Raw genomic sequence first — 53,091 nt, 5'->3', positions numbered from 1 at the left:
CACCGCAGCCGCCCGATCATCCGAACGTCCAGCCGGTGAGGACGTACAGGATGGCGAAGGTCCAGGCCAGGGCCGGCAGCCCGGCGGCGGTGAGGACCAGGGTCAGGCCGCGCCCGGTCGAACGCGGCGGAACGGAAAGGGGTGTTGTCATGCGCCCCACTCTGCCGGGCCGGGCCGCGGACCGGTATCCGTACGCGTACTCAGACGTGGCACCCAGCCACTCACGCCTCCCCGAGCGCTTCCTTCAGGGCCCGGCGGCAGAGCGAGTCCGCGCGTCGGGTGGTCTCCGGGATCCGGTAGCGCGGGGAGAGGTGGAGGGTGTGGGCGCAGGCGTTGGCGAGGGAGACGCGGTGGCCGACCGACACGAACACGGGCTTCACCCCGGCCTGGGTGCGCAGGGCCCGGCCCACCTCCTCGCCTTCGGCCAGGAGCGGGGCGAAGTCACCGCGCGCGGAGCCGGGTTGCTCGTACGTGAAGGTGAAGGGGTTCTTCGCGACCCCGATGGACGGCCGTCCGGTGAGCACCCCGAGGTGGCTGGCGAGGCCGAAGCGGCGCGGGTGGGCGAGGCCGTAGCCGTCGCAGACCAGGAGGCCCGGGTCGGCGGTCAGGGCGTCCAGCGCGGCGAGCACCGTCGGGATCTCGCGGAAGGCGAGGAGCCCGGGGACGTACGGGAAGGAGACCCGGCCGACCGCCGTGGCCTCCTCCACCACGTCGAGGGTCCGCGCGTCGAGCACGACGGCCGCGGCGGCGACGAGGTCCCGCTCGTCGTCGTAGGCCACGTCGAGGCCGGTGACGTGGCCCTCGCCGACCGCCGGGCCCTCCTCGTCGCGCACGAGCCGCCCGCGCAACTCCTGCTGGACGGCCCGGGCGGCGCTCTCGTCGGCGGGCCAGCCCGCCGGAATCTCGATGATCGTCATGATGCGGGCCACCCTAGGGCCTGTCCGGCCCTGATCCGCCGGGCAGGCCCCAGGGGGGTGCCGCCCGCGCGGGGGCAGTGCCTGACGGCCGCGATGCCCTCCGCCGGGCCCGGTAGCCTGGCGATCATGTTCGTACTCGAATTGACCTACACCGCGCCCGTCGAGCGGGTGGACGCGCTGCTCGACGCCCACGTCGAGTGGCTCGACGCGCAGTACGCCGAGGGCGTGTTCCTGGCGTCGGGGCGGAAGAACCCGCGGGACGGCGGGGTGATCCTGGCCGCCGGGGTCGACCGCGCGGAGATCGAGAGGATCACGGCGGCCGACCCGTTCAGCGTCGAGGGCGTGTGCGCGTACCGGATCACGGAGTTCTACGCGACCAAGACGGCCGACGGGATCGCCGCGTACCGGGAAGAGCTGCCTTCCTAGCCTCCTAGCCCCCTGGTCCCCCGGTCCTCGGTGGCCAGGCGGGCGATGCGGCCCTTCTCGCCGGAGGCCCAGCAGGAACCGTCCGGGGTGCAGTCGACCGTGTCGTACGAGCCGGTGTCGACCGTGCGCCAGGTGCGGCCGCCGTCGGTGGTGAGGTCGGTGCCGGTCGGGCCGACGGCGAGCGCGGCGGTCCTGCTGTGCGGGAGCCAGGCGACGCCGGAGCGGTAGGCGGGCGGCGGCGTGGCCGAGGGCAGCCAGGTGCGGCCGCCGTCGGTGCTGACCGCACCGGCCCGCGGGGACGGCTGGTCCTTGCGGTAGTCGCCGCCGACGGCGATGCCGTGGGTGCGGTCGCGGAAGGCGAGGCCGAAGACGCCGCGGGCCGGGTAGCCGGCCGGGACCGGCGTCTCGGTGGCGGTCCAGGTCAGTCCCCGGTCGGCGGAGTGGAGCACGCGCGCGGCGGCCCCGCCGCCCGTCGCGAGCCACACGTCCCGGGGTCCGGCCGACACGAGGCACTGGCCGCTCGCGGCGAAGCCCGCCTCCCCCGGCAGCGCGTCCGGCATCCCGGCGCTCGGCAGGACCTCCCAGGAGCGGCCGCCGTCGCGGGTGGAGAGGATGCGGTACTTCCCGTCGACCGGGTCGCTCAGGGCGAGTCCGTGCCGGTGGTCGAAGAAGGTCATGCAGTCGTAGAAGGCCCGCGCGTCGGTGTTGCGGAAGGACTCGGTCCAGGTGGCGCCGCCGTCCTCGGTGCGCAGCACCCGGGAGGCCTCGCCCTCCCCGATGGCGAGGACGACGGCCCGGCGGGCGTCGAAGGCCTCGACGTCGCGGAACTCCAGGTCGCCCGCGCCGGCCGGCGAGACGTTCCGCCAGCTCCGGCCGCCGTCGGTGGTGCGCAGCACCGTGCCCTTCGAGCCCGCGGCCCACGCCGTCCTGCCGTCGACCGGCGCGAGGCCCCGGAAGCGGGCGTCGGTGCCGGTCGGTGTCAGCTGCCAGCCGGCCGCGGCCGTGGGGGTCTCCCCGGCCCGCGCCGGGGCGGCCAGGGTCAGCGCGAGCGCCGCCCCGATCAGCCCCACCGACATCGTTCGTCTCGTCTTCCCCATGGACGTCATGGCGCCGGAAGCTAGTGCCCCGGGCCGCTCCGCGTCCAGGGTGCGTCCCCGGCCGGGCGTTCCTAGGCTGGTCGCATGACGGAAGGTGAAGGTACGACGGAGGAACGGCCCCACCTCAAGGAGTACGAGGGCGAGGGCATCACCGTCACGTTCGAGCCACGCCGCTGTCTGCACGCGGCCGAGTGCGTCCACGGCCTGCCGGAGGTCTTCGACCTGTCCCGGCGCCCGTGGGTGCTGCCCGACGCCGCCGAGCAGGACCGGGTCACCGAGGTCGTACGACGCTGCCCCTCCGGGGCGCTCCAGTACCACCACCGCCCCGAGGACGCCGTGCTCGAACCCCCCGACTCCCCCACCACGGTGCGCCGCACCCCGGCCGGGCAGCTGGTGGTGCGGGGCGACCTGCTCGTGACGGGCGCGCACGGGGAACGGCACGAGACCCGGGTCATGCTCTGCGGCTGCGGCGCCTCCGGGAACCAGCCGTACTGCGACCACTCGGGCCCCTGCGCGGAGCCGGACGACGATGACGTCCCAGAGGCTCGCTGAGCCTCGGTGACACAGGTCACGTGGGGGTCGAGTGCACGTTCCCGCCACCTCGCTCGTCTTGAGGGGTGTCAGGTGCCCTGGTGTCGGGGAGACGCACAGGATCCGAAGCCCGCGTGAGAGGAGCCGGTCTTGTCCGCCGTCATCGAGCAGGCCGTGCAGGCCCGTCTGGTCGCGTCCGCGCCCCGGATGGAGACCGTCCCCGCCACCCTGCGGTACGACCGCGGGGATCCGTACGCCGTGAGCATGGCCTTTCCGCCGCCGGCGACCCTGGAGGGCGTCGAGGTCTCCTGGGCCTTCGCGCGCGAGCTGCTCGTCCAGGGGGTCGAGCGCCCGGCCGGGGTCGGGGACGTCCGCCTGCGTCCGTACGGGTACGACCGCACCGTGGTCGAGTTCCACGCCCCGGAGGGGGTGGCCATGGTCCATGTGCGGACCTCCGAGCTGCGCCGCTTCCTGGAGCGCTCGCAGCACCTGGTGCCGGCGGGGCGCGAGCACCAGTACCTGGACTGGGACCAGGACCTGGCGGAGCTGCTCCGCGACCGCCCGTAGGGGATCCGCCCCGTAGAGGATCCGGCTCGTAGAGGATCCGCCCCGTAGAGGATCCGGCTCGTAGAGGATCCGCGTTAATTCGTTTGCCGCTCCCCGGTCCCGGGCGTACGGTCGATCCTGACCTTGTCGTCACCCGATCGGAGAAGGACGTTGCTCGTCTGAGGTTGCGAGACACCGAGCCGCGCGTGCCCCCTGTGCCGCGTGTGCCGTTCTCGACCTCGGCGTACGAGCCGTTCTCCCGCTGCCCGCGCCCCGGTGTCTCTCGCGTCGTCATTTCCACGCTCGCGCGACCCGGAGGCCCGCATGGCACATCACCCCACTTTCATCACCTGCTCTTCCCTCTCCTTCTCCTGGCCGGACGGCACCGAGGTCTTCGAAGACTTCCGGCTCTCGGTCGGCCCCGGCCGCACCGGGCTCGTCGGGCTCAACGGCTCCGGCAAGTCCACGCTCCTGAAGCTGATGGCGGGCGAGCTGACCCCGCTGGACGGCACCGTCCGGGTCAACGGCCGGCTCGGGTACCTCCCGCAGAACCTGGTCCTGGACACCTCTCGGCGGGTGGACGAGATCCTCGGCATCGCCGCCAAGCGGGCGGCCCTGCACGCCATCGAGGCGGGCGACCCGGCGGAGGAGCACTTCACCGAGATCGGCGACGACTGGGACGTGGAGGAGCGGGCCCGGGCCGTCCTCGACCAGCTCGGGCTCGACCACGTCGGCCTGGACCGGACCGTCGGCGAGATCTCCGGCGGCGAGTCCGTCCTGCTGCGCCTCGCCGCGCTGCTGCTCGCCCGACCTGACGTACTGCTGCTCGACGAGCCCACCAACAATCTGGACCTGCACGCCCGTGCCCGGCTGTACGAGGCCGTGGAGAAGTGGTCCGGGGTCCTGGTCGTGGTCAGCCACGACCGTGAACTCCTGGAGCGGGTGGACCAGATCGCCGACCTCCGGGACGGCGCGGTCGACTGGTACGGCGGCAACTGGTCCGCGTACGAGACGGCCCTCGCCGCCGAACAGGAGGCGGCGGAGCGCATGGTGCGGGTCGCCGAGGCCGACGTGCAGCGCCAGAAGCGCGAACTGTCCGAGACCCAGATGAAGACGGCCCGCCGCAAGCGGTACGGGCAGAAGAGCTTCGAGAACAAGGTCGCCTCCAAGATCGTGGCGAACGGCCGCAAGCGCGACGCCCAGGTCACCGCCGGCAAGCAGCGCACGCTGCACACGGAGCGCCTCGCGGAGGCGAAGGAGCGGCTCGACGCGGCGGTCGAGGCCGTACGGGACGACGACGAGATCCGGGTCGAGCTGCCCCGCACCTCGGTGCCGCCGGGCCGCGAGGTGCTCTACCTGCGCGACCTGGAGCTGCGGTACGGGGCGCGGGTCGGCGGCGAGTTCGATCTGCGCGGCCCGGAACGGATCGCCCTGGTCGGCCGGAACGGCGCCGGGAAGACGACGCTGCTCCGGACGATCGCCGGGGAGCTGGAGCCGCGGTCGGGCGAGGTGGAGCGCAAGGTGCCGCTCCGCTTCCTGCCGCAGCGGCTCGACGTGCTCGACGACGGACTGAGCGTGGTGGAGAACGTGGCCCGCTTCGCGCCCACCGCGACGGCGAACATGATCAGGGCCCGGCTCGCGCGGTTCCTGCTCCGGGGGGCGCGGGCGGATCAGCCCGTCGGCACCCTGTCGGGCGGGGAGCGGTTCCGGGCGACGCTGGCCGCGCTGCTCCTCGCGGAGCCGGCTCCGCAGCTGCTGATGCTGGACGAGCCGACGAACAATCTGGACATGGCGTCGGTGCGGAAGCTGACGGCGGCCCTCGACGCCTACGAGGGGGCGCTGATCGTGGCCAGCCACGACGTGGCGTTCCTGGAGTCGCTGGGGATCACCCGCTGGCTGCTGCTCGACGGTGAGCTGCGGCCGACGACGGCGGAGGAGATCAGGGGGACGGCCCCGAACCCCCGCCGGACCGAGGTCCGGGACCTACTGGTGGAGTAAGGCCCAGGATTTGGTGCCTCCGCCGGGGGTGAGGACGGGAGCGAGTCCCCAGTCCCCGCCGTGCTCGTCGACCGCCGCGGCCAGCAGCCACATGCTGCGGCTGCGGCGGTCGCGGCATTCCTCGGCCGTGTCGAGCGAGGCGTGGGCCGGATGCTGGTCGTAGAGGACGATCCGCAGCGCCTCGAACCGCCAGCGGACGCGCAGGATCATCTCCCGGTCGGGGGTGAACCGGTAGGCGGCGGAGACGAGTTCCGAGGCGGCGAGGACGGCGGTCTCGCCGAGGCCGGACAGGCCGTGCCGGTCGAGGAGCGAGCCGACCGCCTCGCGCGCGAGCCCCGCGCAGTAGGCCCCGCCGGGGAGCATCATCGAGTAGCTGAGGTTCTCCGTGGCGGGAGGTATGGGCCCGGCCGCGGCGGCGGTCGGGAGGCAACGCAGGGCGCCCTTCATCGAGTTGCTCACATTTCTGGTGCATGGGGGGTACACGCACACGGGCACGGTAGCCACGTGTGAGACTTTCGCTACCGACCGTAGCGCACGACCGGAGCACAGTGCTACCACTTGGGGCCAGTCGTGCCATTCCGGCCAAAACGACGGCCCACCAGGAGCCGCGGCGCCACGCAGCGAGAGGAAGACGGAGCGTGCCACCCAGGAGCAGCCCGACCGCGCGACAGCGGCGCCTCGGGAGCGAACTGCGCAAACTGCGCGAACAGTCGGGGATGTCGGCCCAGCAGGCCGCCGTCCTCCTGGGCGTCGACCGCACCCGCATCCCGAACATCGAGTCGGGCCGCTTCGGGATCAGCGCCGAACGCGTCCGCACCCTCGCCTTCAACTACGGCTGCCCGGACACCGGACTCGTCGACCTCCTCGCCGGCATCGCCCAGGAGCGGGACCGGGGCTGGTGGGAGGAACACCACGGACTGCTGCCGCCCGCGCTCCTCGACATAGCCGAACTGGAGTTCCACGCCTCGGAGTTGGAGACCTCCGTCACCACACACATCCCCGGCCTCCTCCAGACCGAGGAGCACGCCCGGGCGGTCTTCGACACCGCCGTCCCCGCGCTGCCCGGCCCCGACCTGGAGGCCCGGCTCGCGCTGCGACTGCGCCGCCAGCGAGTCCTGGACGGGGACCGGCCGGTGCGGTACGAGGCCGTGGTCCACGAGGCGGCGCTGCGCATGCGGTTCGGCGGCCCGAAGGTCGCGCGGGCCCAGCTGGAGCACATCCTGGCCCGTACCGAGCGGGACACCGTCTCCGTGCGCGTGATCCCTTTCACCGCGGGGGGTTTCCCCGGGGCGGGTCAGTCGTTCACCTATGCGTCCGCGCCGGTGCCGCAGCTCGACACCGTGCAGCTCGACTCCTCCCACGGCTCGCTCCTGCTCGACACCGACCTGCAGCTGCGCCGGTACCGCGGGCTGCTGGACCGGCTGCGCGGGCTCGCACTGTCCGCGACCGAATCACGCGCGTTCATCCGCGCCGTATCCCAGGATCTGTGAAGGACCCCCCACACCATGAACGTCACGACCCCCGCCCCCGTCTCCGCCTCCCCCGCCTCCGCCATCGACTGGAACGAGGCCTTCTGCAGCGAGGGCGCCAACTGCTTCCGCTTCGGCCTCGACGGCTCCGGCCGGGCCTACATCGGCTCGACGCTCTCCCCCGACGCGTACGTCAGCGACTCCGTGGAGGCGCTGCGGGCGCTCATCTCGGCCGTGAAGGCCGGAGCGGCCGACCATCTGCTCTGAGCCGCCGAACATCTGCGCTGCGTAGTCGACCGGATGACCGGCGAACGCCGACCCGGACGTGACCTGCGTCTCCGGCACCCCGCCGGAGCAGCGCACATAACGGAACGTAACCGGACATCGCCGGGACGGGCTTGGCCGACGCCTTACAGGGCCTTAACCTACGGTTTCGTAACCTACGAATCCGTAGGTACGCCCGTATGCCCTTCTCCGTCCCCAGGAGTCCCCGTGACGCTCACCTCTCCCCCCCTCGGCAGCTCGGCAGGGTGGACCGACACGCGGTTGCTCTACGCGCTCGAAGAGGTCGTGGAGAAGGAGCTCAACCGACACCTGAAGGTCACCAAGGACTGGATGCCGCACGAGTACGTGCCGTGGTCCGACGGCCGGAACTTCCCCGGCTTCTTCGAGGACGGCGAGGCCTGGGAGCCTTCGCAGTCCAAGGTCACCGACATCGGCAAGATCGCCCTCGTCGTCAACCTGCTCACCGAGGACAACCTCCCGAGCTACCACCACGAGATCGCCAGCCTCTTCGGCCGCGACGGCGCCTGGGGCACCTGGGTGCACCGCTGGACCGCCGAGGAGGGCCGCCACGGCATCGTGATGCGCGACTACCTGCTCACCTCGCGCGCCGTCGACCCGGACAAGCTGGAGCAGTTCCGGATGGCGCACATGAGCGAGGGCTTCGAGTCCGACAACCGGCACTCGATGCTGCACTCCGTCGCGTACGTCGCCTTCCAGGAGCTCGCGACCCGCATCTCGCACCGCAACACCGGCCACCAGTCCGGCGACCCGGTCTGCGACCGGATGCTCAGCCGCATCGCGCTCGACGAGAACCTGCACATGATCTTCTACCGCAACCTGCTGGGCGCGGCCTTCGAGATCGCCCCCGACCTGACCATGCAGGCCGTGCGGGACGTCGTGGTCAACTTCCGGATGCCCGGACACGGCATGCCGGGCTTCGAGCGGGCGGCCGCGCAGATGGCGATCGGCGAGATCTACAACCTGCGCATCCACCACGACGACGTCCTCCAGCCCGTCCTGCGCTTCCTCAAGGTCCTCCAGATCGACGGCCTCGGCCCGGACGGCCTGCGCGCCCAGGAGGAACTGGGGCTCTACATGAACGGCCTGGACAGCGAGGCGAGCAAGTTCGACGAGAAGCTCGCCGCCCGCAAGGCGCGGATGGCCGCCCGCGCGGCCGGCTGAGCCGTACCGCGGAAGCGACCCGGCTCAGCGGCTCTGCCGCCTGAGCCGGCCCCGCTCCTTCTCGGAGAGCCCGCCCCACACCCCGAACCTCTCGTCATGGGTCAGCGCGTACTCCAGGCACGCCAGGCGCCCCTCGCACGCCCCGCACAGCTGCTTCGCCTCGCGCGTCGACGCTCCGGGGGCCGGGAAGAAGAACTCCGGTCCGGCCTGGGCGCACAGGGCGTTCTCGCGCCAGGAGAGGTCGGGGGCGGTCAGCACGTCGGTATCCGTCTGCATGACCGACAGCCTGCCGAAACGCCGTAAACACGCCATCAACGTTCGATCAATGGCGTACACCCAGCGCCGGAAGCACCGTCTCGGCCACCCGGTACGCCTCCTCCAGGAGCGGGTTCCCGGACAGGATGAAGGTGTCCACTCCCAGGTCCCGGTACTCCTCGAGGCGCTCCACGACCTGGGCCGTGGAGCCGACGACGGCCGTGCCGGGGCCGGGGCGGAAGAGGCTCATGCCGGGCCAGAGGTTGGGGTGGGTCTCCAGTTCGCGCGCCCGGGCCGGGACCTTGCCGCCGTGCTGGCGGAACTGGCGCTGCCAGCCGACGCCGTCCTCGCCCGCGCGGTCGCCGAGCTGCCGGGCGTACGTCGCCTCGCTGGTGACGTCCAGGAGCCGGTCGGCCGCGGCCCAGGCCTCGTCCTCGGTGTCGCGGACGATGAGGTGGAGACGGAGGCCGATGCGGAGGGTGCGGCCGTGGGCGGCGGCCCTGGCCCGGACGTGGTCGAGCTTCTCCTTCAGGAGGTGCGGGGGCTCGCCCCAGGTGAGGTAGACGTCGACGTGCTCGGCGGCCATCTCGATGCCGGGCGCGGAGGAGCCGCCGAACCAGAGCGGGACGTGCGGCGCCTGGACGGGGCGCAGGTCGCGGAAGGAGGCTCCGGCGTTCTTGAGGTCGTAGAACCTCCCCTTGTGGTCGAAGACCTCGCCGGCCGTGAGGCGCTTGACGATCGACCAGTACTCGGCGCTCAGCGCGTACCGCTCGTCGTGCTCGACGTGCAGGCCGTACTCCCGCAGGGAGTTCGTCGATCCGTTGACGACGTTGAACCGGAGCCTGCCGCCGAAGAGGTTGTCGAAGCTCAGCGCCATCTTGGCCAGCAGGGTGGGTGAGATCAGCCCCGGGTGGACGGCGAGCAGCGGCTTGAAACGGGTGCTGGTGGAGGCGGCGAGCGCGGAGCCGAGCGGCCACACGTCGTACAGGTCGGTGGCGAGCAGCGCGCCGGTGAAGCCGAGGCGCTCGACCGTCCCGGCGAGCTGGGTGAGATAGCCGAGGTCGACGGGGCGGCGGCCCTCCGGCTCCCACGGATAGGCGCCTTCGCGCGGGATGACGTACCAGAGGACTTCGGGTGCCGGGTGCGACATCGGGTCAGGCCTTCCGGGGCAGGGCGTCGGCGACGGTGATCGCCCGGTCGACGAATCCGGTGCGGTGGAAGATGTCGGCCGCCCGCTGCTGCTCGGCGAGGAACTCCTCGCCGACCTCCTCGATGGTCCACGGCAGGGCCCGCAGCGCGGTCTCCCAGTCCTCGACCGCGCCGCCCTGGTCGGCGGCGGCGATCTCGGCGGCCTCGCGCGGGTGCGCGGCGGCCCACTCGTCGGCCCGCCGCAGCGCCCGGGTGAGCGCCTCGACGAGCTCGGGCCGCTGCTCGGCCAGGTCGCGGCGGGTGAAGAAGACGGACCGGTCGCTGATGACCTCGCCGGTACGGATCAGGGTGCGCAGGCCGCCGGTGCGGCGGGCGGCGGCGAGCTCGGCGCCCTGGGCGACCCAGGCGGTGACCTCCCCGGCGCGCAGCTTCGCCTCGCTGTCCGCGTCCGCGCGGGCGGGGGTGATGTCGGTGGCGTACGAGAGGCCGGCGTCGTCCAGGGCCTTGGCGACGAGGTGGGTCTGCCAGGAGCCGACGGCGAGGTGGACCGTGCCGCCCTCGAGGTCGGCGACGGTGCGGACCGGGCTGTCCTCGGGGACGAGGAGGGCGCCGTGGTCGGGGCGGGGCGCGGAGACGGCCGTGTAGACGATGTCGTGGCCGGCGGCCTGCGCGGTGACGGGCGGGGTGGAGCCGGTGCCGCCGAAGTCGATGGTGCCGTCGGCGAGGTGGGCGCCGGTGCGGACCCCGTCGGTGTACGGGTGCCAGGTCACGGTCTCGCCGAGGGCGGCGAGCTCCTCCTCCGCGTAGCCGAGGCGGGAGAGGTGGTAGAGGGAGGGGTTGCTGCGGTGGACGCCGATGACGACGGTCATGCGGAGACTCCTTCGAGAGATCCTTCGCGAGGGGAGGCGGTGGGTGCTTCTTCGGGGGTGTGGACGCCGAGGTCGGCGAGGAGGCGGCGGCGCAGGGCCACGAAGGCCGGGTCGCCGGGGTCGCGGGGGCGGGGGACGGTCACGGGTTCGTCGGTGACGAGCCGGCCGTCGCGCAGGACGGCCACCCGGTCGGCGAGGCGCACGGCCTCGTCGACGTCGTGGGTGACGAGCAGGACGGCCGGCCGGTGGATCCGGCGCAGTTCGCCGACCAGGTCCTGCATGCGGAGCCGGGTCAGCGCGTCGAGCGCGGCGAACGGCTCGTCGAGCAGCAGGAGTTCGGGCTCGCGGACCAGGGCCCTGGCCAGGGCCACGCGCTGGGCCTCGCCGCCGGACAGGGTCGCCGGCCAGGCGTCGGCGTGCCGCTCCAGGCCGACCTCGGCGAGCGCCCGCAGGCCGGTCGCCCGGGTCCGCGCGCCGCGCGGCAGCCCGACGGTGACGTTGGCGAGGACCTTCTTGGAGGGGAGGAGCCGGGGCTCCTGGAAGACGATGGTGCGGACGGCGGGGACCAGGGCCTCTCCCCCGTCGGCTCCGTCGAGGGCGCCGAGGATGCGCAGCAGGGTCGTCTTGCCGCTGCCGCTGGCCCCGAGGAGGGCGACGAACTCGCCGCGCCCGATGGTGAGGTCGAGGTCGTCGAGGACGGCGCGGTCGCCGAAGACCCGGCGCAGTCCCCTCACCCGTACGGCGGTCATGTCGTCCCTCCCGGTCCGGCGGTGCGCCAGGGCATGAGGATCCGCTCCAGGCCCCGGACGAACACGTCGGCGGTGAGGCCGAGGAGTCCGTAGACGAGGATGCAGACGGCGAGGATGTCGGTGCGGGCGTAGCTCTGGGCCTGGGACATCAGATAGCCGATGCCCTCGGTGGCGTTGATCTCCTCGGCGGCGATCAGCGCGATGACGCTCAGCGTCATGGACAGCCGCAGCCCGGCGAGGAGTGAGGGCAGCGCGCCGGGCAGGACGACCTGGCGGACGATCGCGAGCCGGCCGAGCCCGAAGCCGCGCATGGCCTCGACGAGTTTGCGGTCGGTGTTCCGGACGCCGCCGGCGGTGGAGACGTACATGGGGAAGGTGGTGGCGACGGCGATGAGCAGGATCTTCGCGGTCTCGTTGATCCCGAACCAGACCATGAAGAGGGGGACGAGGGAGAGGAAGGGGATGGTGCGGAGGGTCTGGAGGGAGGAGTCGAGGAGTTCGTCGCCGAGCCGGGTGAAGCCGGTGGTGATGCCGAGGGCGAGTCCGGCGGTGAGGCCGATGACCAGACCGAGGCCGGAGCGGGTGAGGGAGGTCGCGAGCGCGTCGGGAAGCTGCCCGTTTCCCCACAACTCGCCGACCGCGTCGATGACTTGTGCGGGCGAGGCGAGGACGTCGGGGGTCAGGAGACCGGTGGCGGAGGAGGCCCACCACAGGGCGAGCAGGGCGACGGGGCCGAGGGCGCGGACGGTGACGACGTAGGTGCGGGGGCGGGGGCGGCGGACGGGTGGGCGCGGGGCGACCAGCCCGTCCGTGTCGGTGGCCGTCATGACAGCTTCTCGACGTCGAGGAGGTGGGCGGCGATGTCGACCTTGTCCGGGGTGACCTTCTGGTCGGCGTAGAACCGGGCCACGGTCTCGAAGCGCTGGATGCCCTCGGGGCCGATGGGGTCGACCGTCCCTCCCTCGGCGGTGAAGGCGATCTGGACGTCCTTGGCCTTGCCGTTCAGGGCGGTGGGGCCGGCGTCGGTGAAGACGTTGAGGAAGCGGGCCGGGTCCTTCTTCTCCTCGGCGCTGTGCTCGTGGAGGTAGTCGTAGAGCGCCTTGACGACTTCTGGGTGTTCCTTGGCGAAGTCCGAACGGACGGCATTGAGGCTGTAGTTGTCGGAGCCGATGGCGGTTCCGTCGGCGACGAACCGGGCCTTGCCGCTGCCGATCTCGGTGACGGCGTACGTGGACCAGACCGCCCAGGCGTCGACCTGTCCGGCGTTGAAGACGGCGGCGGTCTGGTCGGGGCGCAGATAGACGCGCTCGACCTCGTCGGCGGGGATCCCGGCCTTGGCGAGCGCCTTGAGGAGCAGGTACTCGCCGGTGCCGCCCTTGTTCACGGCGACCTTGCGGCCGACGAGGTCCTGGACGGAGGTGATGTCCGAGCCCTCGCGGACGAGGATGCCCTCGCCGACGGGGTCGGGGTCGGTGGCGGTGAAGAAGGCGAAGCCGGGGCTCTGGGAGAGGGAGGTGATGCCGGAGGTGATGGAGCCGGTCGCGATGTCGAGCTGATCGGCGTTCATCGCCTGGGCGGCCGGGGCGAAGGGGCCGGCGCTGCCGGTCCAGGCGACCTTGGCGCCGACGGCGGCGAGGGCCTTGTCCAGGCTGCCGTCCTTCTTGCCGCGGGCGAGGACTCCGGCGTTGCCGGGGTCGGGGATGCGAACGGTGACCGTTCCCTCCCCGCTCTTCTTCCCCTTCGCGTCGCCGGCGTCGGCCGCGCCGCCGCAGGCGGTGACGGTGGTGAGGGCGGCGAGGGCCGCCAGAGCGGCGAGCGGGGCGAGTGGGCGCATGGCGGTCGTCCTCCGGGGAGCAGGGGGCGTGCGGGGCGGTGTCATGGGAGGGGGCTACGCGGACGCCGTCGGCACCGCGGCGGCGGCGATCAGGCGGGCGCGGCGCAGGGGCTCCGGGTCGGCCCAGGCCCGTACGTCCACGGCCTGGGGCAGGAAGCCGTGGGCGCGCAGGGCCTCCTCCTGCCGGGCGAGCAGGTCGAGCCGGGTGCCGGACAGGTCCGGGTGGAGGGTGCGGTGGGTGCCGGGCCGGTAGGCGCCGGCGACGCCCTCGGCGCCCGCCCCGGTCTCGGCGCCGAGGATCCGGGCGACCTCTGCGGGCTCGCCGGCGGCCCAGTCGGCGGCACGGAGCAGTACGGAGAGAAAGCGCGCGACGAGCTCGGGGTGCGCGTCCAGGAGGTCCTGGTGGACGGTGAGGGGGCGCGGGGTGCCGTTGTTGACGCGGTGCGCGGGGTCGGGCAGGTCGTCGAGCTCGACGGCCACCTCGGCGCCGGCGCGGCGGGCGGCCTCGACGGCGAGGGCCCCCTTCACGTAGACGGCGTCGACCTCGCCCCGGCGCAGGGCGTCGAGCCCGGCGGCCCACTGGCCCTGGTGGCCGTCGGCCGGTACGTCGACGAGGACGGCGTCGCCGAGTCCGTACCCCGCCGAGGCGAGGGCGCCCTCGAAGCCGCGCAGGGCCATCGCCCGCCAGAAGTCGATGGGCACGGAGTGGCGGGGCACGGCGAGCCGGAGTCCGCGCAGGGCGGCGGCCCCGCGCACCGGGGAGCCGGGGGCGACGAGCACCACCTGGCGCTCCTCGATCCAGGTGAGCCCGACGAGCCGGGTCCGCTCTCCGCGCGAACGGGCCCACAGCGCGGGCACGTTGCCGCCCTCGCGGAAGAGGCCGGGCAGGGCGTGGGTGAAGTGGGCGGCGCGGTCGGCGCCGGGGTCGGCGTCCTGGAGCGAGCGGACGGCGATGCCGTCCGGGGCGAACTCCCCGGCCAGCCAGCCCCGGTCGGCGGCGACGCCGGTGGCGGTGGGGACGGGGCAGCGGGTGAACCAGAGCGTGTCGGGAACGCGGGCGTACGTCATGGAGGGCATCCCGGGGTGTGAGGGGTCGGGAGACGGCGGCGGGGCGCGGCCGGAAGCAGACAGAAGGAGGAGAGGAGAGCAGGCCCGCGGACCGGTGGAGGACCGGCGGGCGTGGGCGTGCGGCGCCCTCGGCGCCTGCGGTGCCGACGGCGTGGCGCGAAAAGCTACGGCCCGACGCGTCGGCGGAGGCCCGGGGTCAGCGACAGCCGGTGCCGGTGACGCGACAGCCGGTGCCGGTGACGCGCGCCAGGTCGATGTGGCGGCGCCGGGTGAGGGCGAGCGGTACGTGTCGTGCGTTCATCGCCTGCCTGCTCCTTCCGGGTCGCTGCCGCCGTGGTGTCTTGGCCGGAACCTTGCCACGGCCGCTCCGCCGTCCACAACTCGACTCCCACGATGTGGGATTGCGTATGAACGGAGTGTTTCCGACCTCGCCCGGAGCCCGATTCGGCTCCCGCCATGTGGGAGCGTGGGGACCCGATCACCCACGGGGAGCGAACCCTATGACGACCGAGGCCGGCACCGTCCGACCCCCGGCGGGCGCCCAGGCGGTCCGCCGCGCACTGGACGTGCTGCACTGTTTCCACGACAACGGGCCCGACCTGAGCGCCTCCGACCTCGCGCGCAGGCTCGGCCTCTCCACCTCGACGGCGCACCGGCTCGCCCGCACCCTGCTCGGCGCGGGCTTCCTGGAGCAGGACGCCCGGACCGCGCGCTACCGGCTCGGTCCGGCGATGACGGAGCTGGGTCGTCTCTCGTACCACCAGCGGGGGCTGCACCTGGCCGCTCCCGAGCTGTCCGATCTGGCCGAACGAACCGGCGCGACCGCCGACTTGGCGCTGCGCAGCGGCCCGCACGCGGTGATCGTGGCGGGCGGGTCGGTGACCCCGAAGGTGGGCTTGCGCCGGCCGCTGCACTCGACGGCGCTCGGGAAGGTGCTGCTCGCGTGGCCCCGGGCGGGCGAGCCGGGCCCGCGCTCGCTGCCCCCGCTGTACGCGTTCACGGAGCGGACCATCGTCGAACAGCCGGCACTGGCAGCCGAGTTGGCGCGCGTACGGGAAGCGGGGTACGCGCTGAACGACGGCGAGTCGGCCCTCGGGGTGCGGACCGTGGCCGTACCGGTCCTGGAGCGCACGGGGTACGCACGGTTCGCGCTCGCGGTCCGCGCGACCCCGGAGCTGATCACGGACGCGCGGCTCGACTGGTACCTGGCGCAGGCGCGGGCCTGCGCGCGGGCCCTGGAGGTGCTGCTGCTCGCCCCGTCGGAGCGGCGGGAGCCGGAGCGGGCGGGATAGCCCCCGGGGCCGCACCAAGATGTCCGCACGGTCGTGCGTTCAGTACGATGGGGTCATGAGCGGCAGCGCCGGAAGCGGCACCGGGACCAAGACGGACGGACGCGTCGAGCGGGGCAACCAGACCCGGCGTCTCGTCCTCGGCCGAACGATGGACATCGCCTCGGTCGAGGGGCTCGAAGGACTGTCCCTGGGGCGGATCGCGACCGAGCTGGAGCTGAGCAAGAGCGGTGTCTTCGCCCTCTTCGGCTCCAAGGAGGAGCTCCAGCTCGCCACGGTCAGGGCCGCCGTCGCCGTCTTCGCCGAGCGCGTCGTCGCCCCGCTGAAGGACCTGCCGCCGGGCGCGCGGCGGGTCCGCGAGCTGTGCCGGAACTGGCTCGCGTACTCCGCGGAGCGGGTCTTCGCCGGCGGCTGCTTCTTCTACGCGGTCTCGGCCGAGTTCGACGCCCGTACGGGCCCGGTCCACGACGCCGTCGCCGGCACCCGCCGCGACTGGACGGCCTACGTGGAGGGAGCCCTGACGGAGGCCCGCGCCGTCGGGGAGCTCACCGAGGACCTGGACGTGGAACAGCTGGCCTTCGAGGTGATCGCCCTCATGGAGGCGGCCAACGCGCAGTCCGTCCTGTTCGGCGACCCCGGGACGTACGCCCGCGCCGAGCGCGGCATCACGGCCCGGCTGCTCTCCTCCGCCACGGACAAGGGCCGGGCGGCACTCACCGACGAAGCCTGAGCCGGGCCGGGCCTTAGCCAGGCCGAGCCAGGGCGAGCCGGGCCAGGCCGAGCCGGGCCAGGCCGAGCTGATCCGGCCCGCCCGCCCGGCTCAGCCCGTATCCCCCGATCGATCGATGCTCACGACGCCGTCGAGCCGGCCCCCTCGCGCGCGCCGGCCGCCGTCTCCGGGGCGGAGCCGGCCGTCATGAACTCCACCGCCTCGGCCACGACGTCGGGATCCCTGAGGATGCGGCGGTGGCCGAGGCCCCGGGTGACGACGAGCCGGGCCCGCTCGCCGTGGGCCCGGGCGAGGAACCGCGCCTGGGCGAGGGGCACCATGTCGTCGCCCTCGTCGTGGAACAGCAGGACGGGCGCGCCGAGTTCGTCCGGCGCGTGGTCGGCGCCGAAGCGGTCCCAGACGCCCGGCTCGCCGGGGACGAGGCGCTGCTCGACGTACGTGCGCATGGACCGCATCACCCGGTCGTCCAGGCCGAGTCCGGCCTGGAAGCCCTTGAGGAGCATGTCGAAGGAGCCGACGCCGCCGAGGCCCACGAAGCGGGCCGTGCGGACGCCGTCGCGGAGGGCGAAGAGGGCGCCGAGGACGCCGAAGGAGTGGGCGACGACGGCTTCGAAGTCGCCGTGCCGGGCGTGCAACTGCCGGATGATCTCCCGGTATTCGACGATGTTGCTGGCCCGGCCGGGGGAATCGCCGTGGCCGGGCGCGTCGAAGGCGACCGGACTGTACCCGCGCGCGAGGAGCTCCTCGGCGAAGGCGCCGAGCCGCGAGGCGCGGGAGGACCAGCCGTGGACGAGGAGGACGGGCCGCCGTCCGTCGCCCCAGGCGTAGGTGACGACCTCCTCGCCCCGGACACGGAGGGTCCCGGTGCGGGCGGCGGCGAGGAGCGCCCGCTCCCCGGGCTTCGCCTTCGCCCGGCCGAGGGGGCGGGCGAAGAGGTGGAAGGCCCAGCGGCCGGCCGGGCCCGGGGCGACGCGCGCGGCGGCGTTCAGCGCGGTGCGGATGAGTGGAGCCATCGGGTACATGCCGGATCTCCTCGGTCGTTCTGGATGCCAAAAATGCTAGCACGACCGTTCGTGTTGTTTTAGGGTGGGCGATGAGGGCCGGCGGCACCCACCCGGAGGCGCCCCGGCCCTCACTCCCCCGCGGGCTCCTTCTTCGCCCGGCTCGGCTGCACCCGCTTCGGCTCGCCCGGCATCTTCGGATAATCCGGCGGGTACGGCAGGTCGCCCAGACCGCGTTCCGCCTCGTCCCGCCGGGCCAGTTCGAGCAGCGGCTCCAGGCTGAAGCGCTCGTCGTCCATGTCCGCGTGGACGTCGCCGACCTCCGCGTACCGCGCCGGCATCGTCCTGATGTCGAAGTCCCGCGGCACGACCTCGTCGAGCTCCTCCCAGCGCAGCGGCGCCGAGACGGGGGCGTGCGGGCGGGGGCGTACGGAGTAGGCGGAGGCCATCGTGCGGTCCCGGGCCGCCTGGTTGTAGTCCACGAAGATCCGCTCGCCGCGCTCCTCCTTCCACCACTCCGTCGTGACCCGCTCCGGCATCCGCCGCGCCAGCTCCCGGCCGCAGGCGATCGCGGCTCGCCTGACCTCGGTGAACGTCCACTCGGGGGCGATCGGCACGAAGACGTGGAGGCCCCGGCCGCCCGAGGTCTTCGGCCAGCCGCGCAGCCCGTGCCCGTCGAGGACCGCGCGCAGTTCGTGGGCGGCGCGCACGGCGTCGGCGAAGTCCGTGCCGGGCTGCGGGTCGAGGTCGATGCGGAGCTCGTCGGGATGGTCGGTGTCGTCCCGGCGCACCGGCCAGGGATGGAAGGTGACGGCGCCGAGGTTGGCCGCCCAGAGCACCGCCGCCGGCCCGGTGGGGCACATCTCCTCGGCCGGGCGGCCGCTGGGAAAGGTGATGCGGGCCGTCGGGATCCAGTCGGGCAGGTACTTCGGGGCGCGCTTCTGGAAGAAGGACTCGCCGGTCACCCCGTCCGGGTAGCGCTCCAGGGTGGTGGGGCGGTTCCGCAGGGCGCGGGTGATGCCGTCGCCCACGGCCAGGTAGTACCGGACGAGGTCCATCTTGGTGTAGCCGTGTTCGGGGAAGTACACCTTGTCGGGGTGGGAGACCCGTACGGTCCGGTCGCCGACCTCGATCTCCACCGCTGCCGCCTCACCTGCCATGCCGGCCACCCTAGGCCTCGCCGACGACTCCCGCATACCGGACAATCACCCCATGGATCTTCCGGTGATGCCGCCCGTGAAACCGATGCTCGCCAAGTCCGTGAAGCGGATCCCGCCCGGGATGCAGTACGAGGCGAAGTGGGACGGCTTCCGTGCGATCGTGCACCGGGACGGGCCGGAGCTCGTCATCGGCAGCCGTACGGGCAAGCCGCTCACCCGGTACTTCCCCGAGCTGGTCGAGGCGCTCGCGGCCCGGCTGCCGGAGCGCTGCGTCGTCGACGGGGAGATCGTCGTCGAGCACGACGGGCGGCTGGACTTCGACCGGCTCGCCGAGCGGATCCATCCGGCCGGCTCCCGGGTGCGGCTGCTCGCGGAGACCGCCCCGGCCCGGTTCATCGCCTTCGACCTGCTCGCCCTCGGGGACGACTCGCTGCTCGACGCCCCGCTGAGCGAGCGCCGGGCGGCCCTGGAGCGGGTCCTCGACGGGGTCGGCGCGCCGGTCCACCTGGCGCCGGCGACCCGGGACCCCGAGCTCGCCGCCCGCTGGTTCGAGCGGTACGAGGGCGCCGGGCTCGACGGGGTGGTCGCCAAGCCGCTCGACCTGCCGTACCGGCCGGACGCCCGCCTCATGTACAAGATCAAGCACGAGCGGACCGCTGACGTCGTCGTGGCCGGATACCGCTTCCACACGAGCGGGCCGGTCGTCGGCTCGCTGCTGCTCGGCCTGTACGACGACGGGGGCGTCCTCCAGCACGTCGGCGTGTGCGCGGCCTTCACCGCCGCCCGCCGCGCCGAGCTCGTCGAGGAGCTGGAGCCGCTCCGGACGGACCCCCCGGACGGGCACCCGTGGGCGGCCTGGACGGACGAGGCCGCCCACGAGGGGGCCAGGCTGCCGGGCGCGCCGAGCCGCTGGTCGGGCGGGAAGGACCGGTCCTGGGTGGCGCTGCGGCCGGAGCGGGTCTGCGAGGTCGGCTACGACCACATGGAGGGGGACCGCTTCCGGCACACCGCGCAGTTCAAGCGGTGGCGCCCGGACCGGACGCCGGAGTCCTGCGGCTACGGACAGCTGGACGAGCCCGTCTCGTACGACCTGACCGAGATCCTCGCGTAGGCCCCTCCCGAGAGCCGTCCGCCCGCAACGTGATATGCCACACATTCGGCGGCGCCGGTCCGGTCCGCGCCCGGGTCGGGCCGCCGAGCGACGCGCGGGGGCGGTGTGCGGTACGGCGGCCGCCGCCCGGCCCCGTACCTGCGGGAACGTCCCGGCCGTCGGCCACCGGCGGCGCCGGTTCGGTCCGTGTGCCCCGCCGGTGCCGATCTCCGTCGTCGCCCGCCCGTGACAGCGCCGTGCCGGAACCCGTACCGCGATCCGGTACGTATGGGAGAGGAGACCCTTCCGCACCCTCCTCGAACCGACTAGGACTGACCCGTGATCACCTCGCCCTCGCGCCTCGTCCCCGTACCGATCCCCGACAGCGTGGCCGCGATGATCGGCGCCTGTCTGCCGCTCCACGTCCTCCAGGCCGAGGTCGACGCGGACTGCGCGGCGCGCGAGGTGTACCGCTTCCGGGGGCCGCTCTGCGCGGAGGACCGGGCGGACCGCGAGCACGCCCTCGCCGCCCTCGCGCGGGCCAACAAGATCCTCGCCAAGCACCACCCCCAGCTGCCCGTCACGCCCTGACGGAGTACGCCCGTCCGGCCGTCCCCCGCATGCGTGAGGGCGGTGGCGGTGTGACGCTGCGAGCGTGACCACGACCAGCGACGCAGCGCCCGCACCCTCGGCCGTCACCGAGCCACCCGTGCTCGACAGCCGCCGCCGCAACATCGTCTTCGGCACGATCATGCTCGGCGTCCTCCTCGCCGCCCTCGACCAGACGATCGTCGGCACCGCCCTGCCCACGATCGTCTCGGACCTCGGCGGCGCCGCCCACATGTCGTGGGTGGTCACCTCGTACCTGCTCGCCGAGACCGTCGCGACCGTCCTCGTCGGCAAGTTCGGCGATCTCTTCGGCCGCAAGGTGATCTTCCAGATCTCCGCGGTCGTCTTCATCACCGGCTCGTTCCTCTGCGGACTCGCCACCAACATGACGCTGCTGATCGTCTGGCGCGGCCTCCAGGGCATCGGCGCAGGCGGTCTGATGGTCACCTCGATGGCGCTCATCGCCGATGTGATCCCGCTGCGCGAACGCGGCAAGTACCAGGGCGCCATCGGGGCCGTGTTCGGCGTCTCGACGGTCATCGGGCCGCTCCTCGGCGGCCTGTTCACCGACCACCTCAGCTGGCGCTGGGCGTTCTACGTCAACGTCCCCATCGCGATCCTGGTCGTCATCGCCGCCGCCCGCACGATCCCCTCCGTACGCTCCGCGAGCCGGCCCGTCATCGACTACGCCGGCATCGCGCTCGTCGCCGCCGGATCCAGCGCCCTGATCCTGGCGACCAGTTGGGGCGGCAACGAGTACGCCTGGAGCTCCGGGGTCATCATCGGGCTCTTCGCGGGCGGCCTCCTCGCCCTGGCCCTGTTCTGCTGGGTGGAGACCCGGGCGGCCGAACCCATGCTGCCCATGCGGCTCTTCCGGAACCCCGTCTTCACGGTCTGCTCGGTGCTCAGCTTCGTCGTCGGCTTCGCCATGCTCGGCGCGATGACCTTCCTGCCGACCTATCTGCAGTACGTCGACGGGGAGTCGGCGACCATGTCCGGGATCCGCACCCTCCCCATGGTCGTCGGCCTGCTGGTCGCCTCCATCTTCAGCGGCAACGTCGTCAGCAAGACCGGCCACTACCGGATCTTCCCCATCGTCGGCTGCCTGGTGATGGGCGTCGGCCTCTTCCTGCTCTCGCTCATGGGACCGGACACCGGCACCGGACTGGAATCGCTGTACATGCTCGTCCTCGGCGTCGGCATCGGCCTGTGCATGCAGGTCCTGACCATCGCCGTGCAGAACACCGTCGACTACGCCGACCTCGGCACCGCCACCTCCGGCGTCACCTTCTTCCGCACCCTCGGCAGTTCCTTCGGCACGGCCGTCTTCGGCACGATCTACACCAACTCCCTCAAGCCCAACCTCACGGCGGGCATCGGAGAGGCGGCCGCCGTCGCCAGGAGCCTCGGACTCAACCCGGCCGGCATCGCGCAGGCGGCACAGAACCCGGCCGGGCTCCACCGGCTTCCCCCGCGGATCGCCGAGCCGATCGTCCAGGCGTACGCAGACACCCTGCACACCGTCTTCCTCTGGACGGTGCCGGTCGCGGCCGTCGGCTTCGTCGTCGCCCTCTTCCTCAAGCAGGTGGAGCTGCGCGACTCGGCCCGCTCCGCCGCCCCCGACATGGGCGAGGGCTTCGGCTCCCCCACCATGTCCGGCGACTCGGAGAAGCTCCTCGAACTCTCCGTCGGCCGGATCCTGAGCCGTACCGACTACAACACGGCCAAGGCGATCGTCGCCGCGTCCGACACCCGGCTCGACACGGCGGGCGCCTGGGCGGTGATGCAGGTCGAGCTCTTCACGCGGACCGTCGGGCACGCGAGCCTCGGCCTGATCTCGGCCGGGCGGCGGGTGCCGCCCGAGGTGCTCCTCCCGGTCTTCGACCGGATGGTCGACGAGGGCTACCTCACCCGTGACGGCAACCTGCTCTCGCACACGACGGCGGGCAAGCGCGAGGCGGACGTCATCACCCACGCCTGGGGCGAGTGGCTCTCCGACGTCGTCGCGCAGGAGCGCGGCCGCCCCAGCGGGCCCGAGCTGCGGGTGGCGACGGACGCCATCGCCAAGAAGATCGTCGCCGAGGACCTCGCGAGCGGGCTTCCCCGGGGACGGGTGACGGCAGGCGTGGGCGCGCGCTGAGCCTTCTCCCTCGCCGAGCGCACCCCCGGCCGAGCGCACGCCCTACTCGATGAAGTCGCCGTCCACGTACACCCACGCGCCCTCGTGGCGGGCGAACCGGCTCCGCTCGTGCAGGGCGCCGGACTCGCCGCCGTGGACGTAGCGGGCGGTGAAGGTGACGGTGCCGTGCTGGTGGAAGGCGCTGCCCTCGCCGGTCTCCTCGATCTCCAGGCCGGCCCAGCGCATCCCCGGGTCGAAGTCGACCTCGCCCGGCCGCGTCTCCGGCGCCCAGGTGCGCAGCAGGTACGCCTCGTCGCGGACGACGAAGGCGCTGTAGCGGGAGCGCATGAGGAGTTCGGCGGTGGGCGCCGTACCACCGGCGCCCGAGTGGAACCGGCCGCAGCACGCGCCGTACGCGGCGTCGAGACCGCAGGGGCAGGGCGAGGCCGCGGTCACGGCGGGCGCGGCGGCGGCCGGGGACGTGCGGGGGCGGGTCTTGCGTCGGGACATGGCGCCATTGTCCCCCACCCCTCGCGGGAGGCGGACGCCCGGCATGCGGACGCCCCCGTGGACGGCGTCCCGGAATCCCCCTGCTCAGAGGGCCCGCCCGAGTAGCGTACGAGCATGAAACTGACGATTCTCGGAGGCGGCGGATTCCGGGTGCCGCTGGTGTACGGCGCTCTCCTCGGCGACCACGCCGAGGGGCGGGTCACCCACGTCACCCTGTACGACCTCGACGAGGGGCGGCTCTCGGCGATCGCGCGGGTCCTCGCGGACCAGGCGGAGGGGGTGCCGGACGCTCCGGCGGTGACGGCGACGACGGACCTGGACGAGGCGCTGCGCGGGGCGGACTTCGTGTTCTCCGCGATCCGGGTCGGAGGTCTGGAGGGCAGGGCGGCCGACGAGCGGATCGCGCTCGACGAGGGCGTGCTCGGCCAGGAGACGGTGGGCGCGGGCGGCATCGCGTACGGCCTTCGGACCGTTCCCGTGGCCGTACGCATCGCCCGGAGGATCGCCGAACTCGCCCCCGACGCCTGGGTCATCAACTTCACCAACCCGGCGGGCCTGGTCACGGAGGCGATGTCCCGGGTGCTCGGCGACCGGGTCGTCGGCATCTGCGACTCCCCCGTGGGCCTCGGCCGCCGGGTGGCCCGCGTCCTGGGCGCGAACCCGGACGATGCCTGGATCGACTACGTGGGCCTCAACCACCTGGGCTGGCTGCGGGGGCTGCGGGTCGGCGGGCAGGACGTGCTGCCGCGGCTGCTCGCCGACGAGGAGAAGCTCGGCTCCTTCGAGGAGGGCCGGCTCTTCGGCCCGGAGTGGCTGCGCTCGCTCGGCGCGATCCCCAACGAGTACCTGCACTACTACTACTTCAACCGGGAGGCGGTGCACGCCTACCGGACGGCCGAGCGGACGCGCGGGGCGTATCTGCGGGACCAGCAGGGCGCGTTCTACGAGGAGATGGCCAAGCCCGGCGCTCCGGCCCTCGCGGCCTGGCACCGTACGCTCGCCGACCGGGAGGCCACCTACATGGCCGCCAACCGGGAGGCCGCCGGGATCGGGGAGCGCGACGAGGAGGACCTGGAGTCGGGCGGCTACGAGAAGGTGGCGCTCGCGCTCATGCGGGCGATCGCCCGGGACGAGCGGACCACCCTGATCCTCAACGTGCGCAACGGTTCGACGCTGTCCGTGCTCGACGCGGACGCCGTGATCGAGGTGCCGTGCTTCGTGGACGCGAACGGCGCCCACCCGGTGTCGGTGGCCCCGCTGCCGTACCACGCCGTCGGTCTGGTGACGGCGGTGAAGGCGGTGGAGCGCGAGGTCCTCGCCGCCGTGGAGAGCGGCTCGCGGGCGACGGCCGTCAAGGCCTTCGCGCTGCACCCGCTGGTGGACTCGGTGGCGGTGGCCCGCCGTCTGGTGGAGGGCTACACGGCGGAGCACCCGGGCCTCGCCTGGCTGCGAAGCTGAGACGACGGCGCCGCCGACAGACGGCTGACACACACCTTTACGCGGTCGGGGGCGCGGCCTAGGCTCGCGCCCCATGACCTCACAGCGCAAGGGAGTCCGGCGTGCGGTGGCCCGCCTCGCCGCGGTCTGTCTGCTGGCCGCGGGCCTGGTGGGAACGGTGCCCGCGGCCGCCGAGACGCCCACGTCCGGCGAGGGGCCGGCCGTCGTCCCCGTGCAGACCACCGGCCCCGCCGACAAACGGTTCAACCTGGTGTTCATGGGCGACGGCTACACCGCGGCGGAGATGCCGGCCTTCCGGGCGGACCTGGAACGGCACCTGAACACCCTGTGGAGCATCGAGCCCTTCGCCTCGTACCGCTCGTACGTCAACGTGTGGGCCGTGGAGGCCCCTTCGGCGGAGTCCGGCGTGGACTGCGACCCCGGGCTCGGCGCCCCGGCCCGTGACACGGTGCTCGACATGGGCTTCTGGGGCGGCTGCAATCCGGACAGCGTGCAGCGGCTGCTCACCGTCGACAGCCGGAAGGCCGCCGCGCTCGCCGACCTCGTCCCCGGCACGAACCGCGCCAACCGCCAGATCGTCGCCCTCGCCCACAGCTCCACCTACGGCGGCGCGGGCGGGAGTTACGCCACGGCCTCCGGCGGCAACGCGCTGTCCTCGCTCATCACCCCGCACGAGATAGGGCATTCGCTCGGCGGGCTCCAGGACGAGTACGACTACTACGCGCGCGGGGTCCCGGGCGAGACCTACGCGGGCCCCGAGCCGGCCTCCGTCCACCACACGCTCCTGACGGAGGAGCAGATGCGGGCGCAGCGGGCCAAGTGGTGGCGCTGGCTCGGCGAGGAGAGCGAGTCCGGCGGGGTCATCGGCCGCCACGAGGGCGGCATGTACAGCACGAAGGGCGTCTGGCGCCCGAGCCGCCACTCCCTCATGAAGACCCTCGGCTACGCCTTCGACCAGGTGGAGCGCGAGGTGATGGTCCGGGCGATCTCGGCCAAGGTGAACCTGGTCCAGGACCACACCCCGAACGCGGCGCCGATCGGGGCGGACCGCGCGGTGTGGGTGGACACCCTGCACCCGGTGGGCGGCGCGCTCGCCGTGACCTGGAAGCTGGACGGGCGGACCCTCGACACCGAAGGCGCCCGCACGCTCGACCTGCGGAGGCTGCGGGTCTCCCCCGGCACCCACGCCCTGACGGCGACGGTCACCGACCCGACGCCCTTCGTCCGCGACCCGGCGGTCCGCGCCTCGGCGGCGCTCACCCGGACGGTGAGCTGGACGGTCGACCCCTCGCTGACCACCGTACGGAACCCGGAGGCTCCCGGCTTCACCGGGCACACCCCCACCGGCTCCCCCGTCGGCGCCCGGAGCGTCGTCCACGCGGACACCACCCACGCGGTGGACGGCACCCCCGCCGTGCGCTGGCGCCTGGACGGACGCCCGGTCGCCCCGTACGGCCGCAACGACCGTGACCTGGACCTCCGTTCGCTGCGGATCGCGCCCGGCACCCATGTGCTGGCCGCGCGCATCCCGGGCACGGACGAGGAGTTGAGCTGGACGGTGGACGCCCGCCCGGCCACCGCCGCGTACGAGCTGTCCGAGCCGCTGCGCACGGTACGGCGTCCCGGGCGCCCGGTGGAGTACGTCTACGACGGCGCGTTCACGATGCGGCTGACCGCGCGGGACGACCAGGAGGGCGCCGTGGTCAGCCAGTTCCGGGTCGACGGCGACGGCTGGTACACGTACTACGGCTGGCCGACGGACGCCGGCGCGCCGTTCCGCTTCTCGCCGGGCGGCACGGTGATCGACGACCTCGTGTACGGGAAGCTGGGCCGGAGCCGGGCGGTGCCGTGGGACGACGCGACCCCGGACTACGGCACGCACACCGTCGAGTACCGGACGATCGACGCGGCCGGCAATGTCGGCCGGGCGCGGAGCTTCCTGGTGACGCTGGTGGAGCCGTAGAGAAGGGACGGGGGAGGCCCGCCCGGTGTCACCGGGCGGGCCTCCCCCTTGAGCGTGCGACGCGGATCAGGGCTTGCGGGCCACCGCGGCCCACCCCGGGATGGGGTCGTCGCCCTGGACCGGGACGGGCTCGCCCAGCTCCGGGTGCCAGTCGGCGGTGAGCGAGACCCCGGGCTCCACGAGCTCGAGCCCGTCGAAGAACGCGGCCAGCTCGTCGCGCGAGCGGGGCCGCAGGGTCAGCCCGCGCGCCTTGTACATGGCACTCGCCTTCGCCGCGCCCTCGGGGTCGAAGTCCCCGGTGACGTGGGAGAGGACGAGGTAGCTGCCCGGCGCGAGCTTGTCGACGATCTTGGAGACCAGTTCGTACGCACCGTCCTCGTCGCCCACGAAGTGCAGCAGGGCGAGCATCGACAGGGCGATGGGCTGGTCGAAATCAAGGACCTTTCCGGCCCTTTCGAGGATGACCTCGGGTTCGCGGGCGTCCGCCTGGATGTACTCGGTGGCCCCTTCCGGGGTCGAGCGCAGCAGGGCGGCCGCGTGCGCGAGCACGATCGGGTCGTTGTCGCAGTAGACGATGCGGGACTCCGGCGCGGCCTCCTGCGCGATCTGGTGCAGGTTGGGCTCGGTCGGGATGCCCGTGCCGACGTCCAGGTACTGGCGGACGCCGTGGGCGCTGAGCCAGCGGATGGCGCGGTGCATGAAGGCCCGGTTGACGCGGGCCATGTCCCGGCCCCGGGCGTCGACGGTGAGCAGCTGGCGTGCCATCGCCTCGTCGACCGGGTAGTTGTCCTTGCCGCCCAGGAACCAGTCGTACATGCGCGCCGGATGCGGCTTGCTGGTGTCGATCCTCAGGGATGTGGGGTCCTGGGTCATCGGCTCTCCTGGTCGGGTTGAACGGGCGGCACTGCAACAAGAGTTACGCGATGGTAGGGGTGGGACGGAAGGTTCAGGTGAGCAGAAAGTCAGCCTGACCGGATTTGGCTCCCTGGATGAAAGCGGCGATCTCCCCGTGGGTGTAGATGAGCGCTGGTCCTTCAGGGTCTGCGGACTGTCGCACGGCGACTCTGCCGTCGGCCAGCTTCATGGCCTCCACGCAGTTGCCCCCGTTCCCGCCGCTCCAGGGCTTGTGCCAACCCTCGGCACCGAGCTCAGCGGCGGGCATGCCGTTGTATATGCGATCCATTCACAGCTCCTTGCGGAGATCCCGGAGGATCTCCTTCGTGCGTTGTGCAGTCGCGGCCTGCGCCGCCATGCGGTCCATGACCTCCAGGTGGGATGCCACCTCGGGACGCGCGTCGAGATAGACGGCGCCGGTCAGGTACTCGCTGTAGACCATGTCCGGGAGTTCGGGCATGGCGAAGCGGAAGAGGACGAACGGTCCGTAGGTGCCGGGATGGTGGCCGGACGCGAACTCCGCGATCTGCAGGGTGACGTTCGGCAGCTCGGACGCTTCGAGCAGCCGGTCGAGCTGGTCGCGCATCACTTCGGGCCCGTCACCGACCGGTCGGCGGAACACCGTCTCGTCCATGATCACCCAGAACTTCGGAGCGTCGTCCCTGGTCAGCAGGGACTGGCGCTCCATCCGCAGGGCTACATGGCGCTCGGTGTCCTCGTCTCTGCCGGCATCGCTGCCGCCACCGACCGCCCCGCTGCGCAGAATGGCGCGGGCGTACGCCTCGGTCTGGAGGAGACCGGGGATGAACTGGGGTTCGTACGCCCGGATGAGGCTCGCGGCCCCCTCCAGGCTGACGTACATGGAGAACCAGCCGGGCAGCACGTCGTGGAACCGCTGCCACCAGCCGGGGAGGTTGGCCTCCTCCGCGAGGGCGACGAAGCCCTCCGCCTCGGAGTCCGGGATCCCGTACTCCTTCAACAGGAGCTGCACGTACGGAATCTTCAGCGCGACCTCGGCGGTCTCCATCCGCCGGACGGTGGCCGGGGCCACCCGCAGGATCTTCGCCGCCTCTTCCCGCTTCATGCCGGCCCGCTCGCGCAGGTCCTGCAGACGCTTTCCGAGGACGACCTGTCCCACCGTGGGGGCGGACCGCGGCTCGCTCACTCTCAGACCTCCCCGACGCGCTGTTTCGATGAGTGTGCCACGAAGCAGGTCCAGAGAGAACACAGCACTCTGCAATTTTCAGAGTGCCACTTGCCAAGTGTCCGACGCAGGAGGACAGTGTTCCGGTGAACCAGTACACGCTGCCGCCGTGCGCCACCGCGTCACGGCGACAGCGCCGTACGGCAGTCCTGCCCACTGTTGTGAGGAACCGGTCGTGGCTTCTGGTAACGCGCAGCCCTCAGGTCTCATGAGTCCTGCAGCCCCTCGGGTCATGGCCCAGCGCCCTCAGCCGCACACCGATCCCGTCCGCCGTTTCGCCTTCGAGCTCCCGGCCCTGACCTCGTCGGTCGCCCGCGCCCGCAGGCTCGCGGAGGAACGCCTCATCATCTGGGGCTGCGACCCCGGGATACGCGACACGGTCGCCCTCGTCGTCTCCGAGCTCGTCACCAACGCCGTCGTGCACACCGCGAGCGACCGCGTCGTCTGCGAGATCCGCGAGGGCGAGGAGACCCTGCGCATAGCCGTACGGGACGAGGGCGGTCCCGCCGGGCCACGGATACGCGACTGCGGCGAGGAGGAACGCGGCCGCGGACTCCTCATCGTCGACGCGCTCTGCACCGCCTGGGGCGCCGACCGCACCGGCCACGGCACGGCACAGATCGTCTGGGCGGAACTCGCCCACGGCATGGGGGAACCGTGCTGAGGTCGATCCGCGTCATCCCGCGCGCCCTCAGGTCCCCCGAAGCCTCCGTACCGGCCCCCCGACGCTCGTCGGACTCCCTCCTCGGCGCGCCGGACCGGGCCCTCCCGCGCGAGCTGGCCGCCACCCGGCTGACCGTGCCCGTCGGACTCCACACCGGCCTCGGCTGCGACGCCGTCGGCGTCCCCGCCCGCTTCGGCTTCAAGATCCTCTCGCGCCTCCCCGCCAAGGGCTGCGTCTACGCCGACTCCGACTGGTGGTGGTGGCTCGTCCCCGCCGGCTCCGACCACGACCTCACCTGGCCGCTGCCCGCCTGCTACGCCCGCGGCGCCGAGATCCCGGACCGCCGCCCGCGCCTCATCCACCACCCCGACGGCACCTCCCCGTACACCCCGCCGATCCCCCTCTACCTCCTCGTCTGCCAGCTCACGGGCATCGCCCCGTCCTGGCCGGCACCGCCGGTGAGCACCACGCTCTGACGCACACGGCCCCCGAGCGCCTAGGCTCGGTGCATGTTCACCCCGCAGGGTCCCAGCGTCCGCGAGCTGACCGTCCAGGCCCTCTCCTCGGTCGAGCACGGTTACGACCTGCTCGCGGCCAAGTTCGACGCGACTCCCTTCCGCACCTCCGACCGCCTCCTGGGCGCGGTCACCCGCACCCTGGAGTCCCTCGGCCCCTTCGACTCGGGCCTCGACGTCTGCTGCGGCACCGGCGCCGGGCTCGGCGTCCTCCGCTCGGTCTGCGCGGGCCGGGTCACGGGCGTCGACTTCAGTACGGGCATGCTGGCCCGGGCCCGCGACGCCCACCCGACCGCCGACCTGGTCCGCGCCGACGCCCTCGCCCTCCCGTTCGCCCCGGTCTTCGACCTGGCGGTCAGCTTCGGTGCCTTCGGCCACTTCCTCCCGGCCGCCCAGCGCACCCTCTTCGCCCAGGTCCACGCCTCCCTGCGCCCGGGCGGCACCTTCGCCTTCCCGCTCCCGGCCCCGCCACCGGTCGGCTCCCGCCTCTACTGGATCCTGTGGGGCTTCGACGCGGCGATGCGCGTCAGGAACGCCGTCTGGCGCCCGCCCTTCGTCATGTACTACCGCACCTTCCGCCTCGCGGACGTCCGCACCCGGCTGGAAGAGGCGGGCTTCGACGTCTCCCTCCTCCCCGTCGAACCCCTGGGCCGCCGGGAGGACGGCAGCCCGCGCTGCAGGCTGGTGGTGGCGCGGAAGGCGTAGGGCGGCGGGACGCCGGGAAACGCGAAGTGCCGGTCGATACGAGATCGACCGGCACTTCGTGTGGTGTCCGAGGGGGGACTTGAACCCCCACGCCCGATAAAGGGCACTAGCACCTCAAGCTAGCGCGTCTGCCATTCCGCCACCCGGACTGGGTGATTGTCGTTTCGGGGTTTCCCCCGCGGCGACAGAGATAACTCTACCAGGGGTTTGAGGCGCCTTTCACCAGCGTTTCCCGTGGTCAGTGGGGTGAGCCCCAGGTGGGAGCCCGGCGCCCCCCGACGCCGGCTCCGTCAAGGCCACCTTGACGACCGTGACGCGGTCCGGGCCAACGACCGGGCGGGAGTACGTCAGGTCGGGCGCGGGTCAGCGGACCTCGACCAGGCGGGCCGAGACCACCACGTTGGACGCGTAGCCGCCCTCCTGGGTGAAGGTGCCGCCGCAGGTGATCAGGCGCAGTTCCGGGAAGCCGGAGTCGCCGTAGATCCGGGTGGCGGGGAAGCCCTCCTTGGGGACGACCTCGACGCCGTACACGGCGAAGACGGCGGTCCGGCCGTCCCGGCGGACGATCTCGACGCGGTGTCCCTTGCCGAGGGCGCCCAGGTCGTAGAAGACGGCCCGGCCGTTCGGGGTGTCGACGTGGCCGACGACGACGGCGGTGCCGCGTTCGCCGGGGGTGACCGCGCCGGTGAACCAGCCCGCGAGCCGGTCCTCCTCGGGCGGCGGGGCCTCGATCCAGCCCTCGGCGTCGAGTCCGACCCCGATGACGGGCGCGTCGACGCGGACGGCGGGGACACGGACCCGGACCGGGGCCGAGGCGGGCAGCGGGGCGGGCACGGACACGGGGGAGAAGGCGGAGACGCCGGCCCGCGTCCCGTCGGGCGCGGCCGCGGCGAGGGGCTGCGGCGGGCCGCCGGCCGGGAGCTCCCCCGTACCGCCGCGCACGAGGTGCACCCCGATGAGGAGGACGACGGCGACGACGCCCCAGGCGCCGCGCCGTCCGGTGCCGTCCGGGCGTGCTCCCGGGTCCTCCGCCGTGCCGTCCGCAGGCCCCACGTCCACCCTCCTCGCGTACTGGCGCCCCTCCGCCCCGGACCTCGTCACACCGGGGCGGAGGGGCCGCTTCGGGCCCCCGTGGTCCCGGCCGTCAGGAGCGGCCGTCGGCGCGGCGGCGGGTGAGCACGACGGCGGCGCCGAGCGCTCCGGCGATGAGCAGGGCGCCCGTGACCGCCTCGGTGGTGCCGAGCCCCTCCGTGGCCGTGCCGGAGGCGGCGGTGGTTCCGTAACCGGCCTTCACGCCCTTGTGGGCTCCGGTGTGCGTGCCGGTGTCGCCGCCCTCGGCGATGGTCAGCGGGGCGGTGCCCCGCTCGCCCTTGCAGTCGAAGGTGATCTCGACCTGGCTGCCGGCCTTGGCGTCGACGTCCACGGTCGCCGTGGCCGAGCGGCCCTCGTTGAGGGTCACGGTCTCGAACACGGTGGAGGTGACGGTCACGGACGGCACCTCGCAGCCGTCGGACGTGAGGGTGACGGTGCCGCCGGGGGCGATCGTCGTGGGCGTGACGGAGAAGCCGAACGACGTGATGTCGTTGTTGCCGTCACCGGCCAGGGCCAGGGGCGCGACCGACACCACGGCGATGGCGCTGAGCAGGGCGACGGAAGCGGCACGTATCGCGCGCATGGCGGTCCTCCAGATCACGCGAGGGCTCGGATGCGGAGCGATTCCGCGTCCGGAAGGGACGACCCTCACCGCGATCGAAGCTAGGTCCGCGCCCGGCCCGCCGCCACCGGGCTCCGCCGAACGGGGTATGCCCCGCCGTGCCGGGCGCCGCGGACCCGGCCGTGATCCGCCGAGGCCCTACGGGACGCGGACGACCTGGCCCGCGTACGAGAGGTTGCCGCCGAAGCCGAAGAGCAGGACCGGGGCGCCGGAGGGCAGTTCGCCGCGTTCGACCAGCTTGGCCAGGGCCAGCGGGATGGAGGCGGCGGAGGTGTTGCCGGAATCGACGACGTCCCGGGCGACGACCGCGTTGACGGCGCCGATCTTCGCGGCGAGCGGCTCGATGATCCGCAGGTTGGCCTGGTGGAGGACGACGCCCGCGAGGTCCTCGGGGGCGATGCCGGAGCGCTCGCAGGTCTTCCGGGCGAGGGCGGGCAGTTGCTGGGTCGCCCAGCGGTAGACGGACTGGCCCTCCTGGGCGAAGCGGGGCGGGGTGCCCTCGATGCGGACGGCGTTGCCCATCTCCGGGACGGAGCCCCACAGGACCGGGCCGATGGCGCCGGTGTCCGTCTCCGTCGCCTCGACGATCGCGGCGCCCGCACCGTCGCCGGTGAGGACGCAGGTGGTGCGGTCGGTCCAGTCGGTGATCTCGGTCATCTTGTCGGCGCCGATGACGAGGGCACGGCGGGCCGCCCCGGCGCGGACGGCGTGGTCGGCGGTGGCCAGGGCGTGGGTGAAGCCGGCGCAGACCACGTTGAGGTCCATGGTGGCGGGCGAGCCCATGCCGAGGCGGGCGGCGACGCGGGCGGCCGTGTTGGGCGAGCGGTCGATCGCGGTGGAGGTGGCGACGAGGACGAGGTCGACGTCGCCGGCGGTGAGGCCGGCGGTGGCGAGGGCCTTGCCGGCCGCGTGGGCGGCGAGCTCGTCGACGGGCTCGTCGGGCCCGGCGACGTGCCGGGTGCGGATGCCGACCCGGCTGAGGATCCACTCGTCGCTCGTGTCGACCAGCTCGGCCAGGTCGTGGTTGGTCAGCACCCTGGCGGGCTGGTAGTGCCCGAGCGCGGCAATGCGAGTGCCCGTCATTCCCGGGACCCCCTAGGTGGTTCGTTCGTCCGGCAGGATCACCCAGTCTTGCCAGCGACTGATCAGTAACAGGTGACGTAAACCACCAACATTCCCCCGTATCGCTTGGCCGACCGTGACAACGGGCCAGGTACGGGCCGGGTCGTGTGCGGTGGTGGGGGCGTGACGGAGAATGGGGCGGTCAGGGCCTTCCCGGCCTTTTCCGCGGAGAGAATCGAGTGGGGTCACGATGGGACGGGTCACCGAGCGGCGGCGGGTCGTGCGGATCCGGGGCGGTGCGGTCACCACGCGTCCCGACACCCTGGTGGCGGAGGAGCCGCTGGAGATCCGGCTGAACGGACGGCCGATCGCGATCACCATGCGCACTCCGGGCGACGACTTCGCGCTCGCGGCCGGTTTCCTGGTGAGCGAGGGGGTCCTCGCGGCGGCCTCGGACGTGCGGAACATCGTGTACTGCGCGGGCGCCACGGAGGACGGCCGGAACACGTACAACGTGGTGGACGTGCAGCTGGCCCCCGGTGTGAAGGTCCCGGACATCACGCTGGAGCGGAACGTCTACACGACGTCCTCGTGCGGGCTGTGCGGCAAGGCCAGCCTGGACGCGGTCCGCACCACGGCCCGCTTCCCGATCGCCGACGCTCCCCCGGTCCGGCTGACCCCCGACCTCCTTTCGGTGCTGCCCGAGCGGCTGCGGGCCGCCCAGCGGGTCTTCGACTCGACCGGCGGACTGCACGCGGCGGCGCTGTTCACGGAGGACGGCGAACTGCTCGACGTACGGGAGGACGTGGGCCGGCACAACGCCGTGGACAAGCTGGTCGGGCGGGCGCTGCGGGAGGGGCTGCTGCCGCTGGAGCGGGCGGTGCTGCTCGTGTCGGGGCGGGCCTCGTTCGAGCTGGCGCAGAAGGCCGTGATGGCGGGGATCCCGGTGCTCGCCGCGGTGTCCGCGCCGTCCTCGCTCGCCGTGGACCTGGCCGCCGAGACGGGCCTGACGCTGGTCGGCTTCCTGCGCGGGCCGAACATGAACGTGTACGCGGGCGAGCACCGGATCGCCGTCTAGGAACGGTCAGTTCTTCGGCGGGTCGATCATCTGGAGTTCGAGGGCGGCCGGGGCCGGGACGACTCCGGGGCCGCCTGCCGCCGTCCAGGCGAGGACCTCGTCGAGGCAGTCCTCGTCGGCACTCCAGCCGATCCAGGCGGCCCGGCCGCCCCTGCGCCGGCCCTCGGTGGACGGCTGGACCACGAGCACGTTGGCCTGCGCGCAGGGTCCGAGGCAGTCGCTGGTACGGACGAGCAGTCGGCCGCCGGAGGCCGCGGCGGCCTCGCGGAGGCGGGCGAGCTGACCGGCGTGGTCCATGCCGGGGTTCTTGCGGGGGTCCCCGCAGCAGCAGCCCCGGCAGACGACGAGGGAGCAGGGGCGGGCCCCGTACCGTATCGGCACGCGGGTCACTCGGGGCCGTCCAGGGTGATCGCGGAGACGGGGGCGACCGTGCCGAGGCGCGGGAAGTCGAGGTCGACGGAGGCGCGGTGCTCGTCCGCGGTGAGCGCGGCCATGGCGTCCTCGGCGAAGACGAGCTCGTAGCCCAGGTCGCAGGCGGCGCGGGCGGTGGACTCGACGCCGAGGTTGGTGGCGATGCCGCCGAGGACGAGGGTGGTGGCGCCGAGTCCGGCGAGCAGCTCGTGCAGTCCGGTGTCCTGGAAGCCGCCGATGGTGCGCTTGACGACGACGGGGTCGCCGTCCTCGACGAGGTCGGGGACGAGTTCGCTGCCGGGCGGCTGGGCGGCGACGTTCGGCCGCTCGACGCGGATGTGGACGACGGGCGCGCCGGCGGTCCGGAAGGTGTCGGCGAGCCGGGCGGAGGCGGCGAGGACGTCGGTACCGGGGCGGGGGGCGAGCGGCAGCGCGACGATGCGTTCCATCAGGTCGACGAGGACGAGCGCGGTGCTGCCGGGATCGAGTGCGGGCATGGGAGCACCGTAGCGGCCCGGATGATCATCGGGTTCCCGCCGTCGGCACCTCGGGGGCTCGCAGGGGTTCGGGGGCGGCCGCCGTGGCTCCCTCCGGGTCCTTCGAACGGCGCTTCGCGATGACCGCGCAGACCATCAGCTGCATCTGGTGGAAGAGCATCAGCGGGAGCACGGCGAGGGAGGCCTGCGGGCCGAAGAGGACGCTCGCCATGGGCAGTCCGGCCGCCAGGCTCTTCTTGGAGCCGGCGAACTGGATCGCGATCCGGTCGCCCCGGTCGAAGCCGAGGCGTCGGGCTCCGTACCAGGTCAGGGCCAGCATGACCGCGAGGAGCACGGCCTCGACGGCGAGCAGCGCGCCGAGCCGGGCGGGGGTCACCAGGTGCCAGATGCCGGCGACCATGCCCCGGCTGAAGGCGGTGTAGACGACGAGGAGGATCGATCCCCGGTCGACGTACCCGAGGGCCTTCTTGTGCCGGACCAGGAAGGCTCCGACCCAGCGGCGCAGGAACTGCCCGGCCAGGAACGGCACGAGGAGCTGGAGCACGATCTTCACCAGCGCGTCGGCGGAGAGGCCGCCCGCGCTGTTGCCGAGGAGCAGCGCCGCGAGCAGCGGGGTGAGGACGATCCCGGCGAGCGAGGAGAACGAGCCGGCGCAGATCGCGGCGGGCACGTTGCCCCGGGCGATCGAGGTGAAGGCGATGGAGGACTGGATGGTGGACGGCACCAGGCAGAGGAAGAGGAGGCCGCTGTAGAGCTGGGGGGTGAGGACGCCGGGCACGAGGCCGCGCGCGGCGAGGCCGAGGAGCGGGAAGAGCAGGAAGGTGCAGCCGAGGACGGTGAGGTGGAGCCGCCAGTGCTTGAGGCCGTCGAGGGCCTCGCGGGTGGAGAGCCGGGCCCCGTAGAGGAAGAACAGCAGGGCGACGGCCCCGGTCGACGCGCCTTCCGTGACGCTCGCGGCGGTCCCGGAGGCGGGGAGGAGCGCGGCGAGGGCGACCGTGCCGAGCAGCGCGAGGACGTAGCCGTCGACGGGCAGCCAGGACGGCGGTCGAAGGGGGCGGCGGGCGGTGCGGCCGGGCGTGCGGGGGGTCATGGGCTCCAGTGCTCCTACGGGGGTCGCGCACGTCCATCCTGCTCCACGGCCCGGTGATCGGGAATCCCGTACAGCCCTCTGACTGTCATCACGGTTCGCGATAACGTCGTGGGGTGTACGAGCCCACCCAGCTGCGCACCTTCCTCGCCGTGGCCCAGACGCTGAGCTTCACGCGGGCCGCGGACCGCCTCGGGCTGCGCCAGTCGACCGTCAGCCAGCACGTGCGGCGCCTGGAGGAGGCGACGGGCCGGCCGCTGTTCGCCCGGGACACGCATCGCGTGGAGCTGACGGAGGACGGCGAGGCGATGCTCGGTTTCGCGCGCACGATCCTCCAGGCGCACGAGCGGGCGGCGGCCTTCTTCGGCGGGACGCGGCTGCGCGGGCGGCTGCGGTTCGGCGCGTCGGAGGACTTCGTGACGACCCGGCTGCCGGAGATCCTGGAGTCCTTCCGGCGCGAGCACCCCGAGGTCGATCTGGAGCTGACGGTCGAGCTGTCCGGGACGCTCCAGGCCCGGCTCGCGGCCGGCCGGCTCGATCTGATCCTGGCCAAGCGGCGCGGGACGGAGAGCGGGGGCCTGCTCGTCTGGGAGGACGCGCTCGTCTGGATCGGGGCGCCGGGGCTGCGGCTCGATCCGGACCGTCCGGTGCCGCTGATCCTCTACCCGCCGCCGGGGATCACCCGGGCGCGCGCCCTGGAGGCCCTGGAGGCGCAGGGCAGGGCGTGGCGGATCGCGTGCACGAGTTCCAGCCTGAGCGCGAACGTGGCGGCGGCCCGCGCGGGGCTCGGGGTGATGGCGCACACGCGGGGCCTGGTGCCGCCGGGGCTCGTCCCGGTACCGGCCCGTGCGGGGCTGCCGGAGCTCGGGGACGTGGGCTTCGTCCTGCGCAAGGGGCGCCGGGGCGGGGAGACCCAGGAGGCGGCGGACGCCCTCGCGGAGGCGATCCTGGCGGGCGGCGACCGGCTGCACCGGCCGCGCTGAACCGACGGCGACCGGGTCCACGGGCCGCGCCGAGCGCGGGGGCGCGGGGGCGTCGAGAAGGCGCCATCGCGGTGCTTCCGGGGCGGGGGCGTGAGCGGCCCGTACAGATTCCGTGGAGATTCGCCCCCGAAGGACGTACCGTCCGGTCAGTCACGGCCCCGGGACGCCCCCGACCTGCCCGCCCCACCGGCTCTGACCTGTGCGAACGCGGAATGTCCCGGCTTGGTGAAGGCCCTGCCGCGGGCCGGTCGCTTGGGGTACCGTCACCGGCGCCGTACGGAGTGCGACAACGGGCTTTTTCCAGCCATCGAGCCGTCGAGGAGCAGGTCAGTGCGCGAGTTCACCGTGCCGCCCGTCGAGGCGGCGCCTCAGGTCGGCGGTCTGGCGGACGCCGTGTTCGACCACGCCCTCGCCGATCCGGGCCGGATCGCCTTCGGGCGGAAGGGTCCGGACGGGCAGTGGCGGGACGTGACCGCCGCCCGGTTCCGGGACGAGGTCGTGGGTCTCGCGAAGGGGCTGATCGCGGAGGGCGTGCGGTTCGGCGACCGGGTCGCGATCATGGCCAGGACCCGGTACGAGTGGACGCTCTTCGACTTCGCGCTGTGGTCGCTGGGCGCGCAGCCCGTGCCGGTCTATCCGACCTCCTCCGCCGAGCAGGTCTTCTGGATGCTGCACGACGCCGAGGTCACGGCGTGCGTGGTGGAGCACGAGGACCACGCGATGACGATCGGCTCGGTGGTCGACCGGCTCCCCCGGCTCCAGCGGCTGTGGCAGCTGGACGCGGACGCGGTGGGCGAGCTGACGGCGGCGGGCGCGGACATCGACGAGGAGGTCGTGCACCGGCACCGGCGGGCGGTGACGCCGGAGACGGTGGCGACGGTCATCTACACCTCGGGGACGACCGGCCGCCCCAAGGGCTGTGTGATCACCCACGCGAACCTGATGTTCGAGACGGAAGCGCTGATGGGCCGCTGGGAGCCGGTGTTCCGCTCCCGGCCCGACGAGCAGGCCTCGACGCTGCTGTTCCTGCCGCTGGCGCACGTCTTCGGGCGGATGGTGGAGGTCGCGGCGGTCCGGGGCGGGGTGAAGCTGGGGCACCAGCCGGTGATGGCGGCGGCCGAGCTGCTCCCGGACCTGGTGGCGTTCCGGCCGAGTTTCGTGCTCGCCGTGCCGTACGTCTTCGAGAAGGTCTTCCACGCGGCCCGCCGCAAGGCGGAGAGCGAGGGGAGGACGGGCCCCTTCGACAAGGCCGTGGAGGTGGCGGTCGCGTACGCGGAGGCCCTGGAGCAGAAGGCCTTCGGGACCGGCCCGGGGCCGTCGGCGGCCCTGCGCGTGCAGCACCAGTTCTTCGAGAAGACGGTGTACGTCAAGGTCCGCGCGGCCCTGGGCGGGCGGGTGCGGCACGCGATGTCGGGCGGTTCGGCGATGGACCGCCGGCAGGGGCTGTTCTTCGCGGGCGCGGGCATCACGGTCTTCGAGGGGTACGGCCTGACGGAGTCCTCGGCGGCCGCCACGGCGAACCCGCCCGGGCGGACCAAGTACGGCACGGTGGGCCAGCCGGTCCCGGGGACGACGGTGCACATCGCGGAGGACGGCGAGGTGTGGCTGCACGGCGGCCAGGTCTTCTCCGGCTATCTGAACGCCCCGGAGGCGACGGCCGCCGTCCTCAACGACGGCTGGCTGGCCACCGGGGACATCGGCGCCCTCGACGCGGACGGCTATCTGACGATCACCGGGCGCAAGAAGGAGATCCTGGTGACCTCCGGCGGCAAGAGCGTCTCCCCCACCGCCCTGGAGGAGCGGGTGCGGGCGCATCCGCTGATCGCCCAGTGCATCGTGGTCGGCAACGACCGGCCGTACATCGCCGCGCTCGTGACGGTCGACCAGGAGGCGGTGGAGCACTGGCTCGCGATGCAGGGCCGGGCTCCGCTCTCCCCGGCCGAGCTGGTGCGCGATCCGGCCCTGGAGACGGAGATCCGGCGCGGCGTGGTGGCGGCGAACACGCTGGTCTCGCAGGCCGAGTCGATCCGCACCTTCCGGATCCTGGCCCATCCGTTCAGCGAGGAGCACGGGCTGCTCACCCCCTCGCTGAAGCTGAAGCGGAAGGCGATCGAGCGGGCGTACGCGGCGGAGGTCGCGGCGCTGTACAGCTGACGGGGAGGCGGGACGGAATGCGGGACGGTCCGTGATCGTTGACGCTGTGAGTACCCGAGTTTCCCGCGACGACGTAAGGATCCACCCCACGTGAGCACGGACAGCAAGGTCCCCTCGGTCACCCTGAACAACGGCGTGAGCATGCCGCAGCTCGGCTACGGCGTCTGGCAGGTGCCGGACGCCGAGGCGGCGAAGGCCGTGGGCACCGCCCTGGACGCCGGTTACCGCTCCATCGACACGGCGGCGATCTACGAGAACGAGCGGGGCACCGGCGAGGCCGTGGCCGCCTCCGGGATCCCGCGCGAGGAGCTCTTCGTCACCACCAAGCTGTGGAACGGCTCGCAGGGGTACGACTCCACCCTGCGCGCCTTCGACGACTCCCTCGGCAAGCTGGGGCTCGACTACGTCGACCTGTACCTCATCCACTGGCCGGTGCCGGCGAAGGACGCGTACGTCGACACGTACCGGGCCTTCGAGAAGATCCTCGCGGACGGGCGCGCCAGGGCGATCGGCGTCTCGAACTTCCTCCCGGAGCACCTGGAGCGGCTGATCGGCGAGACCTCGGTCGTGCCCGCCGTCAACCAGATCGAGCTGCACCCGCAGCTCGCCCAGACGGAGTCCCGCGAGGTGCACGCCAAGCACGGCATCGCGACCGAGGCGTGGTCGCCGCTCGGCCAGGGCCGTGGGCTGCTCGAGGTGCCGGCGATCGTCGCGATCGGCCGGAAGCACGGGCGGACGCCGGCCCAGGTGGTGCTGCGCTGGCACCTCCAGCTGGGGAACGTGGTGATCCCCAAGTCGGTCACCCCCTCCCGCATCCGCGAGAACATCGACGTGTTCGGCTTCGAGCTGGACGCCGAGGACCTGGCGGCGATCGCCGCCCTCGACGAGAACCGCCGGCTGGGCCCGAACCCGGCGGAGTTCAACGTCGGCGCCTGAAGGAGGCGGAGGGGGTGGAGCCGGCCCGCCGCACGTCGCTGCGCCGCGGCGGTCCCCCGGCTCAGTAGCCGTCCACGCCGAGCTCGGTGATCGAGGCGAAGAGGTGCCCCCAGACCTCTGCGCCGGGCGCGTCCTCGGCGAGGGCCTCGGCGTCGACGGCCTCCATCGCGCGGAGGAAGTCCTCCACGCCCTCCTCCCCCGGGTACGGGTCCCAGCAGGCGCCCATGTGCCGGCGGACGCCCTCCAGGAACCGGACGAAGGACTCCAGGTCGCGGACGAGCGGGAAGACGGCGTCGCCGCCGGGGCCGTGGCTGCCGTCCGGCTGGCGCATCCCGACGGCGCCGGTGCCGGGGTGGACGAGGACCTCCCCGGGATCGCAGTAGCCGAGGTCGAACTCGCCGACCCGCAGCAGGCCCTCGGGGCCGGGGCCCAGCGGCTCCTCGGCGAGCGCGAAGGACGTGACGCCGGCCGCCCAGTGGCGGGGCAGTCCGGCCTCGGCGAGCAGCGTCCGGGTCGGTGCGTGCGTGAGGACGGCGGGCCGGCCGGCCGCCGGGACGCGGAGGACCCCGGAGGGGCCGAAGACCCCGTCGAGCCGGGTCGCGGTGAGCGGCCCGTCCGCGTTCCTCGTGCCGGGCCGGAACCACGGCCCGCCGTCCGCCGGCACCGGTCCCGAGAGATCGGCCCCGCCCGTCGGCCAGGCGGCGAGGGCCTCGTCGTTCTGCTCCACCACGGCCACTCCGCGCGCGTCGAGGAAGACGTAGCGGCCGCCGTCCAGCGGGATCGGCTCCTCCCAGCCGTCGGGGCAGCGCAGCGCCCAGGACTCGTCGTCGCCGTCGAACAGCCAGGGCCCGTCCGGCTCGTCCTCCTCGTACGGTTCGGCCGTGCCCTCGGCGGGGGCGGGCCGGAGCCCGCCGGTGGCCAGGTCGAACCAGGTGTCCTCGCACCACAGGGCCCAGACCTTCAGGAGCGGGACGCCCCCGGCCTCGTACACCTCGGCGGAGCGGTCTCCGCTGAGGTTCGGCGCGGCCTCGTGGGCGCCGACCGGCCGCCACCAGGCCCACACCGTCCGCCACGGCAGCCCCGGTTCGGCTGCCGCCGTCCGCTCGGCGTACTCCCGGTGGCCGAGGACGGTCGCGGCGAAGTGCAGCCAGGAGGCGAACTCGGCCGGGGTCGCCGGGGCGCTCCCGAACACCGCCTCGGCCTGGGTGAACACCTCGCGGCCGACGCCTCCGTGCTCCTCCGGCAGGGCGTCGATGCGGGCGCGGAGCTCGGCGCGGTCGTGGCGCAGGACCTCGGCGGGGTCGTCGAGCAGGGTACGGAGTTCGGGATCGTTCACCGGCCCATCGTGCCAGGCGGGGAGGCGGGCGGGGCGGCGGCCCGGGGCCGTTGTCGTACCCGGGACGTAGGGTCGGAGACGGCCCCCGAGGGCTGCGCGCGGCGGTGACGGCCGCGCGGTGCAACTGCCCGGCGAGGAGAAGGAGTCGATACGGTGAGCGGTGCCCCGGAGCCCGTGCGGGAGGGCCTCTACCGGGTGCGGAACGTGGCGAGCGGACTGCTCCTGGAGGTGTACCGGGGGTCGAGCCGCAGCGGCGCGAAGGCGCAGCAGGGCGCGGAGGACGGAACTCCCGGACAGCACTGGCACATCACGCCGGTGCCGAACGGCGGCGGGCTCCACCACCTGGTCAACGCGGCGAGCGGCAAACGGCTCGACGTCGTGAACGCGTCCACGGAGAACGGCGCCGGCATCCAGCAGTGGAGGCCGAACAACTTCGGCGCGCAGGAGTGGATCATCGAGCAGGACCTCCAGTCGCCGGGGACGGTGGCCCTGGTGAGCTTCGTCAGCGGGCTGTTCCTGGAGGTCGCCGACGAGTCGAGGGAGGGCGGGGGGACCGTCCGGCAGTGGGAGGACACCGACTCGCCGTTCCAGTGGTGGCGGCTGGAGCCGGTGTCCTGACCCGGGCCCGGTGCGGGCTCAGCCCTTGCGGGCGGTGTGCACGGTGTGGGCGGTGAGGTGGAACAGGTCCGTGCGGTGGTGCAGGGACAGCGCGTCGGCCGGGTCGAGCAGCCGGTCGAGGGTCTCCTTGTCGTCTGCGTCGAGCCGGGCGGCCAGGCCGTCCCGCAGCCGCTCGTAGTGGGCGAGGGCCAGCTCCCGGACGGCCGGGGACACGGGCGCGGGGACGTCCACGAGGAACGTGCGGGTGCCGGCCGGGGTGAGGCCGGCGCCGGCGAGCAGCGCCCGCCAGTCGTCCGGCTCGTCCTTGGTCCCGGGCAGCTCGGCGCGCATCTCGCCGAACCAGTCGGCGTGGGCGGCGTCGAGCCGGGCTTCGAGACCGGGCCTGCCGATCCCGATGTTCTGGGGCAGGTGCCGCCGGGGCAGCCCGCCCTCGACGAGGACGATCAGCCCGCCGGGGTTCAGGATGCCGGCGAACTCGGCGAGCGCGGCGCTCTGGTCGCCCATGTGGTGCAGGGAGTTGCCCGCCCAGACGAGGTCGGCCCGCCCCAGGGTGCCGATCGCCCCGGGGAGTTCGGCGTGGAGGGTGGAGACCCGTGCGCCGAGGTTGCGGGCCTCGGCGCGGGCGCGGGCCAGGGCGAGGAGTTCGGGGGCGCCGTCGACGGCGACGGCCTCGGCGGCCGGGAAGGCCTCGGCGAGCAGGCTGGTCACCACGCCGGGACCGCTGCCGACGTCCAGGATCCGGCGGACGCCCTGCACCGGCGCGAGGGTGCCCAGCCAGGCGGCGGCCTCCGCGTAGGCGGGGCTCGCGATCTCGGCCTGCCGCTCCAGGAGCGGAGCCATCTCGCTCCAGTCGAGGTGGGTGTGGTCGTGGCCCTCGCCGTGCGAGTGGCCGTGGTGGGACGCGTGATTCCGGCTCATGGCACCAGGGTGCGACGGGACGGCCGCGTACGCGAGAAATGTTGCCGGTCCGGCAACACGCCCCGGGCCCGCCGGCCGGGCCGGGGCTCCCGCGCCCGGACGTGCGCCGGGGAGGGGGTCAGCCGTACCGCTCGGCCAGCGTCCGTACGGTCGCGGCGATGCGGTCGCGGAGGTCCTCGGGGGCGAGGACCTCCACCTCCGCGCCGAGGCCGAGGAAGGTGTCGTGGGCGTGCTCGGGCGTCTCGACGGGCAGGGTGGCGCGGGTCCAGCCGTCCGGTTCGGGGGTGCCGTGGGCAGTGAGGGCCCGGGCGGCGGCACCGGTGAGCCGGGCGGCGCCGCGCGCGGAGATCCGTACGAGCGCCTCGCCCTGGTGCAGCCGGGCGTGGAAGTCCTCCTGGCCGGCCCGCCAGTGCGCGGCCAGGTCGAAGCCCTCCGGGATCACGGCCTCCTCGTCGGTGACGGTGAGGGCGAGGATCTGGTCGACGCGGTAGGTGCGCGGGCCGGGCCCGGCGACCAGGTACCAGCGACCGGCCTTGAGGACGAGTCCGTACGGCTCCAGGCGCCGGTCGACGTCCGTCGGCTCCTTCCAGCGGCGGTAGCGGACCTCCAGGACGCGTCCGGCGCGGACCGCGTCGGCGACCCCGGGCAGGAACGGGGCCTCGGCGGGCTCCGCGTACCAGCCGGGGGCGTCGATGTGGAACCGGGCCCGCAGCCGGTCGACGTGCTCGCGCAGCGGGGCGGGCAGCGCGGCCCGCAGCTTCAGCTGGGCGTCCGCGAAGTGCGGGCCGAGTCCGAGTTCGTCGGCGGCGACGGGCAGCCCGGCGAGGACGAGGGCCTCGGCCTCGCGGGCGTACAGCTCGGCGAGCCGGTGCCGGTGTCCGGCGAGCAGCCGGTAGCCGCCGCCGTGCCCCGCGTCCCCGTACAGCGGCACTCCGGCGGCCTGGAGCGCCTCCACGTCGCGGTAGACGGTGCGGACGGAGACCTCCAGCTCGGCGGCGAGGCGGGTGGCCGTCATCGGGCCGCGGGTCTGGAGCAGGAGGAGGATCGAGACGAGCCTGCTGGACTTCACTGACACAAGGTGTCAGTGAAGGGTCCGTACGGTCCAGCCATGGCTTTCGCAGAGAAGAACCTCCTCGTGCTGCCGCCGGTCGAGATCGCCGGTCGGCAGCTGAAGCGCTACCACGTCACCTCCGATCCCGAGGGGATCGAACCGGAGGTGGAGAAGGCGGCGTACGACCTCCTTCCGGAGCTGCTGCCGCCTCTGGACGGCACCCCGGCGGCGGGCTTCGTCGTGCTGCACCGGGGCGGTGACAGCGGCGCGTACCTCAACGCGTACAGCTGGGTGTGGGACAACGTGCTGCACTTCGGCGGCGGGGCCGCCGGCCAGCCCGCCCTGGACTGCCCCGACACCGATCCGACGCACTTCGTCCGGGTCGATCGCTCGTGGATCGGCTGCGTGTGGGAGCTGGCGCCGTTCGGGCACGAACGGGAGGCCTGGGTCCGGCACGTGCTGGTGCCCCGGACGCCGGATCTGGCCGGCTATCTCGCGGACGCCCTGCCTTCCGGCAGGACGGGCCGGATGGACTTCAGCCGCGCCTGACGAAGCTCGCGAGCCGGTAACGGGGGTCGGCTCGGGGGCGGTCCTGGTCCGGGAGGGCGGCCAGGGCGGCGGCGAGCGTCCCGGTGGTCGCCGGGTCGCCGTCGAACCAGGAGGCGAAGTAGCCGGCGCGCAGCTTCCGGGCGGTGTCGCGCGGGGTGGCGCCCTGCCCGTGCCCGGTGAAGCGGGTGCCGGGGGCGGGGTCGAGGCCGTGGGCGGCCGCGCTCGCGGTGATCAGCTCGGCGCGGTCGGAGGCCGGTGCGGCCGAGCGGTACGGGCGGAGGACCGCGTCGATGTCGCTGCCGACGTCGTGGGCGGCGTCCTTGTCGACGGTGGTGACGAGGACGCCTCCGGGGCGCAGCACCCGGGCCGCCTCGGCGACGACGTCCGCCGCGAAGGGCACGAGGTGCAGCAGCCACACGGCCGCGACGGCGTCCAGGGAGGCGTCGGGCAGCGGCAGCCTCCGGGCGTCGGCGCGCACGGCACGGCCGGGCACCCGGCCGGCGGCGACCCGCACCATGGCGTGGGCGGCGTCGGCCCCGTGGACGCGCAGGCCGGGCCGGACGAGGCGTTCGGTGACGAGGCCGGTGCCGCAGGCGAGGTCGAGCAGGCTGCGGGCGCCGGGCGGCACGAGGCGGAGGACCGCCTCCGCGGCGGCCTCGGCCCTGGGCACGCCGCCGCGGGTCCGGTCGTAGTGCGCTGCCTCTGCCTCGTAGTCGAGCACGGTCTCCGCCATGCCCGCGAGCCTAACGAGGGGTCAGTTCGCGCCGTGGCCGGGGGCGATCCGTTCGACGCGTTCGGCGAGGTCGAAGTCCTTCCCGGTGACGGCGTCGCCCGCGGAGTGGGTGTTCACGGAGAGGGCGACCGTGTTGTAGCCGAGGGTGAGGTCGGAGTGGTGATTCAGCTCCTGCTGGATCTGGGCCACGTGGACGACGAGCGCGGTCGCCGCGAAGTGGTCGCCGAGCCGGTAGGTGCGGGTGAGCCGGTCCTCGTCGAGGGACCAGCCGGGAAGCTCCCGCAGGCGGTCCTCGATCTCCTTCTGCGACAGCGGCTGTGTGGGCACGGCGGTGCTCCCTCCGGTCGGGTGGTGCGCGGTGACGGGGTGACGGGCAGGGGCCCCGGGGGGAAAGCTACCCGGCGTCCCCCTCTGGGATACCGTCTGGCCATGACAACTGTCGTGAGCGACACGGGGGTGGGGCCGCTGCTGCGCGGATGGCGTGAGCAGCGGCGGCTGAGCCAGCTGGAGCTGGCGCTGCGCGCGGACTCCTCGGCGCGGCACATCTCGTTCGTGGAGACGGGACGCTCCCGGCCGAGCGAGGACATGGTCCTGAAGCTCGCCGAGCACCTGGACGTGCCGGTGCGGGAGCGGAACGCGCTGCTGCTCGCCGCGGGTTACGCGCCCCGGTACGCGGAGTCGCCGCTCGACGCGCCGCGCCTGGAGACGCTGCGCTGGGGCATCCAGCAGCTCCTCGACGGGTACGAGCCGTATCCGGCCCTGGTGGTCGACGGCACGTACACGGTGGTGGCGGCCAACCGGGGCATCGGGCTGCTGCTCGGCGGAGTCCCGGAGCACCTCCTGGCCCCGCCGATGAACGCGATGCGGCTCACCCTGCACCCGGAGGGCCTGGCGCCCCGGATCCGGAACCTGCGGGAGTGGCGGGGCCACCTCCTGGCCCAGATGGAGCGTCAGATCGCGCTGGCCCGTTCGGAGCCGCTGCGCGCGCTGTACGAGGAGGTGGCGGCCTATCCGCTGCCGGAGCGGATCGATCCGGAGGACCGGCCGGACGCGGAGCCGTACCCGTACTTCGCGCTGCCGCTGCGGATCGAGCACGACGGCCGGGTGCTGTCCTTCGTGTCGTCGATCTCGACGTTCAACACGCCGATGGACGTGACCGTCGCCGAGCTGGCCATCGAGACGTTCCTCCCGGCCGACCCGGAGACGGTCGCGTACCTGCGGTCGCTCAGCGCGTCACGGCCCTGAGGGCCGCCCACTGGAGTCCGGCGAAGCCGGCGACGGTGGCCGCCTGCATCGGGGTCCACAGCAGGCCGGCGGTGGTCGGCTCCAGCCAGGCGACGAGGGCGACGACGCTGAGGACGGCCCAGAGGACGTTGGCGTCGACGACGAGCTTCACGGCGAGCGCCGGGGGCTGCGGGCGGCTCGCGAGCCAGGCGACGCCCGCGGCGAACGCGGTGAGGAAGAGGCCGAGTTCGAGGAGGAGTCCGGCGTCGACGCCGAGGAGTTCGCCGAGGGGGCCGGAGGCGGCGAGGTAGGCGATCCCGTTGGCCCCGGTGACGACGGCGTCGAGGGCGAGGAAGCGGCGCACCGCGACCTGGGGCCGGGTGGTGCGGGCGAGACCGGCGAGCAGGGCCTGGGACATGGCGGATCACCCTCCAAAGGGGGACGTTCGTGCTGGTGACGGGCCCGGAGCCCGAGCGGAGTGCGCCGCCCGGGTTCCGGTGTCCCTGAGCATGCCGGGCGGCGCGGAGGGGGTCGATTACGCCGGAGGTAATGCCGGTCCCCGGACACGCGTGCCACCGCTCCCCCGGGTGTGAGTAGTCTTCGCGCCGGGGTGGCCGGAACCGGTGCCCCCGAGGGGGAGAACACAGATGGCGTGGAACAGGGAACGGGCCCGCATGGTGGCCACCGGGGACGATCACAAGGTGACGCCCGCGGAGCTCTTCTTCGATCTGGTCTTCGTGTACGCGATCACCCAGGTCACCGCCCTGATGGCGGCCGCGCCGTCACCGGCGCGGATGGTGGGCGCGATGGTCGTGCTCGCGCTGCTGTGGTGGTGCTGGTGCTGCTTCGCCTGGCTGGGCAATGTCGTACGGGCCGATTCCGGCGCCCTGTTCGGCGTCCTCGTCACCGTCATGGCCGTCGTCCTGATCGTGTCCCTCGCCGTGCCGAGGGTCTTCACGGACGCGCCGGAAGGGCTCTCCCCGCCGCTGGTGTTCGTGCTCTGCTACGGCGCGGTGCGCATCCTGCACCTGGTCTCGTACTGGGTGTCCAGCCCGGGCGACGCCGCGCTGCGGGCCACGCTGCGGCGTACGGCCCTGTTGTCCGTGCTGCCGCCGCTGGTGCTGCTGCTGATCGGCTGCGCGCACGGCGGGCGGGCCCAGCTGCTGTGGTGGCTGGGGGCGGTGGCGATCGACTACGGCGGCGTCTACCTCACCGGCTCCTCCGGCTGGCGGGTCAACTCCCCCGGGCACTTCGCCGAACGGCACGGTCTGATCGTGATCATCGCCCTGGGCGAGTCCATCGTGGCGATGGGCGTCGGCGTCGGCGGTTTCCCGCTCTCGTACGCCGTGCTGGGCGCCTCGGCGGCCGGGCTGCTGCTCTCGGCCGGGCTGTGGCGGCTGTACTTCCGGCAGCTCGGCGAGGCCGCCGAGCACCGTCTCACCGGGCTGGACGGCGACGAGCGCACCCGCTTCGCGCGGGACGTCTACACGTTCCTGCACCTGCCGCTGGTGGCGGGGATCGTGCTCTGCGCGCTCGGGATGAAGAAGGTCCTCCAGCAGGTCGCCGACACCGGGCACTACGGTCTCGCCGAGCCGCTGCACGGCGCCGTGGCCTGGTCGCTGACCGGGGGCGTCGGCGTCTATCTGCTCGGTGCCGCCGCGATCGTGCTGCGCACCTCGGGCCGGCTGCCGGCCGCCCTGACCGTGGGCGGGGTGTGCTGCCTGGCGGCGGGCCCGCTGGTCGGTCTGGTCCCGGCCCTGGCGGCGCTCACGGTCCTCGCCACGGCGGCGGCGGTCCTCGTGGCGCTGCACTCCAGGCGCGGCCGGGGCCCGGTCGAGGCCGACGCGTCCGGGGCCTGAGCAGGGCTTGTGCGTCCGGGGCTTGGAGGATCGTGGGGGTTCGGCCCATGCGGCAGGGATGATTCCACAAGATCCACGAGAGGGGCGCGAAGCCGCATCCCTCTCGTCACACTGACCTCATGGCCCCCGCCAGCCCCACCCTCACAGGTTCCGTCCGTCGCGCGCCGGCTCTCCTCGAACTCGTCGCCGAACACCACGAGCTCACCGCCAAACGCCTCTCCCGGATGACCGGGCTGCCCCTGGCCACCACGTACCACCTGCCGCGGCCGGCCGTCGAGGAGTGGGCGGATTTCCGCGCCACCGCGCACGCCCACGCGCTCGGGCAGTGCCTCCTCGCCCAGCTGGACCCGGAGGCCCGCCGGGAGGAGACGGTGCTGCGGCTGCGGGCACGGCTCGAACGGGCGTTGAGGTCCCGTGCCTTCACGGTCCTGACCTGAGGCCTGGCCGGTGCGCGGCGAGGGGGTCCACCGGCCTCCCGGAGCCGCGCTCCGGAAGGCCGGGGCCGGCGGTCAGCGCAGCGGGTCCGCCCGGTGGGCGGGCGCCTCGGGCGCGGGGGCGGCCGGCTCGGTGGTCCGGGCGGGCGCCGCGGCTCCGGTCTCGGGCGCGGTGTGCTCGGTGCGCCGGGCGCGGGAGGCCTCGGCGCGCAGCAGCGCCTGGAGGACGGCGTACGGGTCGACGGGCATGGCGAAGCTCCTCGTGGTACGGGGGTGATGGCTGGAGGACTGCGGGGAGGCGGGGGCCTCTCAGCAGCGCATCACCACGCACCGGAGCGCGTCGTCGCGCGGGGCGGGTACGGGGGCGGGAGTCCCGGGCTGGGTCCCGGGGCCCTGGGGCCGGGCTCCGGGCCCGGCGGGGCGGAGGCGCGCGCCGTCCTGGCGGGCGCGGCCGGGGAGCGCGGTCCCGGTGGCGGCCTGGTCGTGGGTCTCGCCGCCCGGGTCGGAGGCCGGGGCGGCGGCCGTGGCGCGCGTCTCGGCGACGGAGGGCGCGGCGGCCCCGGTGCCGAGCAGGGCCGCGAGGACGAGGAGCAGCGCGATCCACCGGTACCGGCCCCGCTCCGGGCGCGTCCGGTGCCCCGCCGGGGCGGCGGGCGCGACGGGCGGCTGGTGCGCGGGGCTCACGGAGATCCGTACTGCCCCGCCGCGGGTCCGGTAGGCCGCCCCGGACCGAGATCCGCCCGGGCGGCCTACGCGCGGGCCTCCTCATTCACCCCCTGGGAGGAGGCGCGCTGCTTGCGGGCCGCCATCCAGGCGTACACGAGCACGCCGGCGAAGAGGAACAGGACGCCCTGGTAGACGGCGGCGTAGCCGGAGCCGGCGACCAGCCAGAGGGAGAAGCCGAAGGCGGCGAGGGCGAGGACGCCGTCGCGGGCGAGGCGGGCCCGGGACACCTTCTCGGACTGCCCGGAGAGCAGGAAGTAGATCTGGGCGGCGGTGGACAGCAGGTAGGGCACGGTGGCGGTGAAGGTGGTGACGAGGACGAGGATCTCGAAGACGCCCTTCGTGCCGGCCGTGTAGTTGTAGACGGTCAGGAGCGAGGCGAGGACGACGGTGACGAGGACGCCGACGGTCGGCACGCCGCGCCGCTTGACGGTGAAGACCTTCGGGAAGAGTCCGTCGCGGGCGGCCGCGTAGGGGGCCTGGGCGCTCAGCAGGGTCCAGCCGTTGAGGGCGCCGAGCATGGAGACCAGGGCCATGCAGGCGACGGCGGCGCCGCCCCAGGAGCCGCCGAACATGACGTCCACGGCGTCGGAGAAGGGCGCGGTGGAGGTGACCAGCTTGTCGTGGGCGACGGTGCCGAAGACGGAGAGCGTGCCGAGCAGGTAGACCGCGGCGGCGCCGAGGGTGCCGAGGACGGTGGCGCGGCCGACGTTGCGGCGGGGGTCGCGGACCTCGCCGGCGCTGACGGCGGCGGACTCGACGCCGAGGTAGCTGAAGAGCAGGATCGCGGCGGAGGCGGAGACCGCGCCGAGCGTGCCGCCCCCGCTCGCCTGGAACGGCCCGAGGTTGGCGCTGTCGAAGAAGAACAGGCCGCCGACGGCGACCAGGATCAGCGGGACGAACTTGAGGACGGTCGCGACGAGCTGTACGGCGCCGACGTAGCGGGTGCCGGCCAGGTTGGCGAGCGCGGGCAGCCACTGGAGCGTCAGGGCGGCGGCGATGGTGGCGGCCTTGGACTCGTGGATCGGCACCAGGACGTCGAGGTAGCCGACGGCGGCGACGGCGAGGGCCGCGTTGGAGACCCAGGCGGTGATCCAGTACGACCATGCGGCGAGGAAGCCGGCGAAGTCGCCGAAGGCGGCGCGTGCGTAGACGTAGGGGCCGCCGGTCTGCGGCAGGCGGTGGGCGAGCCGGCCGAAGACGAGGGCGAGGGCGATCGCGCCGAGGGTGAGGACGCCGAAGGCGACGAGGCTGACGGTGCCGTAGGGGGCGACGGAGGCCGGCAGCAGGAAGATGCCGCCGCCGATGATGTTGCCCATGACCAGGGCTGTCGCGATGGGGAGTCCGAAGCGGCGGGCGTGCTTGGTGCCCTCCTGCCGTGCCGCGTCCCGCTGTGGAGTTGTGGTGGCCGTGCTCATGGGGTGGTGCGCCTTCCGTCGTACAAATCCGGACCATCGTCCGGTAACGGCGAACAGGCGTCCAAATCAGGGATTTTTGTCCGGCGGAACCGCCCCATCGACCGGAAGAACTAGTTCCGTTTCCTGTGTGGACCGGGAAATCTCCACCGGCCCCAGCGGCACCTGCGGTCCCGAGGACTCCCGCAGCCAGCGCCGCAGCACCCGGTGCACCCGCTCCGCCCCGACCAGTTCCTCCCCTTCCCCCACCGGCGGCGACAGGTCCGGCGGCGAGAGCAGGAAGGGGTGCGACTGCTCGCCGCCCAGACCGCCGTGCGAGCCGATCTGCTCCTCGAAGGCGTGCACGGCCCCGGTCGCCGGGTCGTACATGGAGTTGACCATGATGTCCGCGACGTGCGGGAAGCCGTCCGTGCGCCGTACCGCCCGCGCCGCGCCGCGCCCGAAGACCGCGAGCGGGCCGTCGTCCGCGAGCTCGGCGACCGGCACCTCCACCCCGTCGCGGCCGAGCACCACCGAGCCGTGCTCGGCGCTCGCCACCAGCACGAAACCGACCCCCGGATGGTGCGCCAGGGTCCGGAGCAGCGCCGGATGGCGCCGGTCGATCTCCTCCCGGGTCATCCGGTGCGGCACGTCGGGGAAGGAGACGAGCCCCAGGTTCCCCGAGGCGAGGACCACCGGCTCGGAAGGCCGGGCGGGCAGCTCCCGCGCCGTCTCGCCGCTCTCGTCCACCGGCCGGTGCAGCGCGCTGCGCAGCGCGTCCCTGGCCGCGTCCCTCGCCTCCGATCCACTGGAGGTACGCCGCACCCTGCGCGACACCGGAAGCCCGCACCCGGCCCGTACGAGGTCCTTGAGCGTCAGCCCGTACGCCGACTCGAAGGTCTCGCCGGGGCTCTGCCCGTGGTCGGAGAGGAGCACGATCCGGTACGGACGCGGGGCGTGCTCGACCACGGTCGCGATGAGCCCGATCGCCCGGTCGAGGCGCGCGAGGACCTGGTCGGTGTCCCGGCCGCGCGGTCCCGAGTGGTGCGCCACCTCGTCGTACGCGACGAGGTCGGCGTAGACCGCGGTCCGCCCGGCCAGCACGTCGCCCATCACCGCGGAGACCACGACGTCCCGCTCGACGACCGTCGCGAAGGCCCGGACGAAGGGGTACGTGCCGCCGCGCGAGACCCTCGGGGCCTCCCGGCGCAGCCGTGCCCGCGTCGACTGGCCCATCTCGCGGACGCACTCGGCGACGAGCGATCCGGCGGTGCGGACGGCGTTGGCCGGGTCGGAGAAGTACGCGAAGTAGCCGGCCCGGGAGCGGTTGCGGGGGCCCCGGCGGGCGGCCGTCGACAGGACCAGGGCGAGCTGGTCGGCGCCGCCGCTGAAGAGGTTGCCCCGGGAGGCCCCGTCGACGGTGAGGAGACCGGCGTCCCCGGTGCGGCGCACGGCCCGGCGCTGGAGCTCGACGGCGCTCGCCGGGCGGTTCGACACCATGATCCGGCCGGTGTCCTTCTCGTACCAGCGGAAGGCGGGCACGTCCTCGTTGGAGCCGTGCAGGATGCCGAGCTGGCTGGCGCCGGTCTGGCTGGACCAGTCGGTGCGCCAGGGGGTGAGCCGGTGGCCGGCGTCCAGCCAGCCCGCGACGGTCGGCATCAGCCCGTCGGCGACGGCGCCGCGCAGCACGTGGTGGCCGACGCCGTCGAGCTGGAGGAAGACCGTGCCCGGCACGGCTTCCGCCGTGGCGTCCGGGTCGCGGGGCCGGGTGCGGCCGGTGAGCCGGTAGAGCCGGCGGCGGTACGCGTCGTCGTCCCGTACCGCGAGGGCGGTGGAGGTGGCGGAGGCGACGGCGGACATGACGGCGGCGACCACGACGGCCGTCTCGGGATCGGCGACGCCGCGCCCGTCGGGGATCAGCCAGAGCGCGAGGAGCAGGAGGGAGCCGTTCAGGAAGAAGACGAGCAGGCCGAGGACGAAGGCCGGGACGAGCAGCAGGGCCCGCACGATCAGCGGCCAGACGAGCGCGCCGAGCAGACCGAAG

At 73.5% G+C, this 53,091-nt stretch carries 60 protein-coding genes, 1 tRNA gene and 1 pseudogene (2 of these 62 cut by a window edge); 26 read left to right on the top strand and 36 right to left on the bottom strand.

The genetic code is table 11. The features are described 5' to 3' along the window. The 3 genes from ACFYUS_RS05865 to ACFYUS_RS05855 form a co-directional block, all read right to left on the bottom strand. Nucleotides 1-20: the 5' end (the start) of a VOC family protein gene (locus ACFYUS_RS05865; RefSeq protein ID WP_388846322.1), read on the bottom strand. The gene continues 352 nt to the left of window position 1, outside the view; 20 of the gene's 372 nt are visible here — the first part of the coding sequence; it begins with the start codon at nt 18-20; the stop codon falls past the left edge of the window. Further along, the gene (gene mmpA / locus ACFYUS_RS05860; protein ID WP_388846320.1) at nt 17-151 is read right to left on the bottom strand and encodes a morphogenic membrane protein MmpA; all 135 of its coding nucleotides are present in this window, start codon (nt 149-151) and stop codon (nt 17-19) included. Before mmpA ends, ACFYUS_RS05865 begins: the two co-directional genes overlap by 4 nt. Nucleotides 152-221: 70 nt before the next feature. Further along, nucleotides 222-917, bottom strand: coding sequence for an endonuclease V (locus ACFYUS_RS05855; protein ID WP_388846318.1), 696 nt, complete (start codon nt 915-917; stop codon nt 222-224). Nucleotides 918-1,043: 126 nt separating this feature from the next. Here ACFYUS_RS05855 and ACFYUS_RS05850 point away from each other — a divergent pair, with 126 nt between their 5' ends. Continuing rightward, nucleotides 1,044-1,343, top strand: a complete 300-nt coding sequence (locus tag ACFYUS_RS05850) for a YciI family protein (RefSeq protein WP_388846316.1) — start codon at nt 1,044-1,046, stop codon at nt 1,341-1,343. Here ACFYUS_RS05850 and ACFYUS_RS05845 read toward each other — a convergent pair. Next, on the bottom strand, nt 1,340-2,449 hold the full coding sequence (locus tag ACFYUS_RS05845; protein WP_388846314.1) for a WD40/YVTN/BNR-like repeat-containing protein: 1,110 nt from the start codon (nt 2,447-2,449) through the stop codon (nt 1,340-1,342). The two genes, ACFYUS_RS05850 and ACFYUS_RS05845, sit on opposite strands and share 4 nt — an antisense overlap. A gap of 75 nt (nt 2,450-2,524) precedes the next feature. Between ACFYUS_RS05845 and ACFYUS_RS05840 the strand changes: the two genes are divergently transcribed. From ACFYUS_RS05840 to ACFYUS_RS05830, 3 genes are all read left to right on the top strand, one after another. After that, a complete protein-coding gene (locus ACFYUS_RS05840; protein ID WP_388846312.1) occupies nt 2,525-2,992 on the top strand; it encodes a (4Fe-4S)-binding protein in 468 nt (155 codons plus the stop codon). A 129-nt stretch (nt 2,993-3,121) separates the two neighbouring features. Beyond that, nucleotides 3,122-3,538, top strand: a complete 417-nt coding sequence (locus ACFYUS_RS05835) for an SsgA family sporulation/cell division regulator (protein WP_388846310.1) — start codon at nt 3,122-3,124, stop codon at nt 3,536-3,538. A 303-nt stretch (nt 3,539-3,841) separates the two neighbouring features. Further along, a complete protein-coding gene (locus ACFYUS_RS05830) occupies nt 3,842-5,515 on the top strand; it encodes an ABC-F family ATP-binding cassette domain-containing protein (protein WP_388846308.1) in 1,674 nt (557 codons plus the stop codon). Here ACFYUS_RS05830 and ACFYUS_RS05825 read toward each other — a convergent pair. Further along, entirely contained in the window at nt 5,501-5,974 is a 474-nt protein-coding gene (locus tag ACFYUS_RS05825; protein WP_388846306.1) for an ATP-binding protein, read from the bottom strand. The genes ACFYUS_RS05830 and ACFYUS_RS05825 overlap by 15 nt on opposite strands. Nucleotides 5,975-6,153: 179 nt before the next feature. On the opposite strand from ACFYUS_RS05825, the gene ACFYUS_RS05820 reads away from it, so the two are divergent. The 3 genes from ACFYUS_RS05820 (at nt 6,154) to ACFYUS_RS05810 (ending at nt 8,451) form a co-directional block, all read left to right on the top strand. Further along, on the top strand, nt 6,154-7,005 hold the full coding sequence (locus ACFYUS_RS05820) for a helix-turn-helix domain-containing protein (RefSeq protein ID WP_388846304.1): 852 nt from the start codon (nt 6,154-6,156) through the stop codon (nt 7,003-7,005). Nucleotides 7,006-7,020: 15 nt separating this feature from the next. Beyond that, a complete protein-coding gene (locus ACFYUS_RS05815; RefSeq protein ID WP_388846302.1) occupies nt 7,021-7,251 on the top strand; it encodes a hypothetical protein in 231 nt (76 codons plus the stop codon). 225 nt (nt 7,252-7,476) lie between these two features. After that, on the top strand, nt 7,477-8,451 hold the full coding sequence (locus ACFYUS_RS05810) for an acyl-ACP desaturase (RefSeq protein WP_388846300.1): 975 nt from the start codon (nt 7,477-7,479) through the stop codon (nt 8,449-8,451). A gap of 24 nt (nt 8,452-8,475) precedes the next feature. Here the strand turns inward: ACFYUS_RS05810 and ACFYUS_RS05805 are convergent, their stop codons facing one another. The 8 genes from ACFYUS_RS05805 to ACFYUS_RS05770 all read right to left on the bottom strand — a co-directional run bounded on the left by ACFYUS_RS05805 (nt 8,476) and on the right by ACFYUS_RS05770 (nt 14,676). Further along, the gene (locus ACFYUS_RS05805; protein ID WP_388846298.1) at nt 8,476-8,727 is read right to left on the bottom strand and encodes a WhiB family transcriptional regulator; all 252 of its coding nucleotides are present in this window, start codon (nt 8,725-8,727) and stop codon (nt 8,476-8,478) included. A 46-nt stretch (nt 8,728-8,773) separates the two neighbouring features. Further along, nucleotides 8,774-9,856 (bottom strand): LLM class flavin-dependent oxidoreductase, encoded by a 1,083-nt coding sequence (locus ACFYUS_RS05800; protein WP_388846296.1) that lies wholly within the window; start codon nt 9,854-9,856, stop codon nt 8,774-8,776. A 4-nt stretch (nt 9,857-9,860) separates the two neighbouring features. Next, nucleotides 9,861-10,724 carry an ABC transporter substrate-binding protein gene (locus ACFYUS_RS05795; RefSeq protein ID WP_388846294.1) on the bottom strand — a complete coding sequence of 288 codons (864 nt, stop codon included), beginning with the start codon at nt 10,722-10,724 and terminating at the stop codon, nt 9,861-9,863. Continuing rightward, nucleotides 10,721-11,473: an ABC transporter ATP-binding protein gene (locus ACFYUS_RS05790; protein ID WP_388846292.1), complete on the bottom strand. Its 753-nt coding sequence runs from the start codon at nt 11,471-11,473 to the stop codon at nt 10,721-10,723. The genes ACFYUS_RS05795 and ACFYUS_RS05790 overlap by 4 nt, the downstream gene beginning before the upstream one ends. Then, complete coding sequence (locus ACFYUS_RS05785) at nt 11,470-12,300, bottom strand: ABC transporter permease (RefSeq protein WP_388846290.1); 831 nt, start codon at nt 12,298-12,300, stop codon at nt 11,470-11,472. The genes ACFYUS_RS05790 and ACFYUS_RS05785 overlap by 4 nt, the downstream gene beginning before the upstream one ends. Beyond that, nucleotides 12,297-13,307: an ABC transporter substrate-binding protein gene (locus ACFYUS_RS05780; protein WP_388846288.1), complete on the bottom strand. Its 1,011-nt coding sequence runs from the start codon at nt 13,305-13,307 to the stop codon at nt 12,297-12,299. The genes ACFYUS_RS05785 and ACFYUS_RS05780 overlap by 4 nt, the downstream gene beginning before the upstream one ends. Nucleotides 13,308-13,361: 54 nt before the next feature. Further along, nucleotides 13,362-14,384 (bottom strand): ABC transporter substrate-binding protein, encoded by a 1,023-nt coding sequence (locus tag ACFYUS_RS05775; RefSeq protein WP_388846286.1) that lies wholly within the window; start codon nt 14,382-14,384, stop codon nt 13,362-13,364. Between the two features lie 187 nt (nt 14,385-14,571). Further along, complete coding sequence (locus tag ACFYUS_RS05770) at nt 14,572-14,676, bottom strand: putative leader peptide (protein ID WP_388846284.1); 105 nt, start codon at nt 14,674-14,676, stop codon at nt 14,572-14,574. 199 nt (nt 14,677-14,875) lie between these two features. Between ACFYUS_RS05770 and ACFYUS_RS05765 the strand changes: the two genes are divergently transcribed. Beyond that, nucleotides 14,876-15,667: an IclR family transcriptional regulator gene (locus ACFYUS_RS05765; RefSeq protein WP_388846282.1), complete on the top strand. Its 792-nt coding sequence runs from the start codon at nt 14,876-14,878 to the stop codon at nt 15,665-15,667. A gap of 55 nt (nt 15,668-15,722) precedes the next feature. Beyond that, nucleotides 15,723-16,394, top strand: a complete 672-nt coding sequence (locus ACFYUS_RS05760; protein WP_388846280.1) for a TetR/AcrR family transcriptional regulator — start codon at nt 15,723-15,725, stop codon at nt 16,392-16,394. A 119-nt stretch (nt 16,395-16,513) separates the two neighbouring features. On the opposite strand, the gene ACFYUS_RS05755 is transcribed toward ACFYUS_RS05760, so the two are convergent. Next, a complete protein-coding gene (locus tag ACFYUS_RS05755; protein ID WP_388846278.1) occupies nt 16,514-17,416 on the bottom strand; it encodes an alpha/beta hydrolase in 903 nt (300 codons plus the stop codon). A 110-nt stretch (nt 17,417-17,526) separates the two neighbouring features. After that, nucleotides 17,527-18,555: a non-homologous end-joining DNA ligase gene (ligD, locus tag ACFYUS_RS05750; RefSeq protein ID WP_388846276.1), complete on the bottom strand. Its 1,029-nt coding sequence runs from the start codon at nt 18,553-18,555 to the stop codon at nt 17,527-17,529. A gap of 52 nt (nt 18,556-18,607) precedes the next feature. On the opposite strand from ligD, the gene ACFYUS_RS05745 reads away from it, so the two are divergent. From ACFYUS_RS05745 to ACFYUS_RS05735, 3 genes are all read left to right on the top strand, one after another. Then, nucleotides 18,608-19,666, top strand: a complete 1,059-nt coding sequence (locus ACFYUS_RS05745; RefSeq protein WP_388846274.1) for an ATP-dependent DNA ligase — start codon at nt 18,608-18,610, stop codon at nt 19,664-19,666. Between the two features lie 375 nt (nt 19,667-20,041). Further along, on the top strand, nt 20,042-20,236 hold the full coding sequence (locus tag ACFYUS_RS05740) for a hypothetical protein (protein WP_382871914.1): 195 nt from the start codon (nt 20,042-20,044) through the stop codon (nt 20,234-20,236). 64 nt (nt 20,237-20,300) lie between these two features. Next, nucleotides 20,301-22,394, top strand: a complete 2,094-nt coding sequence (locus ACFYUS_RS05735; RefSeq protein WP_388846272.1) for an MDR family MFS transporter — start codon at nt 20,301-20,303, stop codon at nt 22,392-22,394. 42 nt (nt 22,395-22,436) lie between these two features. On the opposite strand, the gene ACFYUS_RS05730 is transcribed toward ACFYUS_RS05735, so the two are convergent. Continuing rightward, the gene (locus ACFYUS_RS05730; protein WP_388846270.1) at nt 22,437-22,883 is read right to left on the bottom strand and encodes a YchJ family protein; all 447 of its coding nucleotides are present in this window, start codon (nt 22,881-22,883) and stop codon (nt 22,437-22,439) included. Between the two features lie 114 nt (nt 22,884-22,997). Between ACFYUS_RS05730 and ACFYUS_RS05725 the strand changes: the two genes are divergently transcribed. Further along, nucleotides 22,998-24,341, top strand: a complete 1,344-nt coding sequence (locus tag ACFYUS_RS05725; protein WP_388846268.1) for a 6-phospho-beta-glucosidase — start codon at nt 22,998-23,000, stop codon at nt 24,339-24,341. Nucleotides 24,342-24,414: 73 nt separating this feature from the next. Beyond that, nucleotides 24,415-26,304 (top strand): M64 family metallopeptidase, encoded by a 1,890-nt coding sequence (locus tag ACFYUS_RS05720; RefSeq protein ID WP_388846266.1) that lies wholly within the window; start codon nt 24,415-24,417, stop codon nt 26,302-26,304. Nucleotides 26,305-26,370: 66 nt separating this feature from the next. On the opposite strand, the gene ACFYUS_RS05715 is transcribed toward ACFYUS_RS05720, so the two are convergent. The 3 genes from ACFYUS_RS05715 to ACFYUS_RS05705 all read right to left on the bottom strand — a co-directional run bounded on the left by ACFYUS_RS05715 (nt 26,371) and on the right by ACFYUS_RS05705 (nt 28,363). Next, nucleotides 26,371-27,177, bottom strand: coding sequence for an SAM-dependent methyltransferase (locus tag ACFYUS_RS05715; protein WP_388846264.1), 807 nt, complete (start codon nt 27,175-27,177; stop codon nt 26,371-26,373). Between the two features lie 73 nt (nt 27,178-27,250). Continuing rightward, nucleotides 27,251-27,487 carry a DUF397 domain-containing protein gene (locus tag ACFYUS_RS05710; protein WP_015037566.1) on the bottom strand — a complete coding sequence of 79 codons (237 nt, stop codon included), beginning with the start codon at nt 27,485-27,487 and terminating at the stop codon, nt 27,251-27,253. Next, a complete protein-coding gene (locus ACFYUS_RS05705) occupies nt 27,488-28,363 on the bottom strand; it encodes a helix-turn-helix transcriptional regulator (RefSeq protein ID WP_388846262.1) in 876 nt (291 codons plus the stop codon). It lies immediately after the preceding gene. Nucleotides 28,364-28,634: 271 nt separating this feature from the next. On the opposite strand from ACFYUS_RS05705, the gene ACFYUS_RS05700 reads away from it, so the two are divergent. The 3 genes from ACFYUS_RS05700 to ACFYUS_RS05690 all read left to right on the top strand — a co-directional run bounded on the left by ACFYUS_RS05700 (nt 28,635) and on the right by ACFYUS_RS05690 (nt 30,286). Beyond that, nucleotides 28,635-29,066 (top strand): ATP-binding protein, encoded by a 432-nt coding sequence (locus ACFYUS_RS05700; protein ID WP_388846260.1) that lies wholly within the window; start codon nt 28,635-28,637, stop codon nt 29,064-29,066. 113 nt (nt 29,067-29,179) lie between these two features. After that, complete coding sequence (locus ACFYUS_RS05695) at nt 29,180-29,542, top strand: hypothetical protein (protein WP_388847717.1); 363 nt, start codon at nt 29,180-29,182, stop codon at nt 29,540-29,542. A gap of 33 nt (nt 29,543-29,575) precedes the next feature. Then, on the top strand, nt 29,576-30,286 hold the full coding sequence (locus tag ACFYUS_RS05690) for a class I SAM-dependent methyltransferase (RefSeq protein WP_388846258.1): 711 nt from the start codon (nt 29,576-29,578) through the stop codon (nt 30,284-30,286). A gap of 61 nt (nt 30,287-30,347) precedes the next feature. On the opposite strand, the gene ACFYUS_RS05685 is transcribed toward ACFYUS_RS05690, so the two are convergent. The 4 genes from ACFYUS_RS05685 to ACFYUS_RS05670 form a co-directional block, all read right to left on the bottom strand. Next, nucleotides 30,348-30,435 (bottom strand) — tRNA-Leu (locus ACFYUS_RS05685). Nucleotides 30,436-30,649: 214 nt separating this feature from the next. Then, nucleotides 30,650-31,339: a class F sortase gene (locus tag ACFYUS_RS05680; RefSeq protein ID WP_388846256.1), complete on the bottom strand. Its 690-nt coding sequence runs from the start codon at nt 31,337-31,339 to the stop codon at nt 30,650-30,652. 91 nt (nt 31,340-31,430) lie between these two features. Next, nucleotides 31,431-31,961 (bottom strand): hypothetical protein, encoded by a 531-nt coding sequence (locus tag ACFYUS_RS05675; protein WP_388846254.1) that lies wholly within the window; start codon nt 31,959-31,961, stop codon nt 31,431-31,433. Between the two features lie 177 nt (nt 31,962-32,138). After that, the gene (locus ACFYUS_RS05670; protein WP_388846252.1) at nt 32,139-33,083 is read right to left on the bottom strand and encodes a beta-ketoacyl-ACP synthase III; all 945 of its coding nucleotides are present in this window, start codon (nt 33,081-33,083) and stop codon (nt 32,139-32,141) included. A gap of 229 nt (nt 33,084-33,312) precedes the next feature. Between ACFYUS_RS05670 and fdhD the strand changes: the two genes are divergently transcribed. After that, nucleotides 33,313-34,140 carry a formate dehydrogenase accessory sulfurtransferase FdhD gene (gene fdhD / locus ACFYUS_RS05665; RefSeq protein WP_388846250.1) on the top strand — a complete coding sequence of 276 codons (828 nt, stop codon included), beginning with the start codon at nt 33,313-33,315 and terminating at the stop codon, nt 34,138-34,140. Nucleotides 34,141-34,146: 6 nt separating this feature from the next. Here fdhD and ACFYUS_RS05660 read toward each other — a convergent pair whose 3' ends face one another. From ACFYUS_RS05660 to ACFYUS_RS05650, 3 genes are read right to left on the bottom strand one after another with little or no spacing between them, the layout of a single operon-like run. Beyond that, nucleotides 34,147-34,530 carry a (2Fe-2S) ferredoxin domain-containing protein gene (locus ACFYUS_RS05660; protein ID WP_388846248.1) on the bottom strand — a complete coding sequence of 128 codons (384 nt, stop codon included), beginning with the start codon at nt 34,528-34,530 and terminating at the stop codon, nt 34,147-34,149. After that, on the bottom strand, nt 34,527-35,048 hold the full coding sequence (locus ACFYUS_RS05655; RefSeq protein ID WP_388846246.1) for an isochorismatase family protein: 522 nt from the start codon (nt 35,046-35,048) through the stop codon (nt 34,527-34,529). The genes ACFYUS_RS05660 and ACFYUS_RS05655 overlap by 4 nt, the downstream gene beginning before the upstream one ends. A 25-nt stretch (nt 35,049-35,073) precedes the next feature. After that, on the bottom strand, nt 35,074-36,138 hold the full coding sequence (locus tag ACFYUS_RS05650; RefSeq protein WP_388846244.1) for a bile acid:sodium symporter family protein: 1,065 nt from the start codon (nt 36,136-36,138) through the stop codon (nt 35,074-35,076). A 113-nt stretch (nt 36,139-36,251) separates the two neighbouring features. Between ACFYUS_RS05650 and ACFYUS_RS05645 the strand changes: the two genes are divergently transcribed. From ACFYUS_RS05645 to ACFYUS_RS05635, 3 genes are all read left to right on the top strand, one after another. Then, the gene (locus ACFYUS_RS05645; RefSeq protein WP_388846242.1) at nt 36,252-37,118 is read left to right on the top strand and encodes a LysR substrate-binding domain-containing protein; all 867 of its coding nucleotides are present in this window, start codon (nt 36,252-36,254) and stop codon (nt 37,116-37,118) included. A 330-nt stretch (nt 37,119-37,448) separates the two neighbouring features. Next, nucleotides 37,449-39,272, top strand: coding sequence for an AMP-dependent synthetase/ligase (locus ACFYUS_RS05640; protein ID WP_388846240.1), 1,824 nt, complete (start codon nt 37,449-37,451; stop codon nt 39,270-39,272). A 141-nt stretch (nt 39,273-39,413) separates the two neighbouring features. Further along, complete coding sequence (locus ACFYUS_RS05635) at nt 39,414-40,208, top strand: aldo/keto reductase (protein WP_388847715.1); 795 nt, start codon at nt 39,414-39,416, stop codon at nt 40,206-40,208. A 61-nt stretch (nt 40,209-40,269) separates the two neighbouring features. Here the strand turns inward: ACFYUS_RS05635 and ACFYUS_RS05630 are convergent, their stop codons facing one another. Next, on the bottom strand, nt 40,270-41,544 hold the full coding sequence (locus tag ACFYUS_RS05630; protein ID WP_388846238.1) for an SUKH-4 family immunity protein: 1,275 nt from the start codon (nt 41,542-41,544) through the stop codon (nt 40,270-40,272). Nucleotides 41,545-41,697: 153 nt separating this feature from the next. On the opposite strand from ACFYUS_RS05630, the gene ACFYUS_RS05625 reads away from it, so the two are divergent. Then, on the top strand, nt 41,698-42,162 hold the full coding sequence (locus tag ACFYUS_RS05625; RefSeq protein ID WP_388846236.1) for an RICIN domain-containing protein: 465 nt from the start codon (nt 41,698-41,700) through the stop codon (nt 42,160-42,162). Between the two features lie 18 nt (nt 42,163-42,180). Here ACFYUS_RS05625 and ACFYUS_RS05620 read toward each other — a convergent pair whose 3' ends face one another. Together ACFYUS_RS05620 and ACFYUS_RS05615 are read right to left on the bottom strand one after the other, a co-directional pair. After that, entirely contained in the window at nt 42,181-43,080 is a 900-nt protein-coding gene (locus tag ACFYUS_RS05620; protein WP_388846234.1) for a class I SAM-dependent methyltransferase, read from the bottom strand. A gap of 118 nt (nt 43,081-43,198) precedes the next feature. Next, entirely contained in the window at nt 43,199-44,149 is a 951-nt protein-coding gene (locus tag ACFYUS_RS05615; RefSeq protein WP_388846232.1) for a helix-turn-helix transcriptional regulator, read from the bottom strand. Between the two features lie 39 nt (nt 44,150-44,188). On the opposite strand from ACFYUS_RS05615, the gene ACFYUS_RS05610 reads away from it, so the two are divergent. Further along, nucleotides 44,189-44,680, top strand: coding sequence for a hypothetical protein (locus ACFYUS_RS05610; protein WP_388846230.1), 492 nt, complete (start codon nt 44,189-44,191; stop codon nt 44,678-44,680). On the opposite strand, the gene ACFYUS_RS05605 is transcribed toward ACFYUS_RS05610, so the two are convergent. Together ACFYUS_RS05605 and ACFYUS_RS05600 are read right to left on the bottom strand one after the other, a co-directional pair. Further along, nucleotides 44,667-45,413, bottom strand: coding sequence for a class I SAM-dependent methyltransferase (locus tag ACFYUS_RS05605; protein ID WP_388846228.1), 747 nt, complete (start codon nt 45,411-45,413; stop codon nt 44,667-44,669). The two genes, ACFYUS_RS05610 and ACFYUS_RS05605, sit on opposite strands and share 14 nt — an antisense overlap. Nucleotides 45,414-45,434: 21 nt before the next feature. Beyond that, nucleotides 45,435-45,740, bottom strand: coding sequence for a 4a-hydroxytetrahydrobiopterin dehydratase (locus ACFYUS_RS05600; protein ID WP_388846226.1), 306 nt, complete (start codon nt 45,738-45,740; stop codon nt 45,435-45,437). 102 nt (nt 45,741-45,842) lie between these two features. Between ACFYUS_RS05600 and ACFYUS_RS05595 the strand changes: the two genes are divergently transcribed. Continuing rightward, complete coding sequence (locus ACFYUS_RS05595; RefSeq protein ID WP_388846224.1) at nt 45,843-46,658, top strand: helix-turn-helix domain-containing protein; 816 nt, start codon at nt 45,843-45,845, stop codon at nt 46,656-46,658. Here the strand turns inward: ACFYUS_RS05595 and ACFYUS_RS05590 are convergent. Further along, nucleotides 46,639-47,055, bottom strand: a complete 417-nt coding sequence (locus ACFYUS_RS05590; protein WP_388846222.1) for a hypothetical protein — start codon at nt 47,053-47,055, stop codon at nt 46,639-46,641. The two genes, ACFYUS_RS05595 and ACFYUS_RS05590, sit on opposite strands and share 20 nt — an antisense overlap. Before the next feature lie 229 nt (nt 47,056-47,284). On the opposite strand from ACFYUS_RS05590, the gene ACFYUS_RS05585 reads away from it, so the two are divergent. Further along, complete coding sequence (locus ACFYUS_RS05585) at nt 47,285-48,496, top strand: low temperature requirement protein A (RefSeq protein WP_388846220.1); 1,212 nt, start codon at nt 47,285-47,287, stop codon at nt 48,494-48,496. Between the two features lie 119 nt (nt 48,497-48,615). Continuing rightward, nucleotides 48,616-48,861: pseudogene (locus ACFYUS_RS05580) on the top strand (helix-turn-helix domain-containing protein); the annotation flags it as partial. Between the two features lie 144 nt (nt 48,862-49,005). Here ACFYUS_RS05580 and ACFYUS_RS05575 read toward each other — a convergent pair. The 4 genes from ACFYUS_RS05575 to ACFYUS_RS05560 form a co-directional block, all read right to left on the bottom strand. Further along, nucleotides 49,006-49,179, bottom strand: coding sequence for a hypothetical protein (locus ACFYUS_RS05575; protein WP_388846218.1), 174 nt, complete (start codon nt 49,177-49,179; stop codon nt 49,006-49,008). 60 nt (nt 49,180-49,239) lie between these two features. Then, nucleotides 49,240-49,614 (bottom strand): hypothetical protein, encoded by a 375-nt coding sequence (locus ACFYUS_RS05570; RefSeq protein WP_388846216.1) that lies wholly within the window; start codon nt 49,612-49,614, stop codon nt 49,240-49,242. A gap of 65 nt (nt 49,615-49,679) precedes the next feature. Continuing rightward, entirely contained in the window at nt 49,680-51,071 is a 1,392-nt protein-coding gene (locus ACFYUS_RS05565) for an amino acid permease (protein WP_388846214.1), read from the bottom strand. A 66-nt stretch (nt 51,072-51,137) separates the two neighbouring features. Then, on the bottom strand, nt 51,138-53,091 hold the 3' portion of the coding sequence (locus ACFYUS_RS05560; protein WP_388846212.1) for a phage holin family protein. 197 nt of this gene lie beyond the right edge of the window; only the last 1,954 of its 2,151 coding nucleotides appear in the window; the start codon falls outside the window, past its right edge — the gene reads right to left on this strand; the stop codon is at nt 51,138-51,140.

It is taken from the genome of Streptomyces sp. NPDC004284 (genome assembly GCF_042874035.1).
GTDB lineage: Bacteria > Actinomycetota > Actinomycetes > Streptomycetales > Streptomycetaceae > Streptomyces.
Note: the sequence above shows the minus strand (reverse complement) of the source record. Positions and strands in the feature narration are given on the sequence as shown.

Bases quoted from the DNA above. Each gene is read 5' to 3' on its own strand.
- fdhD (WP_388846250.1), top strand. From the start codon at position 33,313: ATGGGACGGGTCACCGAGCGGCGGCGGGTCGTGCGGATCCGGGGCGGT.
- ACFYUS_RS05760 (WP_388846280.1), top strand. From the start codon at position 15,723: ATGAGCGGCAGCGCCGGAAGCGGCACCGGGACCAAGACGGACGGACGC.
- ACFYUS_RS05805 (WP_388846298.1), bottom strand. From the start codon at position 8,727: ATGCAGACGGATACCGACGTGCTGACCGCCCCCGACCTCTCCTGGCGC.
- ACFYUS_RS05725 (WP_388846268.1), top strand. From the start codon at position 22,998: ATGAAACTGACGATTCTCGGAGGCGGCGGATTCCGGGTGCCGCTGGTG.
- ACFYUS_RS05595 (WP_388846224.1), top strand. From the start codon at position 45,843: ATGACAACTGTCGTGAGCGACACGGGGGTGGGGCCGCTGCTGCGCGGA.
- ACFYUS_RS05590 (WP_388846222.1), bottom strand. From the start codon at position 47,055: ATGTCCCAGGCCCTGCTCGCCGGTCTCGCCCGCACCACCCGGCCCCAG.
- ACFYUS_RS05785 (WP_388846290.1), bottom strand. From the start codon at position 12,300: ATGACGGCCACCGACACGGACGGGCTGGTCGCCCCGCGCCCACCCGTC.
- ACFYUS_RS05840 (WP_388846312.1), top strand. From the start codon at position 2,525: ATGACGGAAGGTGAAGGTACGACGGAGGAACGGCCCCACCTCAAGGAG.
- ACFYUS_RS05635 (WP_388847715.1), top strand. From the start codon at position 39,414: ATGCCGCAGCTCGGCTACGGCGTCTGGCAGGTGCCGGACGCCGAGGCG.
- ACFYUS_RS05710 (WP_015037566.1), bottom strand. From the start codon at position 27,487: ATGGATCGCATATACAACGGCATGCCCGCCGCTGAGCTCGGTGCCGAG.
- ACFYUS_RS05850 (WP_388846316.1), top strand. From the start codon at position 1,044: ATGTTCGTACTCGAATTGACCTACACCGCGCCCGTCGAGCGGGTGGAC.
- ACFYUS_RS05700 (WP_388846260.1), top strand. From the start codon at position 28,635: ATGGCCCAGCGCCCTCAGCCGCACACCGATCCCGTCCGCCGTTTCGCC.
- ACFYUS_RS05585 (WP_388846220.1), top strand. From the start codon at position 47,285: ATGGCGTGGAACAGGGAACGGGCCCGCATGGTGGCCACCGGGGACGAT.
- ACFYUS_RS05720 (WP_388846266.1), top strand. From the start codon at position 24,415: ATGACCTCACAGCGCAAGGGAGTCCGGCGTGCGGTGGCCCGCCTCGCC.
- mmpA (WP_388846320.1), bottom strand. From the start codon at position 151: ATGACAACACCCCTTTCCGTTCCGCCGCGTTCGACCGGGCGCGGCCTG.
- ACFYUS_RS05690 (WP_388846258.1), top strand. From the start codon at position 29,576: ATGTTCACCCCGCAGGGTCCCAGCGTCCGCGAGCTGACCGTCCAGGCC.
- ACFYUS_RS05655 (WP_388846246.1), bottom strand. From the start codon at position 35,048: ATGCCCGCACTCGATCCCGGCAGCACCGCGCTCGTCCTCGTCGACCTG.
- ACFYUS_RS05605 (WP_388846228.1), bottom strand. From the start codon at position 45,413: ATGGCGGAGACCGTGCTCGACTACGAGGCAGAGGCAGCGCACTACGAC.
- ACFYUS_RS05765 (WP_388846282.1), top strand. From the start codon at position 14,876: ATGACGACCGAGGCCGGCACCGTCCGACCCCCGGCGGGCGCCCAGGCG.
- ACFYUS_RS05790 (WP_388846292.1), bottom strand. From the start codon at position 11,473: ATGACCGCCGTACGGGTGAGGGGACTGCGCCGGGTCTTCGGCGACCGC.
- ACFYUS_RS05670 (WP_388846252.1), bottom strand. From the start codon at position 33,083: ATGACGGGCACTCGCATTGCCGCGCTCGGGCACTACCAGCCCGCCAGG.
- ACFYUS_RS05610 (WP_388846230.1), top strand. From the start codon at position 44,189: ATGGCTTTCGCAGAGAAGAACCTCCTCGTGCTGCCGCCGGTCGAGATC.
- ACFYUS_RS05755 (WP_388846278.1), bottom strand. From the start codon at position 17,416: ATGTACCCGATGGCTCCACTCATCCGCACCGCGCTGAACGCCGCCGCG.
- ligD (WP_388846276.1), bottom strand. From the start codon at position 18,555: ATGGCAGGTGAGGCGGCAGCGGTGGAGATCGAGGTCGGCGACCGGACC.
- ACFYUS_RS05795 (WP_388846294.1), bottom strand. From the start codon at position 10,724: ATGACCGTCGTCATCGGCGTCCACCGCAGCAACCCCTCCCTCTACCAC.
- ACFYUS_RS05775 (WP_388846286.1), bottom strand. From the start codon at position 14,384: ATGCCCTCCATGACGTACGCCCGCGTTCCCGACACGCTCTGGTTCACC.
- ACFYUS_RS05745 (WP_388846274.1), top strand. From the start codon at position 18,608: ATGGATCTTCCGGTGATGCCGCCCGTGAAACCGATGCTCGCCAAGTCC.
- ACFYUS_RS05800 (WP_388846296.1), bottom strand. From the start codon at position 9,856: ATGTCGCACCCGGCACCCGAAGTCCTCTGGTACGTCATCCCGCGCGAA.
- ACFYUS_RS05715 (WP_388846264.1), bottom strand. From the start codon at position 27,177: ATGACCCAGGACCCCACATCCCTGAGGATCGACACCAGCAAGCCGCAT.
- ACFYUS_RS05830 (WP_388846308.1), top strand. From the start codon at position 3,842: ATGGCACATCACCCCACTTTCATCACCTGCTCTTCCCTCTCCTTCTCC.
- ACFYUS_RS05620 (WP_388846234.1), bottom strand. From the start codon at position 43,080: ATGAGCCGGAATCACGCGTCCCACCACGGCCACTCGCACGGCGAGGGC.
- ACFYUS_RS05565 (WP_388846214.1), bottom strand. From the start codon at position 51,071: ATGAGCACGGCCACCACAACTCCACAGCGGGACGCGGCACGGCAGGAG.
- ACFYUS_RS05650 (WP_388846244.1), bottom strand. From the start codon at position 36,138: ATGACCCCCCGCACGCCCGGCCGCACCGCCCGCCGCCCCCTTCGACCG.
- ACFYUS_RS05675 (WP_388846254.1), bottom strand. From the start codon at position 31,961: ATGCGCGCGATACGTGCCGCTTCCGTCGCCCTGCTCAGCGCCATCGCC.
- ACFYUS_RS05845 (WP_388846314.1), bottom strand. From the start codon at position 2,449: ATGACGTCCATGGGGAAGACGAGACGAACGATGTCGGTGGGGCTGATC.
- ACFYUS_RS05740 (WP_382871914.1), top strand. From the start codon at position 20,042: ATGATCGGCGCCTGTCTGCCGCTCCACGTCCTCCAGGCCGAGGTCGAC.
- ACFYUS_RS05855 (WP_388846318.1), bottom strand. From the start codon at position 917: ATGACGATCATCGAGATTCCGGCGGGCTGGCCCGCCGACGAGAGCGCC.
- ACFYUS_RS05730 (WP_388846270.1), bottom strand. From the start codon at position 22,883: ATGTCCCGACGCAAGACCCGCCCCCGCACGTCCCCGGCCGCCGCCGCG.
- ACFYUS_RS05770 (WP_388846284.1), bottom strand. From the start codon at position 14,676: ATGAACGCACGACACGTACCGCTCGCCCTCACCCGGCGCCGCCACATC.
- ACFYUS_RS05575 (WP_388846218.1), bottom strand. From the start codon at position 49,179: ATGCCCGTCGACCCGTACGCCGTCCTCCAGGCGCTGCTGCGCGCCGAG.
- ACFYUS_RS05780 (WP_388846288.1), bottom strand. From the start codon at position 13,307: ATGCGCCCACTCGCCCCGCTCGCCGCTCTGGCGGCCCTCGCCGCCCTC.
- ACFYUS_RS05815 (WP_388846302.1), top strand. From the start codon at position 7,021: ATGAACGTCACGACCCCCGCCCCCGTCTCCGCCTCCCCCGCCTCCGCC.